Annotated in this window: 39 protein-coding genes (1 of these 39 running past the window's edge); 12 read left to right on the top strand and 27 right to left on the bottom strand. The window is 64.7% G+C overall.

Annotation, left to right across the window (positions count from 1 at the left end):
• The first annotated feature begins 276 nt into the window (after nt 1–276).
• The 5 genes from JS541_RS09630 (at nt 277) to phnX (ending at nt 7,607) form a co-directional block, all read left to right on the top strand.
• The gene (locus JS541_RS09630) at nt 277–1,146 is read left to right on the top strand and encodes a MurR/RpiR family transcriptional regulator (RefSeq protein ID WP_214374242.1); all 870 of its coding nucleotides are present in this window, start codon (nt 277–279) and stop codon (nt 1,144–1,146) included.
• A gap of 435 nt (nt 1,147–1,581) precedes the next feature.
• Complete coding sequence (locus tag JS541_RS09625) at nt 1,582–2,394, top strand: ABC transporter ATP-binding protein (RefSeq protein WP_214374241.1); 813 nt, start codon at nt 1,582–1,584, stop codon at nt 2,392–2,394.
• A gap of 1 nt (nt 2,395) precedes the next feature.
• Complete coding sequence (locus JS541_RS09620; protein ID WP_214374240.1) at nt 2,396–5,278, top strand: extracellular solute-binding protein; 2,883 nt, start codon at nt 2,396–2,398, stop codon at nt 5,276–5,278.
• Between the two features lie 126 nt (nt 5,279–5,404).
• Nucleotides 5,405–6,613: a 2-aminoethylphosphonate--pyruvate transaminase gene (locus tag JS541_RS09615; RefSeq protein WP_214374239.1), complete on the top strand. Its 1,209-nt coding sequence runs from the start codon at nt 5,405–5,407 to the stop codon at nt 6,611–6,613.
• Nucleotides 6,614–6,824: 211 nt separating this feature from the next.
• Nucleotides 6,825–7,607 (top strand): phosphonoacetaldehyde hydrolase, encoded by a 783-nt coding sequence (gene phnX / locus JS541_RS09610; RefSeq protein WP_214374238.1) that lies wholly within the window; start codon nt 6,825–6,827, stop codon nt 7,605–7,607.
• Between the two features lie 306 nt (nt 7,608–7,913).
• On the opposite strand, the gene JS541_RS09605 is transcribed toward phnX, so the two are convergent.
• From JS541_RS09605 to pdxS, 4 genes are all read right to left on the bottom strand, one after another.
• Nucleotides 7,914–8,906 carry an isoaspartyl peptidase/L-asparaginase gene (locus JS541_RS09605; RefSeq protein ID WP_214374237.1) on the bottom strand — a complete coding sequence of 331 codons (993 nt, stop codon included), beginning with the start codon at nt 8,904–8,906 and terminating at the stop codon, nt 7,914–7,916.
• A gap of 80 nt (nt 8,907–8,986) precedes the next feature.
• A complete protein-coding gene (locus JS541_RS09600) occupies nt 8,987–10,657 on the bottom strand; it encodes a PLP-dependent aminotransferase family protein (RefSeq protein ID WP_214374249.1) in 1,671 nt (556 codons plus the stop codon).
• A gap of 81 nt (nt 10,658–10,738) precedes the next feature.
• Nucleotides 10,739–11,377 carry a pyridoxal 5'-phosphate synthase glutaminase subunit PdxT gene (pdxT, locus tag JS541_RS09595; RefSeq protein ID WP_214374236.1) on the bottom strand — a complete coding sequence of 213 codons (639 nt, stop codon included), beginning with the start codon at nt 11,375–11,377 and terminating at the stop codon, nt 10,739–10,741.
• Nucleotides 11,378–11,416: 39 nt separating this feature from the next.
• A complete protein-coding gene (gene pdxS / locus JS541_RS09590; RefSeq protein WP_214374235.1) occupies nt 11,417–12,292 on the bottom strand; it encodes a pyridoxal 5'-phosphate synthase lyase subunit PdxS in 876 nt (291 codons plus the stop codon).
• 270 nt (nt 12,293–12,562) lie between these two features.
• Between pdxS and JS541_RS09585 the strand changes: the two genes are divergently transcribed.
• Entirely contained in the window at nt 12,563–13,882 is a 1,320-nt protein-coding gene (locus JS541_RS09585) for an MFS transporter (RefSeq protein WP_214374234.1), read from the top strand.
• Between the two features lie 16 nt (nt 13,883–13,898).
• On the opposite strand, the gene JS541_RS09580 is transcribed toward JS541_RS09585, so the two are convergent.
• The 6 genes from JS541_RS09580 to JS541_RS09555 all read right to left on the bottom strand — a co-directional run bounded on the left by JS541_RS09580 (nt 13,899) and on the right by JS541_RS09555 (nt 22,049).
• On the bottom strand, nt 13,899–14,123 hold the full coding sequence (locus JS541_RS09580) for a helix-turn-helix transcriptional regulator (RefSeq protein ID WP_214374233.1): 225 nt from the start codon (nt 14,121–14,123) through the stop codon (nt 13,899–13,901).
• A 34-nt stretch (nt 14,124–14,157) separates the two neighbouring features.
• A complete protein-coding gene (locus JS541_RS09575) occupies nt 14,158–14,841 on the bottom strand; it encodes a hypothetical protein (protein WP_214374232.1) in 684 nt (227 codons plus the stop codon).
• Between the two features lie 117 nt (nt 14,842–14,958).
• Nucleotides 14,959–17,292: an LTA synthase family protein gene (locus JS541_RS09570; protein ID WP_240539314.1), complete on the bottom strand. Its 2,334-nt coding sequence runs from the start codon at nt 17,290–17,292 to the stop codon at nt 14,959–14,961.
• Between the two features lie 106 nt (nt 17,293–17,398).
• Nucleotides 17,399–19,552, bottom strand: coding sequence for a DNA primase (dnaG, locus tag JS541_RS09565; RefSeq protein WP_214374231.1), 2,154 nt, complete (start codon nt 19,550–19,552; stop codon nt 17,399–17,401).
• 193 nt (nt 19,553–19,745) lie between these two features.
• Nucleotides 19,746–21,023 (bottom strand): deoxyguanosinetriphosphate triphosphohydrolase, encoded by a 1,278-nt coding sequence (locus JS541_RS09560; RefSeq protein WP_240539313.1) that lies wholly within the window; start codon nt 21,021–21,023, stop codon nt 19,746–19,748.
• Nucleotides 21,024–21,095: 72 nt separating this feature from the next.
• Nucleotides 21,096–22,049, bottom strand: a complete 954-nt coding sequence (locus JS541_RS09555) for a nucleoside hydrolase (RefSeq protein WP_214374229.1) — start codon at nt 22,047–22,049, stop codon at nt 21,096–21,098.
• Between the two features lie 417 nt (nt 22,050–22,466).
• Here JS541_RS09555 and JS541_RS09550 point away from each other — a divergent pair, with 417 nt between their 5' ends.
• Nucleotides 22,467–22,901 (top strand): hypothetical protein, encoded by a 435-nt coding sequence (locus JS541_RS09550; RefSeq protein ID WP_214374228.1) that lies wholly within the window; start codon nt 22,467–22,469, stop codon nt 22,899–22,901.
• 182 nt (nt 22,902–23,083) lie between these two features.
• Nucleotides 23,084–23,986 carry an acyl-CoA thioesterase domain-containing protein gene (locus tag JS541_RS09545; RefSeq protein ID WP_214374227.1) on the top strand — a complete coding sequence of 301 codons (903 nt, stop codon included), beginning with the start codon at nt 23,084–23,086 and terminating at the stop codon, nt 23,984–23,986.
• Between the two features lie 6 nt (nt 23,987–23,992).
• Here the strand turns inward: JS541_RS09545 and JS541_RS09540 are convergent, their stop codons facing one another.
• The 11 genes from JS541_RS09540 to JS541_RS09490 all read right to left on the bottom strand — a co-directional run bounded on the left by JS541_RS09540 (nt 23,993) and on the right by JS541_RS09490 (nt 36,969).
• Nucleotides 23,993–24,535, bottom strand: a complete 543-nt coding sequence (locus JS541_RS09540; protein WP_214374226.1) for a DUF3180 domain-containing protein — start codon at nt 24,533–24,535, stop codon at nt 23,993–23,995.
• Complete coding sequence (gene folK, locus JS541_RS09535) at nt 24,532–26,088, bottom strand: 2-amino-4-hydroxy-6-hydroxymethyldihydropteridine diphosphokinase (RefSeq protein WP_214374225.1); 1,557 nt, start codon at nt 26,086–26,088, stop codon at nt 24,532–24,534. Before folK ends, JS541_RS09540 begins: the two co-directional genes overlap by 4 nt.
• Nucleotides 26,089–26,135: 47 nt before the next feature.
• Nucleotides 26,136–27,017: a dihydropteroate synthase gene (gene folP, locus JS541_RS09530; protein WP_214374224.1), complete on the bottom strand. Its 882-nt coding sequence runs from the start codon at nt 27,015–27,017 to the stop codon at nt 26,136–26,138.
• 26 nt (nt 27,018–27,043) lie between these two features.
• A complete protein-coding gene (gene folE, locus JS541_RS09525) occupies nt 27,044–27,610 on the bottom strand; it encodes a GTP cyclohydrolase I FolE (protein WP_214374223.1) in 567 nt (188 codons plus the stop codon).
• 115 nt (nt 27,611–27,725) lie between these two features.
• On the bottom strand, nt 27,726–29,795 hold the full coding sequence (gene ftsH, locus JS541_RS09520) for an ATP-dependent zinc metalloprotease FtsH (RefSeq protein WP_214374222.1): 2,070 nt from the start codon (nt 29,793–29,795) through the stop codon (nt 27,726–27,728).
• Entirely contained in the window at nt 29,792–30,355 is a 564-nt protein-coding gene (hpt, locus tag JS541_RS09515; RefSeq protein ID WP_214374221.1) for a hypoxanthine phosphoribosyltransferase, read from the bottom strand. Before hpt ends, ftsH begins: the two co-directional genes overlap by 4 nt.
• Nucleotides 30,330–31,595 carry a tRNA lysidine(34) synthetase TilS gene (tilS, locus tag JS541_RS14840; RefSeq protein WP_236036745.1) on the bottom strand — a complete coding sequence of 422 codons (1,266 nt, stop codon included), beginning with the start codon at nt 31,593–31,595 and terminating at the stop codon, nt 30,330–30,332. Before tilS ends, hpt begins: the two co-directional genes overlap by 26 nt.
• 68 nt (nt 31,596–31,663) lie before the next feature.
• Entirely contained in the window at nt 31,664–33,163 is a 1,500-nt protein-coding gene (locus tag JS541_RS09505; RefSeq protein ID WP_214374220.1) for a D-alanyl-D-alanine carboxypeptidase, read from the bottom strand.
• 18 nt (nt 33,164–33,181) lie between these two features.
• Nucleotides 33,182–34,852: an ABC transporter permease gene (locus JS541_RS09500; protein ID WP_214374219.1), complete on the bottom strand. Its 1,671-nt coding sequence runs from the start codon at nt 34,850–34,852 to the stop codon at nt 33,182–33,184.
• Nucleotides 34,849–35,940 (bottom strand): ABC transporter ATP-binding protein, encoded by a 1,092-nt coding sequence (locus JS541_RS09495; protein ID WP_240539315.1) that lies wholly within the window; start codon nt 35,938–35,940, stop codon nt 34,849–34,851. The genes JS541_RS09500 and JS541_RS09495 overlap by 4 nt, the downstream gene beginning before the upstream one ends.
• 105 nt (nt 35,941–36,045) lie before the next feature.
• Complete coding sequence (locus JS541_RS09490) at nt 36,046–36,969, bottom strand: glycosyltransferase family 2 protein (protein WP_214374218.1); 924 nt, start codon at nt 36,967–36,969, stop codon at nt 36,046–36,048.
• Between the two features lie 104 nt (nt 36,970–37,073).
• Between JS541_RS09490 and JS541_RS09485 the strand changes: the two genes are divergently transcribed.
• Nucleotides 37,074–38,633 (top strand): AI-2E family transporter, encoded by a 1,560-nt coding sequence (locus tag JS541_RS09485; protein ID WP_214374217.1) that lies wholly within the window; start codon nt 37,074–37,076, stop codon nt 38,631–38,633.
• Complete coding sequence (locus JS541_RS09480; protein WP_214374216.1) at nt 38,633–39,859, top strand: glycosyltransferase family 2 protein; 1,227 nt, start codon at nt 38,633–38,635, stop codon at nt 39,857–39,859. Before JS541_RS09485 ends, JS541_RS09480 begins: the two co-directional genes overlap by 1 nt.
• An 86-nt stretch (nt 39,860–39,945) precedes the next feature.
• On the opposite strand, the gene JS541_RS09475 is transcribed toward JS541_RS09480, so the two are convergent.
• From JS541_RS09475 to JS541_RS09465, 3 genes are all read right to left on the bottom strand, one after another.
• Nucleotides 39,946–40,947 carry a hypothetical protein gene (locus tag JS541_RS09475; RefSeq protein ID WP_214374215.1) on the bottom strand — a complete coding sequence of 334 codons (1,002 nt, stop codon included), beginning with the start codon at nt 40,945–40,947 and terminating at the stop codon, nt 39,946–39,948.
• A 774-nt stretch (nt 40,948–41,721) separates the two neighbouring features.
• Nucleotides 41,722–42,873, bottom strand: a complete 1,152-nt coding sequence (gene fucO / locus JS541_RS09470; RefSeq protein ID WP_214374214.1) for a lactaldehyde reductase — start codon at nt 42,871–42,873, stop codon at nt 41,722–41,724.
• A gap of 446 nt (nt 42,874–43,319) precedes the next feature.
• Complete coding sequence (locus JS541_RS09465) at nt 43,320–44,150, bottom strand: sulfite exporter TauE/SafE family protein (RefSeq protein WP_214374213.1); 831 nt, start codon at nt 44,148–44,150, stop codon at nt 43,320–43,322.
• Nucleotides 44,151–44,218: 68 nt separating this feature from the next.
• Here JS541_RS09465 and JS541_RS09460 point away from each other — a divergent pair, with 68 nt between their 5' ends.
• The gene (locus JS541_RS09460) at nt 44,219–44,989 is read left to right on the top strand and encodes a type III pantothenate kinase (RefSeq protein WP_214374212.1); all 771 of its coding nucleotides are present in this window, start codon (nt 44,219–44,221) and stop codon (nt 44,987–44,989) included.
• 217 nt (nt 44,990–45,206) lie between these two features.
• On the opposite strand, the gene JS541_RS09455 is transcribed toward JS541_RS09460, so the two are convergent.
• Both JS541_RS09455 and JS541_RS09450 read right to left on the bottom strand, forming a co-directional pair.
• Nucleotides 45,207–46,586, bottom strand: coding sequence for a sugar ABC transporter substrate-binding protein (locus JS541_RS09455; protein ID WP_214374246.1), 1,380 nt, complete (start codon nt 46,584–46,586; stop codon nt 45,207–45,209).
• A 183-nt stretch (nt 46,587–46,769) separates the two neighbouring features.
• On the bottom strand, nt 46,770–48,851 hold the full coding sequence (locus JS541_RS09450; RefSeq protein WP_214374211.1) for a beta-galactosidase: 2,082 nt from the start codon (nt 48,849–48,851) through the stop codon (nt 46,770–46,772).
• Between the two features lie 226 nt (nt 48,852–49,077).
• On the opposite strand from JS541_RS09450, the gene JS541_RS09445 reads away from it, so the two are divergent.
• Nucleotides 49,078–50,067, top strand: a complete 990-nt coding sequence (locus tag JS541_RS09445) for a LacI family DNA-binding transcriptional regulator (protein WP_214374245.1) — start codon at nt 49,078–49,080, stop codon at nt 50,065–50,067.
• Here the strand turns inward: JS541_RS09445 and JS541_RS09440 are convergent.
• Nucleotides 50,064–50,383, bottom strand: partial view of a pseudouridine synthase gene (locus JS541_RS09440; protein ID WP_214374210.1) — the final stretch only. It continues 412 nt past the right edge of the window; only the last 320 of its 732 coding nucleotides appear in the window; the start codon falls outside the window, past its right edge — the gene reads right to left on this strand; it ends in the stop codon at nt 50,064–50,066. The genes JS541_RS09445 and JS541_RS09440 overlap by 4 nt on opposite strands.

The raw sequence follows: 50,383 nt of genomic DNA, 5'->3' as shown, positions 1-50,383 counted from the left end.
ACGAGCCATCCGACGAGGCACGCGCTAACACGCCACGTCCGCTCCCACGCGTAGGTTTTCAAACAACACCACGCATGGTGCGAGCGTCAGCGTCGCCACTCAACCCATCAAACAACCAAACACGGTGTCGCATCGCGGACCTGCCCGACGCGCCGCCGCTGCGGTAACGAGTGTTCAATGCGTGTTCACCTGGAGGCCAACTTTCCACGGGCGCGAGGACACTCGCGTCGCATAAGCTGAGACACGAATCGAATCAAGGCGTGAAGGAGATGGTTCATGCAGTCTTCGGTCGGCATCCGCGAGCGCATCGACCACGTGTACCCGTCGTTGCGTCCGGCGGAACGGGCGGTGGCGCAGTATGTCCGTGATCATATCGCCGAAGCGGCGGAGCTCACCGTCGGCCAGCTCGCGCAGGCGGCACGGGTCAGTCAGCCGACGGTGATCCGGTTCTCCCGCAAGCTCGGATTCGGCGGATACCGCGAGCTGCGCTACGTGCTGCGTCATCCAGAGGCCGAACGCCGCGTGACCTTCGACCCGCTGGAGGGGTTCGATCTCAACCCGTGGGACGATCTGGACTCCGTGCCGCTCAAGGCGGTCAGCAGCGCGAAGACGCTGCTGGACGACCTGTCCGCATCGTTGGACCAATCGGCGTTCCGCAAGGCGGTCGCGCTGATCGCTGGCGCGTCGCTGGTCGACATCTACGGCGTGGAGAACTCGCTGGTCCCGGCCACCGATCTGTTCACCAAGCTCGGCTATCTCGGCTTGAAAGCCAGGCTGAATACCGACGCCTACCTGCAGCAGATCGGCGCGGGCCATCTTGAGACGACCGACACCGCGATCGCGTTCTCGTATTCCGGTTCGTCGTCCGATACGGTGAAGGCATTGCGGCTGGCGAAATCGCAGGGCGCGCACACGATCGCCGTCACCAACGCGGCCGGCACCCCCCTGGCCAGTTGGGCGGACGTGTGCCTGTACGCGGGCCGCGGGGAGCATACGATCTACGGCAATGCGATCTTCTCGCGCGTGGCGCATACGGCGATCGTCGACATGCTGTACATGGGCGTGATCCTGAGCGACTACGGCCGGTTCTCCACCGAGTTGGATCGTTCCGGCAAGATCATCGCCGACCGCGCATACCGCGACTGAGCCGGTCCGCGGCGCCTCGTCCGCGTTCGCCGCGACCGTCTCGACCACGGATAACCGCGGCCACCTCGTCATACTGCCTCTCGTGGCGGTTTTCGCTCACTGAACACCGTTTCAGTGAGCGAAAACCGCCACGCACCATCTCGCGTGGCAGAAAACGCTTGCTGAGCGCATGCTCAGCAAGCGAAAACCGCCACTCGTCAACCGTGAAAACTACGGAACTACAACGACGCGGCGTAGTTTTACTCATTGTTCACCATCCTTTTATTGAGCTTTCCCCTCAACCGTCCCCGCAACGCCGATTCGTGCCCGACCATGGAAACTGCGGCATGAAGTTCGGTCGCACATAACTGAATACCGAACGGGGATGCCGGCATCCGGCCGGCATCGAAAGCGCAGGCCGCCACGAGCAGTCTGCCGGAAGGCAAGTTGAGAAATATGCTCGAACTGAACAACATCACCAAATCCTTCGGGGACACCCACGTCCTCAACGGCATCAGCCTGACGCTGGGCGACAGCCAGATCATGTCGATCCTTGGGCCCTCCGGCGGCGGCAAGACCACGCTGCTCAACATCATCCTCGGCATCACCGATCCGACCAGCGGCCAGATCCTCTACAACGGCGAGGATCTCACGCAGGTGCCGATGGAGAAGCGCGGGTTCAACATCGTGTTCCAGGACTACGCGCTGTTCCCGAACCTCACCGCCTACGAGAACATCACGTACGGCCTGAGGAACAACCCGGGCATCTCGTCGCAGGCCGAGATCAAAGAGCTGATCTCGCTGCTCGGGCTCGAGGAACACCTGGGCAAGCGCATCGACGAACTGTCGGGTGGCCAGAAGCAGCGCGTCGCGCTCGCCCGCACGCTGGTGATGAAGCCGAAACTGCTGCTGCTCGACGAACCGCTGAGCGCATTGGACGGCGTGATCAAGGAGTCGATCAAGGCGAAGATCAAGCAGATCGTGGAGCAATACAAGCTCACGACGATCATGGTCACGCACGACCCGGAGGAGGCGTGCACGATGAGCGACCGCGTGCTCATCATCAACCACGGCAAGATCGCGCAGTACGACACGCCGGAGAACATCATCGAGCATCCCGCGTCCGACTTCGTGCGCAAGTTCATCCTGCACCAGCTGGAGGTCAAGCGCAACAACATCTACACGCTGTTCAACGAGGGCGACGCGCACGAGCCGACGGTCGCGGCCGCCGCGCAGCCCGCCGCCGCGACGAGCGCGCAGGAGGCCTGACATGTCCGCCGAATCGATCCAGGCGGCCAACCAGCTGCCCAACATCCGTCCCGAAATCGTCAACTACGAACGCCGTCCGCGCGCCCCGAAGCAGACCGAGCTGTGGACGCTGCTGGTCATCGTGGCCGTCGCGTTCGCCGCGTTCCTCGTCGTGCCGATGGCGCTCGTCATCGTCAGGTCGTTCACCACGGCGGACGGTTCCGCGACGCTCGCCAACTATGCGGCCGTGCTCTCGCGTCCCGAGTTCACGCGGTCGATCACCAATTCGCTGGCCGTGTCGTCCGTGTCCGCGCTCGTGGCCGTGCTGCTCGCGTTCCTGCTCGCGTACACGATCAACTGCACGAACCTTCCCGGCGGATTCAAGCGTGCCATCGGCCTGCTCTCCCAGCTGCCGATGCTGCTGCCGACCATCACGTACGGCTTCGCGATCATCTACTCGTTCGGCAAGCAGGGCCTGATCACCCGCCTGCTCGGCGGCCACCAGCTGTTCGACATCTACGGGTTCAACGGCCTGCTGCTCGGCTACGTGATCTACACGCTGCCGACCTGCTTCCTGCTGATCAACAACAGCTTCCAGTTCGTCGACAAGAAGTTCATCATCGTCTCGCACATCATGGGCGACAAACCCCTGACCACGTTCCTCAACACGGTGCTGCGCCCGCTGATCGGCACGATGGCCGTCGCGTTCATCCAGTCGTTCTTCCTCGCGTTCACCGACTACGGTATCCCGACGTCGGTCGGCGGCGAATACGACGTGCTCGCGATGACGCTGTTCAACCAGATGCTCGGTTCCATCCCGAACTTCAACCGCGGCGCCGTGATCGCCGTGTTCATGCTGATCCCGTCGATCATCTCGATCATCCTGATGACCGTGCTCGAACGCTTCGCGATCCGCTACAAGCAGATCAGCCAGGTCGACCTGCCGAAGGGGCCGCGCCGCGACTGGGCGTGCGCCATCGCCTCCGTAGTGGTGCTCGTGTGCACGCTGTCGGTGTTCGCGGTGATCCTGCTCATCCCGTTCGTCTCGGAATGGCCGTTCAACACGGCGCCGACGTTCGCGCACATCGCGAACATGTTCACCGATCCCGAGCTCACGCAGGTGTTCACGAACTCGCTGTACGTGGCCGTGATGACCGCGATCATCGGCTGCCTGTTCGCGTATGCTGCCGGACTGGTGACCTCGCGCTCCAAGCTGCCGAACTGGGCGAAGCGTTCGGTCGACGCGATCTCGGCGATCATCAACACCGTGCCCGGCATGGTGCTCGGTATCGCGTTCCTGTTCGCGTTCTCCGGCTCCGGCCTGCAGAACACGTTCTGGATCCTGATCGCGGCGAACATCATCCACTACTTCGCCACCCCGTACCAGATGATCAAGGATTCGCTCTCGAAGATGAACGCCGGCTGGGAGACGACCGCCAAGCTCATGGGCGACAACTGGATCAAGACGATCGTGCGCGTGGTCACGCCGAACGCGCTGCCGACCATCCTGCAGGTGTTCGGCTACTACTTCGTCAACGCGATGGTCACGATCTCCGCGGTCGTGTTCCTGACCGGCGCCCGCACGCAGGTCATCACTACGAAGATCTCCGCGCTGCAGCACATCGCCAAGTTCGATGACGTGTTCGTGCTCTCGCTGCTCATCCTTGTGACGAACCTCGTCGTCAAGGGCGTGGTCGCGTTCGCCACGCGTGACCGTTCCGCCGAACGCGCCCGCGCTGCGGCCCGCGCCACCGTGCGCACGCCGCAGGTCGCCGCCGCACGGTCCACCGTCGCCGCCGACACGAAGCTGACCGCCGCGGTGCAGGCCGCCGAGAACGGCACGCCGGACTTCCCATTGCCGACCAGCGGCAACCGCCGCGCCCGCAACGCATTCACCGCGGGACTGTCGGCCGTGCTCGCCGTGCTGCTCGTCAGCTTCGGGTTCGGCGCGACCTCCACCGCCTCCGCCAACGGGCAGGTTGTGATCTACACGAACGCCGACGACGAGGCCGTGGTCGCCTTCCAGCACGCGCTCGACAACAACGGGTTCAAGGACCAGTACATCATCCAGAGCTTCGGCACCTCCGAGCTGGGCGGCAAGATGCTCGCCGAAGGCAAGGCGCTCGAGGCCGACATGCTCACCATGAGCTCCTACTACGTGGATTCGGCGCAGGAGCGCAACCACATGTTCGCGCGTCTGACCGACGTGAAATCGCAGCTGCTAGGCACGTCCGAGAACTCGAAGGCGCCGAACTACCGCCGCCCGACCACCGCCCAGGAGGGTGCGATCATCGTCAACACGAAGGCGCTTGAGGCGGCCGGCGTGGACGCGCCGAAGAGCTTCAAGGACCTCGCCGACCCGAAGTACGCGGGACTGATCTCCGTGCCCGACATGGAAGGCTCGTCGACCGGCTGGCTGATGATCCAGGCCATCGCGGACGCGTACGGCACCGGCGAGGAGGGCAAGGCCATCCTCACGGCGATCTACCGCAACGCCGGCCCGCACCTCGAACAGTCCGGCTCCGGCCCGCTCAAGGCCGTGCGTTCGGGCGAGGTGGCGATCGGCTTCGGCCTGCGCCATCAGGCCGTCGCAGACAAGAAGAAGGGCCTGCCGATCGACTACGTCGACCCCGAGGAGGGCAACTACTCGCTGACCGAATCGGTGGCAGTGCTCGACAAGGGCAAGGCGACGAACCCGAAGGCGCAGAAGATGGCCGCGGTGATCATCGACCAGGGCCGTAAGGAACTGCTCGAAACATATCCGACGCCGCTGTACCAGGGCGAGAAGGCCCCGACCAACGCATCCAAGCGTTCCAAGACGTTCCCCAAGCCCCTGACCGTCGACCTGCTCCAGCAGCACCAGGACTTCTCCGCCGAGTGCAAGCGCATCGCGCAAGGCAAATAAACGGTTACGCAACCAACAGAACTACAGACAACACGCCGACGGAAATCGTAAAACTACGTAGAAGATTACAGGAACTACGCAAGTGACTACAGTCGGCAATCGGAAACAGGAAAGGAACCAATCATCATGGCAAACGAATACAAGCTCCTCACTCCCGGCCCGCTGACGACCACGCGCACCGTCAAGGAGGAGATGCTCTTCGACCACTGCACGTGGGACGAGGACTATCAGCAGATCACGCAGAAGATCCGCCGCCAGCTGCTCGAGCTCGCGCACTGCGACCCGTCCGAGTACACCGCCGTGCTCATGCAGGGCTCCGGCACGTTCGGCGTGGAAAGCGTGCTGACCTCCGTGATCGGCAAGGACGAGAAGGTGCTGCTGTGCACGAACGGCGCGTACGGCGACCGTCAGGTGAAGATCTGCGAGCACGCCGGCATCAACTACGTCCAGTACGCGGAACCGTACGATCGCATCCCGGACGAGGCGAAGGTCGACGAATACCTGCGCAACGATCCGACGATCACGTACGTGTCCATGATCCACTCTGAGACCACGTCCGGCCTGCTCAACGACATCGCTGCGGTGGCGACCGTCGCCAAGGCGCACGGCTGCACGTTCATGGTCGACGCGATGAGCTCGTTCGGCGGCGTGGACATCCCGGTCGCCGGCTGGGGCATCGACTTCCTCGTCTCCTCGGCGAACAAGTGCATCCAGGGCGTGCCGGGCTTCAGCTTCATCATCTGCAACAAGGCGAAGCTCGAGGCGTCCAAGGGCAAGGCGCGTTCGCTCTCGCTCGACCTGTGGGACCAGTGGAACACGCTCGAGAAGGCGAACGGCAAGTGGCGTTACACCTCGCCGACCCACGTGGTGCTCGCGTTCTCCAAGGCCCTCGACGAGATGTTCGCCGAAGGAGGCATCCCCGTGCGCTCCGCCCGCTACGCGCTCAACAACCACCTGCTCATCGCGCGCATGAAGGCGCTCGGCTTCCGCGTGTTCCTTACCGAGCACCAGGGTCCGATCATCACCACGTTCCTGTACCCGGACGGCACGAAGTTCGACTTCCATGACATGTACGAGTTCATCAAGGAGCGCGGCTACGCGATCTACCCGGGCAAGCTCACCACCGAGGAGACGTTCCGTCTGGGCAACATCGGCGAGATCTACGCCGACGACATCGAGAAGGTGACCGAGCTGCTGGCGCTGTACATGGGCGAGCGCGGGCTGCTCGAGGCGGCCACCGGCTCGGATTCCGTGCCGGCCGCGATCGCCGCGATGGACGCCGCGGGCGAGCCGATCAAGGCCGCTGCCCCGGCCGGCGTGAAGCTCACCGCCTGAGACGAAGATACCGTTCAACCGCATCGGGTGTGACGGTGTGGCGGGGCGGTATGCGTTGCCCGATACGCTCCGAAGCCGCTCGGCTTCGCTCCGGCATGTGCTCGCGCAGCTTAGCACATGCCTGCGCTGCTTATGATCTGGCAACGCATACCGCTCCGCCACACCTCGGGATTTCGAGTTATTTGCCATCTACTTCGTAAGGAACAGTATTATGACCAATCGTTTTGAGGCCGTGATTTTTGATTGGGCCGGCACCACCGTGGACTATGGGTGCTTCGCGCCGGTGCGCGCGTTTCAGGAGGCGTTCAAGGAGTTCGGAGTGACGCCGACCATGGAGGAGACACGCAAGCCGATGGGCATGCTCAAGCACGACCACATCAACACGATGCTGCACATGGACCGCATCGCCCGCGCGTGGGAGGACGAGCACGGTTCGGCGCCGACCGACGCGGACGTGGATGCCGTGTACGCGCATTTCGAGCCGAAGCTGCTGAGCATTCTCAACGAGTTCGCCGATCCGAAGCCGGGTGTGACGGATGCGGTGGCCGAGTTGCGTGCGGCCGGCATCAAGATCGGTTCGACCACCGGATACACCGACAAGATGATGGACATCGTCGTGCCGCAGGCGGCCGCGAACGGCTATGCGCCGGACTGCTGGTTCAGCCCGGATTCCACGAACGGTTTCGGCCGCCCCTACCCATACATGGTGTTCCGCAACCTTGAACGGCTCGGCGTGACCGACGTGCGCCGCGCCGCCAAAGTGGGCGACACGCTCTCCGACATCCGCGAGGGCAAGAACGCCGGCGTGTTCACGATCGGCGTGACGGAAGGCAGCTCGCAGATGGCGTTGAGCCAAAGCGAGTTCGAGGCGCTCTCCCCCGCCGATCAGGCCGCTGCCCGCGCCGACGCGCGTGACGCGTTCGTCAAGGCCGGCGCCGACGCCGTCATCGACACGATGGCCGAACTGCCGACGCTGCTCGCTCAGCTCGCCTGAGCGTTCCAATCTTTCCCACGAAAGCCGTTGTTCATCTGATGAACAACGGCTTTCGCAAACTTTGAGGCAGTTTCCCATTTGTGCATGGGTCTTTCTCCAAACCTTGAAGCAGTATCGTCTCGAACAATTCGGTCATAAGGCCGTTTTCGACGCATTGACAACGGTAGAGCGCCGAGTAGCCGCCTCAGGGTTTGGAGAAAGACCTTCAGCAACAGCAAAAACTGCCTCAGAGTTTACGAATTGGATGCCACAGAGCGATTCCGCAGACTCGCCGCCAATACCGCAACGCCCGCCGACGGACGCATTTCACCCGTTGACGCGCTCTCCGGCGGCGCTACGGTAGCCGAAATTCATCATTTCGCTGTTGTAGGCCACCACGCCGCGGCCGGTCGCGGGCAGCACGATCATGCCGCCGTCGCCGTGATGCGCGGCGACCTCCTCGAGCGTGGCCACGGCCGCGTCATGCACGGATTCTCCGGCAAAGCGCACGCGGTCGGCCACCTGATGCGCCGCGACCGCCTTGATGAACGCCTCGCCGATGCCGGTGCACGAGACGGCCACGGTGCGCTGGTCGGCGAACGTGCCGCATCCGGGCAGCGGCGAGTCGCCGACGCGGCCGTGCATCTGGTTCGTGATGCCGCCGGTGGAGGTGCCGGCGGCGATCCGCCCGGCCGCATCGCGCGCTACCGCGCCGATCGTGCCGTGCTTCTCGTCGCCGATCACGCCGCCCTGCGCCTCGGTGCCGCCGGCCTCGCCGGCCCGTTTCGCCCATGCGTCGCCGCCGGCCTGCGCCTCGGCCAGCGAGCGCCGCCGCGCTTCGGTGACGAAATACTCGTTCGGCCGGGTTTCCACGCCCCATGCGGCGATCTCCTCGTCGGTCGGGTCGGCGAACAATACGTGCTTGGTCTGGTTCTTGACGGCCCGCGCCGCGTCGATCGGGTTCTTCACCGTGCCCACGCCGGCGACCGCCCCGACTTCGCCGTCGCCGTCCATCAGGCATGCGTCCATGCGCGCCAGTCCGTCGCTGGTGAGCGCCGCGCCGCGTCCCGCATTGAATTCGGGCGCGTCCTCCATCACGTGAATGGCCGCGACCACCGCGTCCTCGGCCGCGCCGCCCGCTTCCAGCACCGTGTATCCGGCGTCCAACGCGCGCCGCAGATCGGCCTGCACCTGCGCCGATCGTTCCGGCGTATGGTGTTTGCCCCGATCGCCCGCCCCGGCGTGGATGATCAACGTGATGCCGCTTTCACTGCCCGCCGATTCGACGGTCGCCAGCGGCACGGTTCCTTGTTGCGCCATGATAGGCCCCCTTTCCCGATGCGGTGGCCGTCAAGACTGTCAAGATCGTCTCGCCTGTCATCGCAACCTGTCGTCGCAGTCTATCGACCGCGATTCCGGACACGATTATCGGCCTCCTCGCAGATCACGTGCACGCCTCGTTCGATATCCGTCCCATCGGGCCGTACGAAATTGAGCCGGATGTGCGTGTCGTCGGTTTCGTCCACGTCGAATACGCCGCCCGGCATGAACGTGACGCCGCGCGACCGGCAGTCCGCCAGCAGGTCCAACGCGCGCACGCCGTCCGGCAGCGTAACCCACACGTAGTAGCCGCCTTCGGGCACGATCCAGCGCATGCCGCGCGGCGCATGCCGTTCCAGCGTGTGCACGGCCGTGTCCCTCCGCACGCGGTACGCCGCGGTCAGGTCGCGCACATGCGCGGCGATCCGACCTTCCCGCAGCAGTTCCAGGCAGATGCGCTGCGACGACGTGCTCGTATGCTGGTCGACCATGCGCCGCAGTGCGGCCAGCCGCGCGATCACGTGCGGGTCGGCCACCACCCATCCGGTGCGCAGTCCCGAGGTCACGGTTTTCGAGAACGTCGACAGGTACATCACGTAGCCCGCGTTCTCCATGCCCGCAAGCGGCACGGGCCGATCGTCCGGGCTCCCGTACCACAGTTCCCCGTACGCGTCGTCCTCGATGATCAGGCACTGGTATCGCCGCGCCACGTCGACGAGTTCGCGCCGCCGCGTGGTCGGCAGCGTGGTGCCGGTCGGATTCTGGAACGTGGGCACGGTGTAGATGAGTTTGGGATGGAAGCGCGCGCAGTAGCCGTCGAGCAGGTCGGTGCGCATGCCGTGTTCGTCCATCGGCATGCCGACGATGCGCGCGTCGGCGGAGCGGAACGCCTGCAGCGCGGGGAAGAACGTGGATTGTTCGACGAGCACGCGGTCGCCGGGGTTGACGAACGCGCGCACGATCAGGTCGATGCCTTGTTCGGATCCGGAGAGCACCATCACGTTGCGCGCGTTGCAGTGCACGCCGCGGGTGCGCATGTGGTCGGCGAGCAGGTCGCGCAGTTCGTCGAAGCCTTCGATCGGCGATTCGGGCTGGCCGTCGAAGTCGTGCGAGGCGAACGCTTCAAGGCTGACCGCGCGCAGCAGGTCGTCGGGAATGTCGGCCGGGTTGGGCGAACCGGTGGCGAAGTCGACAATCGTGCCGGCGCCGCCGGAGCCGCCGCGTTGCGCACGTTCCGCTTCGGCGATGTCGTGGTAGGTGAACCGGTTGGAGTAGTCGCTGAACAGCACCGACCATGGCGGCCGGATGACGGTTGGCTCGGGGTCGACGGGCAGCTGCGCGCGCACGTCGCGGATGGTGACGATCTGCGGGCGGGAATCGCCGGGGGCCGCGGACGGCACGGGTGACGATGACGCAGCGGATGCGGTGACGGATGATGTCGACGACAATGTCGCGTACGGTCGTGACGACCGTGCGGCGGCGAATGCCGATGACGCAGGAACAGGGACGGGAACAGCCGGCAGCACGAATGTGCCTTTGCCGACCTTGGATGCGATCAGCCTTTCGTCCTTGAGCTGCTGGTAGGCCTGCAGAACGGTGGCCCGGTTGACGCCGAGCCGCGTTGCGAGTTCGCGTTCGGGAGGCAGCCGGTAGCCTTCGGCGAGCGCGCCGGAGACGATCTGCTCGCGCAGTTCGCCGGCAAGCTGCCGGTACATCGGCATCGGACTGTGCCGGTCGAGCCGTATCTGCATGCGATCGCCTCCGCTCAGGTTTGCCATTTGTCGCCGTTTCGACTGTCGGCGCGTTCCTTCGCTACCCTACATCGGCGCAAATCACAGCGAGAGGAACAGCTCGTGCAGCCGCGTGTCGTCGGTGAGTTCGGGGTGGAACGCGGTGGCGAGGATGTTGCCCTGCCGCAGCGCGACCGGATGCTCGTCGACACTGGTCTTGACGACGGCCTGCGATCCGACCGAAACGACGTACGGCCCGCGGATGAACACGAGCGGCAGATCCGCGAGATAGTCCGTGTCGCCCGGCCGGCCGAAGTCGGCGGTGGCGGCGAACGAGCCGAGCTGCCGGCCGTACGCGTTGCGGCGGACGGTCGCGTCGAGCGCGCCGAAATACACGTTCGGATCGTTGTCAAGACGGCTTGCGAGCAGGATCATGCCGGCGCAGGTGCCGAACACCGGCTTGCCGGCGGCGATGTGCCGTGCGATCGGCTCGAACAGGCCGGTCGAATGCAGCAGCTTGCCCTGGGTGGTGGATTCGCCGCCGGGCAGGATGACGCGGTCGATCGACGTGTCGAAGTCGCTGGCAGTGCGCAGCAGTTGCCACGGTGCGCCGAGTTTGTCGAGCACGGCCGCGTGTTCGGCGAACGCGCCCTGCACGGCGAGGATGCCGGTCACGCCGTGTTGCGCGGTTTCGGCATCGTCGGATTCCTCTTTGGAGATGTATTGGACGGCTACGACCATGAACGAACCTCCGATCGGGTCAATGCAACGGACGCGGGGTCACTCGCCGCGGGCGGCCATGATGGTCTGGATCTCGTCCTCGTTGATGCCGACCATCGCCTCGCCGAGGTTTTCGGACAGTTTGGCGAGCAGGTCGGCGTCCTGCCAGTTCGCGGTGGCCTGCACGATGGCGGCGGCTCGCTTGGCCGGGTCGCCGGACTTGAAGATGCCGGAGCCGACGAACACGCCTTCGGCGCCGAGTTCCATCATGAGCGCCGCGTCGGCCGGGGTGGCGACGCCGCCGGCCGCGAAGTTGACGACGGGCAGGCGGCCGTTGTCGTGCACGTACTTGGCGAGGTCGTACGGCACGGCGAGCTGCTTGGCGGCCTCGTACACCTCGTCGTCGCGCAGCGAGACGAGTTCGTGGATCTGCTTGTTCATGGTGCGCATGTGGCGCACGGCCTGGATGACGTCGCCGGTGCCGGGTTCGCCCTTGGTGCGGATCATGGCCGCGCCTTCGGCGATGCGGCGCAGCGCCTCGCCGAGGTTCTTCGCGCCGCACACGAACGGCACGTCGAACTGGTTCTTGTCGATGTGGTACACGTCGTCGGCCGGCGAGAGGACTTCGGACTCGTCGATGTAGTCGATGTCGATGGCCTGCAGGATGCGCGCTTCGGCGATGTGGCCGATGCGCACCTTGGCCATGACCGGGATGGACACGGCGGCCTGGATGCCCCTGATCATGGCCGGGTCGGACATGCGCGAGACGCCGCCGGCGGCGCGGATGTCGGCCGGGATGCGTTCGAGCGCCATGACGGCGCATGCGCCGGCGTCCTGCGCGATCTTGGCCTGTTCGGGCGTGGTCACGTCCATGATGACGCCGCCCTTGAGCATTTGGGCGAGGTTGCGGTTGAGTTCGGCGCGGTTCTGCGTCATGGTGTCCCCCTGTGGTCGGCCGGTCGCAAACGGCCGGAACGTGTTCGTGTATGTGCGATTGGCAACGCGACCATTATCAGATGCGCACATTGCCCGCATATGGACCAGTCCAATTCGGATCAGACCAATCCGATGGCTGTGCACCCGACCAATCCGGTCCGGCCGCGCAGCCCTGCCCGGCATCACGGCGCACAAGAATTCACCTTCGCTTCACCGCAACACACCGCCCGGTCAACGGCGGCGACGATTCACGCGTCTACTACTGGAATCATGAAGATCAGGATGACATCTCCCCGCCTGAACCTCTCCCAAACGTTCTCCATCGGGTTCGGCATGCTCGCCATCGCCGCCGCATGGGCCATGTACAACGCGTTCGTCCCGATCAAACTCAAGGAGCTCGCCATCCCGACCGCCATCGTCGGCGTCATCATGGGCATCGACAACCTGTGCGGGTTCACCATCCAGCCGTTGTGCGGCATCCTGTCCGACAAGGTGCGCACCCGTTGGGGCCGGCGCATCCCGTTCGCCCTGTTCGCCATCCCGTCCGCGGCCGTGTGCCTGATGCTCATCGCCGCCGCGCCGAACGCCCCGCTGACGATCGTCGCGGTCGTCGCCTACGCGGTGCTCATGTCGACCTGCCGTGCGCCGATCGTCGCGCTTATGCCCGACGTGACCGCGCCCGGCCAGCGCAGCACGGCGAACGGCATCATCAACTTCATGGGGTCGATCGGTAACGTGCTCGCGCTCGGCGGCGGCAGTCTCCTGTACCGGCGTTACGGCATGTCCCTCACGTTCGCGGCGGGCGCGTTCATCATGGTCGGCGCGCTCGCGGCGTTGGCGCGCCTGGTGCACGAGCCTGCCGAATTCCGCACGAAGCCGCATGAGCCGGCGCGCCTGCCGTTCGTCGGCTGGCGCGAGTTCCGCGACGCCGCGGTGCCGCGACTCGCTCTTGCCGGCGACGACCGTCGGCGGTTCGGACTGATCCTGCTGATCCTGTTCCTGTACACGATGGGGTCGAGCGCGATCGAAACGTATTTCACGCTGTATGCGACGCATGATCTGGGCATGGATGCGGGTGCGGCGAGCGGCGGACTGGTCTGGTTCGCGGTCAGCGGCATCCTGTTCGCGATTCCGGCCGGATGGCTGGGCACGCGGTTCGGCCGGCGCGCGACGATGGGCGCTGGTCTGGTATTGGCGACGGTGATGCTGGCGCCGATACCGTGGGTCGGCCGGGCCGGACTGCTGCCGTGGCTGGCGTTCGCGTTCGGCATCCTGTGGATGATGGTGCTGGTCAACGCGTTGCCGTGGGCAACCGAACTGGGCGGCACCGAGCATACCGGCACGATGACCGCGTACTACTATCTCGCCACGTCGTCCGGCGCGGCGATCAGTCCGACGCTGTTCGGCCTGGTGCAGCAGGCGACCGGCTCATACCGGTGGATGTTCCTGTACGCGATCGCCGGATTCGCGGCGGCGCTGGCCCTGATGCCGTTCGCCGGGCGTGCGGAAACCAACCTATTGCCGTCCGCTGTCTCCGGCACGCCCTCTTGGTCACGCGATGGCGAATCTCCCGCTTATGCCGTCGCGTGATTGATGCCCATCGCCGTCACGCCTCGTCGTCATCCGGCTCGTATGCAAGGATGTCGCCGGGCTGGCAGTCGAGCGCCTCGCAGATCGCGGCGAGCGTGCTGAACCGGATGGCGGAGACGCGGTTGTTCTTGATCTTCGACAGGTTCACGTTCGTGATGCCCACCTGATCGGCCAGCCAGTTCAGCGATCGCCCACGCTCGACCATCATCCGGTCGAGCCGAAGCACGATCCGCCCGCTCATCGCCACACTCCCCTCATCACATGCATCGACACGCTCACAGCAGCCCGTCGACGTCGTTCTGCAGTGCGACGCCGTAGCCGAACACCCGCGCGAACATGAACGAGAGGACGCCGAGCATGATGAGGACGGCCGTGGATGCGCCGCCGGTCACGGACACCGCGCAGCCGAACAGTGCGCAGAGCCCCGAGACGACGAGAACGGAGACGGGCGCGGCGATGAGGTACCAGCCGACGCGGTCGAGCCGTTCGATCGGCACGGTGCGGAACGGTGACGGGGTGTCGGAGTCGGTATCGGCGTAACGCGCGCGCTCGCGCAGCCAGTCGCGCAGGTTCGCCAGCAACGCGGCGAGTTCGCCGAACACGAGCGCAAGCAGCACGAGGATGGCCGTGCGTTCGAGGCTGACGAGCACGACGGCCGGCGCGTTGATCGTGTCGTTTGTCCAGTCGACGAGTCGGATGTCGCTGTCGAGGAAATGCCCGGTGATGGTCGCGGTGCCTATGCCGGCGTCCATCGACACGGCGTAGTCCGATGTGGCGTCGGGCGTGAACGAGCGTCCATCGATCAGGAACAGGACGGTGATGACGAGCTGGATGAGCGCGAAGAACGCGAGGGCGACCGCCGCGATGCGCGCGATGATGACCGCCGCGCCGCCGGCGCGGTCGAGCAATGCGTCCTGCTTGGTGTGTTGACGGGTTGCGGATGCGGATCTCGTGGCCATGATGACCTCCTTGTCATCGATTGTGGTCCATGTACGCTTCCAGTATCCTCCTGAATTTATCGTTTGTCAATAAACTTTTAACGTAAGACGACTATACTAACGCAACATGACAGCCGATCACTTCGTCGGCACGTCCATGAACCCGAGGCCGCGCAGGTAGCCATTGCCGGCGGTGATGTCGTACTGGATGAGCCGGTAGTCGTCGAGCAGCCGTTTGGTCGCGGCCGACGCGCGGCTCACGTCGATCTGCTTGCCGCTGCCGTCGAGGTAGAGCGGCGTTCCTTCGGGGATGCGAGTCCAGCCCTGCGTCACGTTGACCACGGGCGGTTCCATCGCGGGCACGGCACGGTGCATGGCCGTCAGGAACGCGAGGTACGGCGAGACGCGCGCGTTCAGGTGCGTGGCGGTCTGCGCCATGAGGTAGTTCGGCGACGTGTACGCGTTCTCCGCGGTGTTCGAACCGTCACCGCCCGCATGATTGCCGTTCTTCCTGCCCGCGGCCTCCGGCTCGCCCGTCGCCTTGCGTGCCGCCTTATTCGACCAGATGAAGTAATCGGTCTCGTGCAACGGGATCGAGTTGCGGTCGTCGGCGCTGGCGTGCTTGTAGATGCTCGGCAGGTGGTCGCCGTAGAAGATCACCGTGACCGGCTTGTTCATCGCGTCGAGCTTGGCGAGGAACTCCTTGGTGTATTGGTCGGTGTAGCTCATGCCCTTGGCGTACGTGTCGATGTGCGTGCGTTCGTCGGCTGACAGCGGCGTGCCGGTGGTGGAGCTGGCCTTGAACTGGTTGTGGTCGTACCAGTTCTCGTAGCCCATGTGGTTCTGCATGGTGACCAGTTGGATGAACTGGTTGCCGGATGTGCCGGTCGCGGAACCGTCGGACGTGCCGTTCGCCGCGTCCTTGATGAGTTTCAGCACGCTGTCGTACGATGTTTCGTCGCTGATGTAGTGCGACCGGTCGAGTCGTTTCGCGTGGCCTGCGATGAGCGGATCGTTCTGCGAGTAGAAGTTCGCGAATCCGAACTTGCGATAGTTCGTGGTGCGCGAGTACAGCGCGGGGTTGTACGGGTGGACGGCCTGGCTGGTGTCGCCGGCCGCGTTCCAGATCTGGTTGAACGACGGCGACCAGCTCATCTGCGGCACGAGCTGCTGGTAGGGGCTGGACAGCGACGCGTCGAAGTTGGTCATGCTCAGTCCGGTGAGCGCCTGGAACTCGAGGTTCGCGGTGCCGCCGCCGTAGCCGGACGAGAGCATCAGGCCGGATGTGGTGGTCTTTTTGAGTTCTCGGATGTACGGCATCGGATCCTGGTTGAGCGAGATGCCGGGCACTCGGGTCGGGTCGGAGAACGATTCGGACAGGATCATGACAACGGTGCCGTCGGTGAGGTTCGTGGTGCGCGTGCGGTTGATCGCGGCGGCCTGCGACGAGTAGCGTTGCGCGAGCTTGCGCATGGTCGCCTCGCTGTAGCCGGCCGGCTGGTCCATGACCTTGGGACGGGTCAGACGCAGGAAGCCGACCGCGACGCCGTTCGACTGCGCGTCCTCGATGGAGTCCCACAGTTTCGCCTTGTCGCCGAAGCCTGCGGCGAACGAGTTCGCCCATGAGCCGGTAGTGCCGAGGTCGGCGGCGAACGCGACAAGCATCGCGGCGCAGATCACGGCGGCGAGTCCGCGGCGGATGCGGCCGATGAACCGGCGCGGAGTGGCGATCAGCGAACCGCGCCCGTCGAAAACGTACGCGACGACGCAGACGGCGAGCAGGATCACGACCGTGACCGTCATCTGGATGATCGCCTCGGCGGAACCGGTCGGCGTGTTGGTGACGGTGTCGCCCATGCCGCCCGCGCCGCCGCTGGCCATCAGCGTGATGTCGGTTGGCCGGATCGTTTCCGAGCGAACCAGCACCTTCATGCGTTCAAGCACGGCGATGACGCCGATAATCGTGACGAACAGCCCGCTGGCGATCCAGAAACGGTTGACAGCGAGCATGAGCACCGCATATATCACGCCGATCACGAGCAGGTTGAGCAGGAACTGGAACTGGCCGGACTGCACCGCGCGCCCGTCCGCGCCGATGCCGAACATCTTGATGAAGAACATCCACGGCGTGGTGCGGCCGCGCGCGACCATCACGCTCCATTGCAGCATGGACACCGCGGCGACCGAAAACAGCACGAACGCGATCGCATACGTCCACCACGGGAACGGACGACGCATGCGTTTCTCTGCCGTGGCGCCGCGTTCGCCGCGCAGATGCAGACGACGCGCGGACACCAGCCGTCTGCGCAGCCGTTCCCGGGCCCCGTCGAGCGGGCGGCGGACCGGATGCGGCACCGGTATGGCGCCCGGCACCTCCCACGGCTCGGGGATGGCCGCCGCGGATTCCATCGCCGCCATCATCTGCGAGCCCGAGGCCATTTCGATTCTGCCGTCATCACGCCACTGCTTCATGCTTTCAGCCTATGGCCGTAAGCGCTCGCACACCATGCCGGTCGCCAAGATGTCACCGCAGCGTAGGCAAAGTTCACCTGCAGGTCACGCATCACGCACGACACCGTCAGGCGACGTTGTTGCCGAAGATCTGGGCGGCAAGGTCCTTGCGAGCGGCTTCCATCTGGGTGATCTGGCCGAGGATGGCGATCTTCTGCTCGCCGTCCGGCAAGGCGGCCATCTGGCGTTTGGCCGCGCCGATGCGTCGCATGAACCCCATGTCGAGCAGTTTCGCGGTCAGTTCGGCCGCATACTGCTGTTCGGCGGGTGTGGCCGGGCGCAGTTGCGCGGCGGCGCCGTTCGCCGGTGCCGCCGTGGGGGCGCCCGCGTCGCCGGCCTTGAGATCGTTCTCGTTGGGTGGCAACGGCAGCGGCATCACCGCCAGTTCGTTGACCACCGGTTCGAGCAGCGGGCCGCCAGCCTTGGCGAGGTTGTGCAGCCATAGGCCCTGCGGCATGTCGGCCGCCGGCAGGCCGCCGGCCGCGGCGATCGCCTGGAACAGGGAGCGGAACACCGGCGTCATGAAGTTCGACAGCGTGAGCGAGGCGAACATGGTCGGATCGATCGCCCGCGGCACCTGGATGAGCGTGGCCATGAACTGCTGTTCGCAGATGAACACCGCATCGTCGACATGGTAGTAGGTCTGCTCGTTCGCGTCGCGTCGTTCCAGAGAGCGTCGCGCGGCCGGATTCGCATACGGGTTCTGCCCGGGCGTCGCACGCCCGGCGAAACCGGCGCCCGTCATGCCCGGCTCGCCGCCGAATTCGCCGTTCTCCCCCGGCATGCCGCCACCGTACGAACCATTGCGGCGTTTGGCCGCGTACGCGTCCTCGTCGCGCGTGTGCAGCCGGCGCACCGCGTCTCGCACCTCACGCTGCATGATGTCCAGGTCGATGCCGATGCGCCGGGTCGCCTTGCGCGCGTACACGTCGCGCTGGGAACGGTCGCGGATCTGCGCGATCAGCGGGGCCGCGGCCTTCACCGCACCCAGCTGGCCCATCGCGTACGACGTGTCGAACCGGTCGACCACCGCATCGATCACGAAGTCGTACAGCGGCTTCGCGCCGGCGATCAGAGAGCGCACCGCCTCGTTGCCGCGTTCGATCCGCAGATCGCACGGGTCGAGGTTGTCGTCGGCCACGGCCACGAACGTCTGCGACAGGAACGCCGCATCGAGTCCGAACGCGTGCAGCGCGGCCTTCTGGCCGGCCGCATCGCCGTCGAACGTGAACACGATGCGCGAGCTCAACGATTGGCCGTTAACCTTGAGCGGGCCGACCAATTGCACCGCGCCGAGCGAATCGTCGGCGATGAGACGACGCACGATCTTCGCATGCTCCGCGCCGAACGCGGTGCCGCAGGTCGCCACGGCCGTGTCGATGCCGGCCAGGTGCATGGCCATCACGTCCGTGTAGCCTTCGACGATCACGACCTGGCGTTTCTTGACGATCGCGGCCTTGGCGATGTCGATGCCGTACAGCACCTGCGTCTTGCGGTACAGGGCCGTGTCGGGCGTGTTGATGTATTTTGCGTTGACCGTGTCGTCCTCGTACAGTTTGCGCGCGCCGAAGCCGAGCGTGCGGCCGGTCGAATCGCGGATCGGCCAGGTGACGCGCCCGCGGAAGTAGTCGTAGATACCGCGCTGGCCCTGCCGGGCAAGACCGGCGTCGAGCATCTCCTGCTGGGTGAAGCCCTTGCCGGCCAGGTGGCGCACGAGATTGTCCCAGCCTTGCGGCGCGTATCCGCAGCCGAAGCGTTCGCAATCAGCCTGGCTGAAGTTGCGGCCGCCGAGCAGCTTGCGGGCGGGCAGCGCCTCCTTGGTGAGGATTTGTGAGACGAAGAAGCGCTGCGCCTCCTCATTCGCCTCAAGCAGACGGGCGCGTTTCGAGCCGACCGGCTTGTCGGTCGACTGACCATTCTCGTAGTGCAGTTCGATGTGGTATTTGTCGGCGAGCAGTTCCACGGCCTCGCGGAAGTCGATGTTCTCCTGCTGCTCGACGAATTTGAACACGTCGCCGCCGAGCCCGCAGCCGAAGCAGTGCCATACGCCGAGCGCCGGGCGCACGTTGAAGCTCGGGGTCTTCTCGTCGTGGAACGGGCACAGTCCGACGAACGTGCCCGTGCCGGACGCCTTGAGCGTCACACTTGCGGATACGATGTCGTACAGGTCCGCGGCGGCGCGCACCTTTTCCACGTCTTCTTTCTTGATCATCCCGGCCATAACGCTCTAGGATACCGTCACGCTGGGAGCTGGCTTGTCGGCTCTGTTTTACGTTGCGGCCGGTGGGTATCGGCATACATGATGTTCGACACGCTCCGGGCCGCTCGGCCAAGTCATACGGTCGCACATCATGTATGCCGATACCCACCTCGTTCCAGCAAAACGTTACGTATGTCGTTTCGTAACAGCCGGCTCAACACAGAATCGAGTGGAGGGCCAGGGCGGAGTTGTCGGTGAGGGATGCGACCTGATCGATGGCGACACGCAGGCGTTCGTTGTCGTTGGTGGCTTCGTTCCAGTCGTCGAGGAACACGGTTTCGAGCGCGTCGGACGGCGCGGCGCCGTTCGCCATGAGCACGTCGATGATGTCTTCGATGATCCTGCGCTCTTCCTGATGCATGGGTTCGCGTTCGTTCGGCGCCATGACGAAGTACACGGCGATGCCCTTGAGCGCGACGATCTCATAGCTCGTCTCGTCGGGAATGACCACGTTCGCACCGTAACGCACCAGCGGGCCATCGCCGTACGTGTCGCGGGTGGCCTGTTCAACCGACCACGAGAACCGGCCGATCAGGTCGCTGGTGATGTTCTTGAGCCCGGCAAGAGAGGATCTGGAACCGGTGAAATGATCGGGGAACAGATGCAGGGTTTTGAGCCGTCGCAGGGCGGCGAGCAGTTCGTCCGCATTCCACCGGCTGCCGTACCATTCGCGTGTCGCCGTCACGATGCCGTCCAGCACACGCGGGTCGACGAGCGCGACCGGATCGAACGCGCCCGTGGCGATCGCGTCCTCCACGTCGTGCACGCTGTAGGCGATGTCGTCGGCCAGGTCCATCACCTGACATTCGATGGGCTTGGTCGCGGCCGGCGCGTTGGTCTTGAGCCACCGGAACACCGGCTCGTCGTCCGGGTAGACGCAGAACTTCTTGCTGCGCTCACCTTTGGGATGTCGATCCGCTTCGGCGAGCGTCCACGGGTATTTGACGGCCGCATCGAGCGAGGCGCGGGTGAGGTTCACGCCCGCGGAACGCCCGTCGGGGTGGAAGACCTTCGGTTCGAGGCGGGTGAGCAGCCGTAGGGTCTGCGCGTTGCCTTCGAATCCCCCGATGCTCGCGGCGATGTCGGCCAGGGCGCGTTCGCCGTTGTGTCCGAACGGCGGGTGCCCGAGGTCATGGGCGAGGCATGCGCAGTCGACCACGTCGGGGTCGCAGCCGAGCAGTTTGCCGATCTGCCGGCCGATCTGGGCGACTTCGAGCGTGTGGGTGAGCCGGGTGCGGGCGAAGTCGTCGGTTCCGGCGATCAGGATCTGGCTTTTCGCGCCGAGCCTGCGCAACGCGGAGGAGTGGATGAGCCGCGCGCGGTCGCGTTCGAACGCGGTGCGCGAACGGGATTTAGGCGGTTCGGGAGCCCATCGTTCCTCGTCGAACGCGCCGTACGCCTCGCCGGCCGGTATCGTTTCGTGCTGCTGCATAGGCATCCCCTCCCTGCCGCCCAGCTTAGCAGCGGGCGACAGGATGTTCCCGGCGGGCGACGCCGGAGGCGGTCAGTGCTGTGCGGCGATGGCCGTAACACGGCCCATGAAGTCGTCGAGGAAGCGCGACACGTTGACCGCGATGGCGACCGACGTGGTCTTGAACGGGTCGTTGAGTCGGTCGTAGTCGCCGATCGTGCGGCCGCGCGTCGGCCCGTCCAGTTCGACTTTGAGGTTGATCGGCAGCGTGGCCACGAGCGTAGGGTCGAGCGCGGTGGCGACGGCGAGTGGATCGTGCAGTCCGCAGCCTCCGAGCCCAGGCGCGGTCTGTTCGTAGGCGCGGATGTAGTAGTCGGTCATGTCGGCGAGGAACCGGCCGGCCGGCGTGCCGAGCTCGCGCCATTGCGAGGTCTGCTTGCGGGTGAGCAGCGTCTGCATGGTCACGTCGAGGCCGATCATTTCGCTGCGTACGCCGGAACGGAACAGGTAGTCGGCCGCCTCCGGGTCCTGCGCGATGTTCGCCTCGGTCCATGCGTTCACGTTGCCGGGCACGGTGAGCGCACCGCCCATGAGCACGATGCCGCCGAGCAGATTGCGGATTTCGGGGGCGCGTTGCAGCGCGGTCGCGATGTTGGTCAGCGATCCGGTGGGCACGTAGGTCAGTTCCTTGCCGTACGTTTTGGCCGCGTCGATGATGAAGTCGACAGCCGGCTCGGATTCGGGCTCGCGGTTCGAGTCGGGGATGTCGACCTCGCCGATGCCGTTCTTGCCGTGGATGAACGCCGAGCCCGCGCTCACCGAGAATGTGTCGCGCGCGAGCGGATGGTCGACGCCGCGGTAGACGGGGACTTCCGGGTGCCCGAACAGGTCGGTGACGGCGAGCGCGTTGCGCACGCCCTGGTCGACGGTCACGTTGCCGAACGTGCCGGTGATGCCGACGAGTTCGGCTTCCCCGCTGCCGAGCGCGTAGGCGATGGCGAGCGTGTCGTCGATACCGGTGTCGAGATCGAGAATGAGTTTCTTCATGTCCGGGCCTCCCTTGCCTGATCTGGTGTGATGCTTCTTCCCAGCGTATCGCCGATCCGAGGCCCTCGCCATATGTACGCACGCCCCTGCACCGGATTTCAGCCAGACGTCTCCCGCAGGTCAGCCGGAATTCACCGCGGATTGCACATTCGGCCATACCGGCCGGACGCCAATGGCCGACCGATACGGCAGCACGGGAAACAACGAATAGAATCATCACGGTAATTGCATGGAATATATGCCATGCAATACCCCCGTCATATAGCTCAGATATTATCGTGGATTTATCGCGAAATTTATCCGCATATTATCTGTTGTATTATGCGATTTCAACGTCAGGATACGATACAATATTGCGTGTCGATATAACGTGCAGTAATTGCACAACATTATCCGTTCTATTCAAGGAGCATAATTATGGCATCCGCGCTGCAGGGATTCGAGGAAGTGCGTCTGGTGAAGCCCGCCGGCCAGACCGTGATGACGGTCACCGCCAACTCGGTGAAGTTCAACAAGTCCACCGCCATCGAACTGGGTTACCCGGCGTACGTGAAGGTGCTGATCAACGACAAGACCCGTCAGATCGCCGTGACCCCGACCACCGCCAAGGCCGATAACTCGGTGAAGTTCAGCAAGCCGGAAGGCAAGCAGACCGCGTCCGTCAGTATCAAGGACGCCACGCTCGTGGCCGCCATCGGCAAGTACTTCGATCTCGCCGAGGCTCCGGAGGGCGAAATCTCCTTCCAGTCGGTCGACGGCACCGTGTTCGCGAACGACAAGGCCGTGATCTTCGACGCCGACAAGGCGACCGCCGGTACCATGAAGCGCCGCGGCCGCAAGAAGGGCGAGTGAGCGTCGGAGCCCACACGAACATACGGCATTCGAACGGCCGGTGACGTTGATTCGTCACCGGCCGTTCATATTTTCCTTACGCGAGGCTTACGCTCGTTACAAAACTCCCTGCCGTTTTTTACCTGCGACCGATAGACTGCTTGCGTTGCATACGAATCGTCACATGGGGAGTTGGTACAGTCATGACGCAGACGACGTTGACGCCATTGGAACATCTGGTGAAGGTGCTGCGGCTCGGGGAACCGTCGCAATACCGGGGCCACACGTACATCAACGGGGAAAGCCTGTACTTCCCGACCGGCCGCGTGTACGGCGGCCAGGTCATCGCCCAGTCGCTGATCGCCGCCTCGAAGACCGTCGACCCCGACCGTCTGCCGCATTCGATCCACGGCTACTTCATCTCCGCCGGCGACATCCACCAGGACCTGCTGTTCGACGTGGAGACGCTGCGCGACGGCCGCTCGTTCTCGGCGCGCCGCATCAACGTCACGCAGTCACAGGGCCCGATCCTCACCGCGATCGCCAGCTTCCAGCAGACCGGCCAGACCGGCGTGGAGTTCTCCGACCCGATGCCCGACGACGTGCCCGACCCGGAAGGTCTGACCAGCGCGAAGGAACTGATGACCCCGTTCGCGCAGCGCTCGCCGTTCGCGAAGTTCTATGCGGAGAAGTCGCCGTTCGACATTCGCCACGTGACGCGCACGATCATGCTGGGGCCGGACAAGGAGAGCGCGCGTCAGGATTCCGGCACGCAGATGGTGTGGATGAAGGCGGACGGTGCGGTGGACGTGCCGCAGGTGATGCACCGCGCGATGCTGGCGCTGGGCTGCGACCAGCTCATGATGGAGCCGGTGCTGCGCCGCGCGGGGCTGAGCATCGCGACGCCGGGGATTTCGTACGCCTCGATCGACCATTCGATGTGGTGGTATCGCGACGTGGACATCAACCAGTGGCATCTGTACGTGCAGGACACGCCGACCGCCGCGCACGGCCGCGGATTGGGTTCTGCGAAGGTGTATTCGCGCGACGGCGAACTGGTCGCCGTGATCGCGCAGGAGGCCATGATCCGCGTCCCGCAGGCGTAGCCGGGGCTACGGCCTTGACTTGACGGCCGCCGGCGCAATGCCGCGCTGGCGGCGCGCAGCCTCCTTCATCTTGGCGCTTTCCGGGCCGTCCATCGGCGGCAGCTGGCACAGCCACTCCCCCACGATGCCGATCACCATGTCAGCCACGCACACGACGCACGCGATCGCGCATTCGAGGATTACCTGCGCATAATACTGCGCTTCGGCATGGTCGATGATCATGAGGATCTGGCCGCCGTACCATCCGGCGAGCGCCGCGCCGACCAGACCGAGCGATTTGGCCAACACCAGCGTGGATACGGCCTTCTGCGGGTCGAGCGGCTTCAACGCGGCACGTTTGCGCGGGTCGGTCGTCGCGTACTTGTGCACCTGCAACGCCATGATCAGCACGCTCACGCCGATCAGCAGCAACAGTGCGGAGATGAACCATGGCACGCCGATCAGCGCGAATCCGGTTGCCTCATCGTATTTGGCGAGCAGCGCGCCGCCGATCAGACCGCATACGATGGCGATGAGGTAGTACCACCACGGTGTCCGGTGTGCCTTCATAGCGTTCCTCCGATGATCCAATGGTCCGTCAGCAGCCCGACGCGGTCGGCGTCCGGCGCCATGGCAAGCAGGAACGAGACCGGTTCTCCGCCGAGGCGGGCGTCCGGATCCATGTCGAGCCACGGCGCGAGCACTGCCGCATGCCGGCTTGCGCTCGGCCACGGCACGCGGCAGTCCGGTTCGTTCAAGGTCACGCCATCTATATCGATCAGGTCGAGGTCGAGCAGACGGTGACGCGACGGTTCGTCGGGCGAAGTGTCTGTGTCCGCGCCCGCAACAGCGGACACGACGGACTGTTCGATGCCTTCGAGCACGCCGATCAGATCGCGTGCGCCGAGGTTCGTGGTCAATTGCACGACGGCGGCCATCGCGTCCGGCCCTTCGAAGTTGCTCACGTGGTAGAGCGGCGAGATGCCGTCGATCTGTGTGCCCGGCACGCCGTCGATCGCGACGATCACGGAGCGGAACAGGTGTTCAGCGTCGTGCGACGTGCTGTCCATCGATACGATCGCGGTGCGGAACACCGGCGCGTCCGGTTCGGTGGCGGCATCACATCGTCCGGCGATGCCGTCGTCGTGCCGCCCGAACACGCAAGCGGGCGCGGTCGCGTCCGACGGGCCCGGCTCGCAGTCACGGTCATCTCCGCCGGTCATCCAGTCGGCGGCGTCCTCGTACACGTCGTCGCGGTCGGGCGCCGCGGCGAGTAGCTCCGTGACCGTTCCCCCGTGCCGTCCGCCGAGCGTGGCCTTGGGGTCGAGCGCGTGCCATGGTGCGAGCACGAACGCCCGCTGCCATGCGCGCGGGTGCGGCAGGGTGAGGTTCGGGTCGTCACTGACGATATGTTCGTAGTCGATGATGTCGAGGTCGAGCGTACGCGACGACCAGTGTGCCTCGCGCGTGCGGCCGTGCGCCGCTTCGATCGACTGCAGTCCGGCCAGCAGATCGGCCGCCGGCAGCGTGGTGGCGACTTCGAGCACGGCATTGAGGAAATCCGGTGTACCGTCGGCCATGCCCCATGCGGCGGTGCGGTACAGCGGGGAAACGCCGGTGACCTGCGTGCCTTCGAGGCCGTCGATGTCGGCGACGGCGGAGCGCAGCGTGGCCGCCACGTCGCCGATGTTGCCACCTATCGCGATGACCGCATGATGGACGGTCGCGGACTGCACGGGCTGCGAGGCGGATACGTCCGCGTCGTCGCGCGTGCGGCTGATGGAGACGGCCACGTCGGCGAACGGTACAGTGATCGGCGCGTTCGGCTTGTGCACAGTGATGTCGACGGACCGCACGAGCGGATGTTCAGTGAGGATCGCGTCGGCGATGCGGGCGGCGAGCCGTTCGATCAGATCGACGTGCTCGCCCTGGATGATGTCGACAATCCGTTCGGCGACCAAGCCGTAGTTGACGGTGTCGCCGAGATCGTCAGTGTGGCCGGCGCGTGTCAGGTCGACGTGCAGCACGGCGTCCACGACGAACGGCTGGGGCTGCTCGTGTTCGAAATCGAGCACGCCGTGCGTGCCCTCGGCCTGCACGCCGGTCAGACGAATCGTGTCCATCACCACGCTCCTTTATTCGTCAGTTATTCGTCAGTCGGTGCATTCGTTTACTTGGCCGCGCGCCACTGAAGGCCCACGGCGACGGCGGCGCGGCTGCGGCGCACGTCGTGCACGCGCACGGCCCACGCGCCGTGTTCGGCGCTCAGGGCCGAGATCGCGGCGGTCGCGTTGTCGCGGTCATCCATGTCCGGCTCGGCGAATCCGGCTTCGGCCAGCACTGCGGAGACGAACCGCTTGCGGGACGCGCCGATCAATACCGGATAGCCGGTGTCCTCGAACGCCTGCAGACCGGCGAGCAGCGGCAGATTGTGCTCGATGCCGGGCTTGGAGAAGCCCAGACCCGGGTCGATGACGATGCGTTCGGGCTTGACGCCGGCCTCGAGCACCGCGTCGACCTGACGCATCAGTTCGTCCTTGACGTCCTTCAGCACGCCGTGCTCGTAGTGCGAGGTGTCGGCGTCCGGCGTCGCGCCCTTCGCGCCGGCAAGCCAGCCGCGCCAATGCTGCACGATGTACAGACAGTCGTGGTCGGCGACGACGTGCGGCAGCTCCTTGTCGAGCGTGCCGCCGGAGACGTCGTTGATGATCTGCGCGCCGTCCTCGAGCGCGGCCGCGGCGACGAGCGCGCGGGTCGTGTCGATCGACAGGATCGCGTCGTGATGGCCGAGCTCGCCTCCGAGCAGCGCCTTAACCGCGCCGGTGACGCGGTTCAGCTCGTCGGCCTCGGACACGCGCTTGGCGCCGGGGCGTGTGGATTCCGCACCGATGTCGATGATGTCGGCGCCGTCGTCGAGCATCGCGAGCCCGTGCTCGCGAGCCTTGGCCGGGTCGAGCCACAGTCCGCCGTCCGAGAACGAGTCCTCGGTGATGTTGAGCACGCCCATCACGAGCGTGCGGTCGGTGTCATGCAGTGCCTGCAAATCAGTCATATATTCCCCTTCCACAACGATATGCATTAATGCTGCGCCATGATCAGGCTCATGGCTTCAGCGCGGGTGGCGGGATTGCGCATCACGCCGCGCACAGCCGAGGTCACGGTGCGCGAGGCGGGCTTGTTCACGCCGCGCATCGCCATGCACATGTGCTCGCATTCGGTCACGACGATCACGCCCTTGGCGTCCGCGTATTCCATCAGCGCGTCGGCCACCTGCTGGGTGATGCGCTCCTGTACCTGCGGACGGCGGGCGTACAGTTCCACGAGGCGGGCCAGCTTGCTCAGCCCCACGACCTGGCCGTTGGACGGGATGTAGCCCACGTGGGCCACGCCGTGGAACGGCAGCAGGTGGTGTTCGCACACCGAGAACAGTTCGATGTCGCGCACGAGCACCATCTCGTCGGTCTCGACCGGGAATCGCTTGGCGAGCACCTCCTGCGGCCCCTTGCCCAGTCCCGAGAAGATCTCCCGTCCCGCTCGCGCGATGCGGTCGGGGGTCTCGAGCAGCCCCTCGCGGTCCGGATCCTCGCCGATCGATTTCAGGAACAGGCGCACCGCCTGCTTCACGCCTTCCTCGTCATATGCCATACGTCTTCTCCTACTTCGTTCTCGGGTTCCCGGTCAGGATGCAGGGAACCTCACATACAAGTTGCGGCGTGCCGTCGATGCAGCACGCCGCAACTTCACTCATCTTGCCGTCGCCTCACTCGCCGGGCTTCATGCCGACCGAGCGCTTGAGCGACTCGGGGATCTCCACCGGCGGCAGATCCGAATCCGGCCGGCGGTCGTTCGACAGCCATACCGGGCGTTCCGGGGCCTTGCGGATCTTCGAGAAGATCTCGGCCAGTTCCTTCTCGTTGAGCGTCTCCTTGACGAGCAGCTGGCGCACGAGTTCGTCGAGCACGTCACGGTTCTCGTTGATGATCGTCCACGCCTCGTTATGCGCGGTCTCGACCAGCTTGAGCACCTCCTCGTCGATGATCTCGGCGGTCTGGTCGGAGTACTTGTGCGGGGCGAGTGCGTCGTAGTCGGCACCGTTGGTGTCCTCGCTACCCCACTTGATCGCGCCGAGCCGCTTCGAGAAGCCGTATTCGAGCACCATCGTGCGGGCGATGGCCGTGGCCTTCTCAATGTCGTTGGACGCGCCGGTGGTCGGGTCGTGGAACACGATCTCCTCGGCGGTGCGGCCGCCCATCGCGTACGCCATCTGGTCGAGCAGCTGGTTGCGGGTCTGCGAGTAGCGGTCGGAGGTCGGCATGACGGCCGTGTAGCCGAGCGCGCGGCCTCGCGGCAGGATCGTGACCTTGGTGACCGGGTCGGTGTTGTGCAGCGCGGCGGCGACGAGCGCGTGGCCGCCCTCGTGGTACGCGGTGTTGCGCAGCTCGTCGAGTGCCATGCCCTTGGACTTGCGCTTCGGACCGGCCTGGACGCGGTCGATGGCCTCGTCGATGGCGCGGTTGTCGATCAGCTGCGCGCCGGCGCGGGCGCACAGCAGCGCGGCCTCGTTGAGCACGTTCGCCAGATCGGCGCCGGTGAAGCCCGGCGTGCGCACGGCGACCATGTGCAGATCGACGTCCGGCACGAACGGCTTGCCCTTGGCGTGCACCTTGAGGATCTGCTCGCGGCCTTCGAGATCCGGGGCCTCGACGGCGACCTGACGGTCGAAACGGCCCGGGCGCAGCAGCGCGGGGTCGAGCACGTCGGGACGGTTGGTCGCGGCGATGATGATGAGGTTGGTGTCGTTGTCGAAACCGTCCATCTCGACGAGCAGCTGGTTCAGGGTCTGCTCGCGCTCGTCGTGGCCGCCGGACATGCCGGAGCCGCGCTTGCGGCCGACGGCGTCGATCTCGTCGATGAAGATGATGGCAGGCGCGTTCTTCTTCGCCTCGTCGAACAGGTCACGCACACGGGAAGCGCCGAGGCCAACGAACATCTCCACGAAGTCGGAGCCGGCCATCGAATAGAACGGCACGCCCGCCTCGCCGGCGATGGCTCGCGCGAGCAGCGTCTTGCCGGTGCCCGGAGGGCCGTACAGCAGCACGCCGCGCGGGATGCGCGCGCCGAGCGCCTTGTACTTGGACGGGTCCTTGAGGAAGTCCTTGATCTCCTCGACTTCCTGCACGGCGGCGTCCTCGCCGGCCACGTCGGCGAACTTGGTGGTCGGGGTCTGGCCGTCGAGCAGCTTGCCGTTGTTCTTCTTGCCGCCCATGCCGAGCATGCCGCCGGCACCGCCCATGTTGCGCATGAGCAGCCACCAGCAGGCCACGATCAGGATGATCGGGAACAGCATGTTCGCCAGATAGCTGATGATGCCGCTCTGCTGCATGCTGGTGGTCCAGCCCTTCGACGGGTTGGCCTTGTTGATGAGCTGCACGACCTGGGCGCTCTGCGCGTACGCGTAGTAGAACTGGACGTTCTTGCCGTAGTTGCGCGTTTTGCCGGTGTCGGCGTCCTTCTTGACGAAGTCGTTGTTCAGCTCGAGCTTGATCTGCTGCGTGTTGTCGACGATCTCGGCGTACTTGATCTCGCCGGACTGCAGCAGCGAGATGCCGTCCTTCGTGTCGATGGTCTGCGAGCCGGAACCCGCGAAGATCTGGAACGAGACGACCGCGAGCACGACGAGCAGCACGCCCCACAGCCACGGCGACTGCCAGAACGGCTTCTTGCCGCCGTTGTTGCCCGCGTTGTTGTTACCGTTATTGCGGTTGAACGGGTTGCCGAACGGATTGTTGTTGCCCGGCCCCTGCTGCTGGGGGCCCTGGGGATAGCTCATGCGTTCACTCCTTGATACACTTCGGGCTTGAGCACCGCGATCGAGTCGAGATTGCGGTAGCGCTCGTCGTAGTCGAGGCCGAATCCGACGACGAATTCGTCGGGGATCTCATAGCCGCGGTATTTCACGTCGACGTCGACCTCGCGCCGCGCGGGCTTTTCCAGCAACGCGAAGATCTCGACGGAGGCCGCGCCGCGACGCTTGAGTTCGTCGACCAGCCATGCGAGCGTACGCCCGGAGTCAATGATATCTTCGACGATCAGGATGTGCCGGCCGCGAACATCGGTGGACAGATCCTGACGGATCGTCACGGTGCCACTCGACTTGGTGCCCGAGCCATAGCTGGACAGGCTCATGAAGTCGAGTTGGACGGGGATGCTCAGCGCTTGCGAGAACGCGGCAAGCGTATTGACCGCGCCTTTGAGCACGGCGACGAGCAGCAGGTCCTTGCCGCGGTATTCCTCGCTTACGCGGGCCGCGATCTCGTTGATCTTGCTGTCGATCTGTTCTTTGCTGACCAGTTCGTGGTCAATGTCATTCTGGACGTCGGCGATTCGCATGCGCACCATCTTGGCACACACGAATGACGTGTTTCTGACGGAAGGCTGAGTATCCTCTGGGAAGATTCACAGCCGACTGACCGTGCCAGTCGGCGATGAGACGGTCGATGGATTCGATCTGCGTGGCCGTGGCGGCGACGTTCGCGGCGCCCAGCGCGTGCGCGATGACACGCAGCCGGATGGCGGGGTGTTCGGACTGCAATGCGGCGACCGATAGTCTGACGGCATCTTCCGGTTCGGGATCGAGTACGGCCTGTGCAGCGGCGCGATCGGCTTGCATGTCGAGATAGTCCTTGTCCCGTCTCATGAGACGGGCGCCGTCCGCAAGATGCGAGACGACGTCGGAGCCGGTGAACTGCACCAGCAACGGCATCAGCCCGTGGCGAATCCGTGATCTGAGGGGAAGATTCGCGTCCGAAGAGGCCTTCACACCGTCATTTCGAGCGAACGCAGCCTTCACACCGTCATTTCGAGCGAACGCAGCCTTCACACTGTCATTTCGAGCGAACGCAGTGAGTCGAGAAATCTGTTCACTCGTTTCCTCCGAAAGATCTCTCCGCTCCGCTACGCTCCGGTCGAGATGACATCTCGCGAGGCCGTCCCCGTTGGTCGGGTCGTCCCACCATTGCAGTCCGAGATCCTCACATACGCCGGTGGTGTCTTCACGGGTCATGCACAACAGCGGCCGGGCGAACACGACATCTTCACGCACGAACCGTTCCGGCATGCCGGCGAGCGCGTCCACGCCGCCGGAACGCAGCAGTCCGATCAGCACCGTTTCCGCCTGGTCGTTCTTCGTGTGCGCGAGCAGCACCGCGGCCGCATCGGCATCTCGTGCCGTCTCGCAGATCGCCGCGTACCGTGCGTCTCGAGCCGCGGCCTCCGCTCCCCTGCCGTCGGCGCGCACCTGCACGCGGCGCACGGTCACCGGACCGAGGCCCAGGCCACGGCACCGGTCGGCGGCCCGCGCCGCGACCTCGGCCGAACCGTCCTGCATGCCGTGGTCGACGATCACCGCGCCGCAGCGCACGCCCAGACTCGCGCACACCGTGCCGGCCAATGCCGCCAACGCCATCGAATCGCGTCCGCCGGAGCACGCGACGAGGACGAGAGGCGCATCCGCGGCCGCCTCATGCTCGCCGTGCCGGGCGAACCGCTCGTCCTGCCGGTCGATGCCGATCCCGAGCAATGCCGCGCGCACCGCACCGATGCCGGCTTTCAGTCGTTTCGTGTACACCATGTTTTCCGCCTTTGCCCCGGGTGCCCGTCACGGACGGCGGCCGACTGCCGTTGCGCCCGACCGGGCCGTTAGAGTCGTGCCAGCCCGTCCACGAACACGTCGATCGCGTCCTTCGCCGCCGCCCAGTCGTCCGGCTGGTTGACGATCACCGAGAACGCGAGCGTGCCACCGCCGATGCGCGAGACGTTGCCGGTCATCGAGGTGACCTCGCTCAGGCTGCCGGTCTTGACGCGCAGCAGGCCAAGCGTGTCGTCGCTGACCGCACGGTTCGCGGCCGTACCGACGAGTCCGGGGATCGACAGTCCTTCGGCCGCCGCTGCCGCGCCGGACGCCGTGAGGTTGTGCGCCTGTACTTCGACGAGTGTCTTGACGCTCACCTTCGAGCCCGGCGATAGTCCCGAACAGTCGGCCATCGTCAGCCCGTCCGTGTCGATGCCGAGCGCGGCCAGCGCGGCGCGCACGGCCTTGGTCGCGCCTTGCGGCGTGTTGTTCTCTCCGGCGGCGAGTGCGGTGAGTCGGCCGAACTCCTCGGCGAGCGTGTTGTCGGAGTGGCGTAGCGTGAAGGCGAGGATTTCGGCGAGCGTGGCCGATTCGACGGATGCGATCGGCGCAAGTCCGTCGCTTGCCGTCGCCGGTTCCGTTTCGGCCACGTCGATGGTCGTATTGGAGACGGTGATGCCGTGCTCGGCGAGCCGCGCGGCGAATACGTTCGCCGCATCCGAGGCCGTGGTCTGGCTGAGGCGCGGGTATGCGCTGAAGATGTCGGGGTCGGCGGGCGCGCCGCCGTCCCATTGCCGGCCTCCGTCGATGGCGAGGGAGCTGACGCCCGTGTAGTACAGGTTGTCGGGATTGTTGTCGGCGATGTCGGACGGGTACCTCTCGGAGCCGAACAGGGAATCGTCGACCATCAGTGTCACCGAGCTGACGCCTTGCTTGCGCAGCGCCTGTGCCGTGCGCGCGGCGAGCGTGCCGAGCCCGGCCCGGCCGTTGACGTGATCGGGGTCGTTGTTCCCTGCGGACAGCAGCATGTCGCCGTTGCCGCGCAGGATCAGCGTGCCGGTGCCGCCGGAGTCATCGACGTCGGTCAGGTACACGTCGGTGGAGAGCGTCGATCCCATGTCGAGCGTGCTGGATGCGGCGAGCGCGGTGAGCGTTTTCATGGTGGAGGCCGGCTCTCTCGACGTGTCGGCCTCGTGTTGGGCGACGATCGTGCCGTCCGCGGCGGCGATCGCGACCGAATAATGGTCGCCGACGCCGCTGGTTTTGCCGAACGCGTCGATCAGCTGCTTCGCGGCGGCGGTGTCGATGGCGGCCGACGAATCCACGATACCTGCGATCATGCCGGCTGTACGCGAGGACAGTGCGGCCGGGATCGTCTTGCGTTCGACCGGCTGCAAGGTCAGTGGTCCGGCGATCAGATCGGTGACGTCGGCGATCACGTACGCGCAACATAGTGCGACGACGATCAGCGATGTGACGGTCACGCGAAGGATACGCCGTCGGCGGATCCTCACGATCGTGCGCGACCATTGCCGTTCACTGATGGTCGTTGCGGTTGCGACCGACACGTCACTCTCCTTGCCGATTTACTTCTGCAATGATGCGAACGAGTCGAGCGTATGCACGACCGACAACATCCGCGCGTCCAACAGCTTACCGCCGAGCCACGAACCGAGCGCGAGCGCGCCCACGCCGTTGAGCAGCGCGATCGGGATGAGTAGCCAGTAGATCGTGCCGAACGAGGTCGGGAAGACCGCGATCATGATAATCGCGGTGATGCCGGTCGGCAGCATGGCGAGGAAACTGCCGATCAGGTACACGAACGGGAAGAATCCCTGCGCGACCATGCGGCCCTGCGGCGAGGAGAACGGCTTGTCCATCGAGGCGACCGGATACATGAGCACGCACGACGTGATCTCGGCCAGTCCGAGTCCGCTGAACGCGACGCCGAGTCCGGCGGCGGCGAACGTCAGTCCGGTCACGAGGCCGCCCGGCCGCGCCCAGTCGCCGGTGATGACCGCGACTGCGACGAACAGTATGGCCATATAGACGACGATGATGGACGCGTAGACGCGCACGCGGCCGATGCGGTCGGTGAACCCGGGCACGCCGGCGATCACCTGCATGGTGAAACCACGGCCGTCGTAGGCCAAACCGTTGCTTTCGACGATCGCCATGCCCCAGCCGGACCAGATGAGCACCTGCCAGACGATGCCGCTGATGCCGTGCGCCTGCAGCGAGAAGATGACGAGGAAGAACACGGGCATGACGAACATCATGGCCTGCCGCGGGTCGCGTCTGAGATAGGTCAGCAGTCGGGCGGACACCGCGCCGGACGGCGAGTCGGGCATCCAGCCGAACGCGCCGATGCCCTTCGTTTTCACGGCCTTGTCCCCTGCGCCCACGGTGAGTCGTTCACGGCGAAGACACCACGTGCACACCATGAAACACAGTATCCAGGCAATCGCGAGGATCGCGATGCGTGCGAGCAACACCGGCCAGTCGCCGAGCATCGCGTCGTACGGCAGCTGGAACGGCGCACCGAACGGCGTCCATGCGACGAGGGACGCGACCAGCGCGACGCCGTCGAGGCTGAACCCGTCCGCCGCGCCGGAATTGAGCACGATGCTCGGAATCTGCATGAGACTGACGAACAGCATGACGATGACGATATAGAACACGCCGGTGCCGCGTTTCGACGTGACGAGTACGGTCGACAGCGACAGCAGCATCTTCGACACGCTCATCATCGTGAGGACGGCAATCGGAGCTGCGGCAAGCGCGACGATGACGATGGCGGGGCCGAACATGCGGAAGGCCATGGCCCATAGCATGAGCGAGAGCAGGCCGGTGATCGCGGGCGTGCCGGTCAGGCCGGACAAGAGCAGTCCGAATTGCAGTTCGCGGTCGGGAATGCCGTAGAGCGCGAACTTGCGCGGGCTCATCGTGGAGCCTTCGCCGATCAGCATGATCTGGAACAGGCCGACCGCGAGCGTGAGGAACGCGCCGACCAGCACGACGACCGAGTTGACGACGCCGGACGGGCCGAGGATGTTGACCGGCGGGAAGCCGGGGGCTTGGGACGGGACGAACGGCGGCAGGTCGCCGATGAACCATGCCATCACGGCGACGCCGACAACCGTGCCGGCCGCCATCACGAGCGCGATCGCATAGCCGATGGTTTGCCATACGGATTTGCGCAGCGTCGCCCAAGTGAGCGCCCAGCGCATGCGCACGAGCGTGAGCGCGGCGGTCATCGCGTCTCTCCCGCGTTACAACCGTTGCCATTCGTCTCCTCATGGCCACGTTCGACGGAATGCTCGTTTTCATTGTCATTTCGAGCGGAGCGAAGCGAAGTCGAGAAATCTTGCGCGCCCACAACCTGATCAGATCTCTCCGCTTCGCTACGCTCCGGTCGAGATGACACAGCATCGACGCTCGACGGTACCACCGTATTCGCGCCGCCGTCGAGCCAGCTCAGGTGCGCGGCCTCGTGCCGGCCGCCGACCAGTTGCAGGAACCGGTCCTCCAGATCCTCGCCGGCCGCGACCTCGTCCACGGTGCCGGCCGCGCACACCTGACCGTTGTTGATCACGGCCACATGCGTGCACATCTTCTCCACCAATGCCATGACATGCGAGGAGATGACGACCGTGCCGCCGGTCTTGGCGTATTCGATGAGGATGTCCTTGAGATTCGCGCTGGAGACCGGGTCGACCGATTCGAACGGCTCGTCGAGTACCAGGATGCGCGGGCTGTGGATCATCGCGGAGGCGAGGCAAATCTTCTTGGTCATGCCGGCCGAATAGTCGGTGACCATCGTGTTCGCGGCCTGCGTGAGATCGAACGCGGCGAGCAGGTCGTTCGCGCGGCGCACCGATTCGGCGCGTCCCATGCCGCGCAGCATGCCCGAGTAGACGAGCAGCTGCAGGCCGGTGAGCCGGTCGAAGATCTGGTCGGGCTGCGGCATCACGCCGATCATGCGTTTGGCCGTGTTCACGTCGCGCCACACATCGTGGCCAAGGATCATCGCCAGACCCGCGTCGGGCACGAGCAGACCGGTCACCATGTTGAGCGTCGTGGTCTTGCCAGCGCCGTTCGGGCCGACCAGCCCGTAGAACGAGCCGACCGGAATGTCGAGCGACAGGCCGTTGACAGCGATCTTCTGATCGAATCGCTTGCACAGGCCACGGATCGACATGGCCGCCGCCGGATTCGGCGGGACCGGGGCCGGCGGATATGGATATGACGGATACGGTTGCGCGAACTGCGACGGTACCGTCTGCGTCTGCTGCGTTGCCGCCGTCATGGGCGTCCCGGCCGGAACCCCCATCGTCTGCGGCATCGTCGGCTGAGTCGGAAATCCAACATTCCCCTGCGTGTTGTCTACACTCATGCATCCAACTCTAGCCGAGCAAGCCGCAACACGCCGTCATCCCGCAGACCGATGCTACTCGTGCTTTTCGTCGTACTCCTCGTCGGTGGGCGTCTCGTCGTACAGTTCGTGCCCCTGCTTCTCGGCAATCTTCATCTGCTCGTTGATCCACGCCGCCTCGGCCGGGTTGATGTCCGCCGTGTTGAGCACCTTCTGCCACACCGGGTAGAACAGGTGCATCGCCGGGTACATGGCCGTGAACAGGATCTCCGGCTTGTGCTTGCGCCAATGCTGCGGATGCGCGTCGAACGTGTTCTTGAAACGGCGCATGTAGTTGAGGAACGAGCCGAACGACGTGTCCATGCGCCGCGCGCTCATGCCCGCGATCATGCGCGGCGAATACACGGTCTTGAGCCCCTTGCCGATCAGATGCAGCGACAGGTCGATGTCCTCATGCATCACGTCCGACTTGTCGCGGCACACCTCGCCCGCGATCTGACGCCACGCGCTCGAGCGCACCGCCATGTTCGAGCCGAACAGCAGCGGCTGACCGCCGTCCGCACGGTAGATGCGCTTGCGGATCGAATTGTCGCCCTTCAGGCCGAAATGCCGCGACGGCATGTCATAGTACATCACCGGACCGGTCGCGCCCATCGCCTCCGGATCCTCGGTGAAGATGCCCGACACGACCTCCACCCAGTCGGGCTTGATCATGCAGTCCGCGTCGAAACGGCCCAACACGTCGCCCGTGGCCGCGTTCAGACCGAAATTGCGCGTCGGGATCAGCCCCTGCTCCTCGTTCTGATGCAGCAGCTTGATCGGCGCCTCCGGGTGTTCGGCCATGAACCGTTCCACGATCGCGCACGTGTCGTCGGTCGACCGATTGTCGACGACGATCACCTCATACGGCATCACCGTCTGCCGGACCGTGTTCAGCAGACAGTCGGCGATGCGCTCGGATTCGTTCCACGCGGGAATGACGATCGAAACATTCAGCATATCTTCAGCATACAAACGCCGCACGAACACCCGCATCATCCGCACGGACGAGATCACCGCAACCTCCCCGCCGAAATGACCGCCCGCCGTTAGAATAGGGAGCCATGACTGGACAGGATGACCAAAGAATCGATTTCGCGTCGGTGTTCCCGGCGAAGGGGGACTCGCGCAGACCGCCGGACTGGTGGGGCCGCGGACTCCTCTACGCCGTGATCGCCGTGTTCCTCGCCTACTTCGTCTGGAACTCGTGGGCGAAGATCGACTACATCGTACTCGATCTGGTCATCTCGATCTTCATCGCGCTCGCCATCGAACCGATGGTGCTCATCATGATCCGCCACGGCTGGAAGCGCGGCGTCGCGTCCGCGGTCAGCCTGGTCGGTCTTGCGGTGATCATCTGCGCGCTGTTTGCATTGTTCGGCTCGATGTTCGTCCAGCAGGTGATCTCGATGGTCAAGGGCATCCCCGCCCTCTACGACCAGATCGTCGCGCTCGTCAACCAGTACTCGTCGTTCAAGATGCCCGAGATCGACGCGCTCGGCGGCGAGATCGTCAAGAACCTGCAGACCTCATGGGTGGCGAACTTCGCCGGCCAGGCCGTGAGCACCACGATGGGCCTGTTCAGCGCGCTGCTCGACCTGATGACCATCGTGATGGTCACGTACTACATTTCCGCGGCGGGCCCGAAGATGCGCCGCAGCATGTGCCAGTGGCTCGGCGACAGCCAGCAGCGCCGCTTCCTGCTTGCGTGGACGATCGTGCAGGACCAGATCTCCGGCTTCCTGTTCTCCCGTTCGATCCTCGCGCTCATCAACGCGACGTGCACCGCGATCTTCCTCGAGATCATCCACGTGCCGTACTGGCTGCCGCTCGCCCTGTTCTGCGGCATCGTATCGCAGTTCATTCCGACGGTCGGCACGTATATCGGCGGCGCGCTGCCGGTCGTGTTCGCATGGGGGTCGAACGGCGTGCTGTACGCGGTGGGCGTGCTCGTGTTCATCACCGTCTACCAGCAGTTCGAGAACCTCATCCTGTCTCCGAAGATCTCGCAGCGCACGATGGATCTGAACCCGGCGATCGCGTTCCTCGCGGTGCTCGTGTTCGGTTCGGTGTTCGGCGCGCTCGGCGCGTTCCTCGCGCTGCCGATCACCGCGAGCCTGCAGGCGATCTTCAAGGTGTACACGAAACGCTACGAGCTGGTCGACTCGCCGCTGCTGTACGACCCGGACACGGTGAAGAAGTCGAAGGTGGTCGAAGGCGCGGAGGCGATCGGCGAGCACGTGTTCAAGCCGGTCACCGACCATATGCCGCGTGCGGCGAAGGGGTCGAGCGCGCGCGTGCCGATCGACGAGGAGCTGCGTCATCTGACCGAGCAGGTATATCGGATGCCGACGTCGGAGCAGTTGGACGATTCGGAGACGATGGCGATCCCGAAGGGCGTGCTCGGCAAGTGGGACGAGACGCGGCACGGCGGATTGGCAGGACTGAACGGCACCGACGACGCGGATGACGTCGCGACGGACGGCAAGACAGCAGACACATCCGACGACGATACGACGGCATCCGGAACGGCCGACGGCAACGCCGGCCACGACGAGACCGGCCGCACGACGGCTCCCGCACGCACCCCATCCGACGACAATCCAAGAAGCAGGTGGCGCTGATGGTCCTGTTATCCGTCCTCGACATCCTCATGTACATCGTCGGCACGGTCGGCATCGGATACCAGGCGATCTGCGTGGTCATCTCGCTGGTCTCCAAGCCGATCACGTTCCCCGACGCGCCGATGGACCGGCACTACGCCGTCCTCATCTCCGCACGCAACGAGGAGAGCGTCATCGGCAATCTCATCGGCGACATCCAGTCGCAGACATACCCGAACAAACTCATCGACATCTGGCTCGTCGCCGACAACTGCGACGACCACACCGCCGATCTAGCCCGTTCCAAGGGCTGCCATGTGATCGAACGATTCAACAAGGAGCTGGTCGGCAAGGGATACGCGCTCACCTACCTGCTCGACCAGATGAACGAGTCCGGCGCAAGCGACAAGTACGACGCGTTCTTCGTGTTCGACGCCGACAACCGGCTCGCCCCGAACTACTTCGAGGAGATGAACAAGGCGTTCCAGTCCGGGTTCAGGATCCTGACCAGCTACCGCAACTCGGTCAACCTGTCCGACAACTGGGTGTCGTCCGGCTCAGCACTGTGGTTCATCCGCGAATCGCGCTTCCTGTCCGCCTCGCGCATGCGCCTGGGCACCAGCTGCCACGTGGGCGGCACCGGATTCATGTTCTCCAAGGAGGTCATGCAGCGCAACAAGGGCTGGAAGTTCCACCTGCTGACCGAGGACCTCGAATTCACGATGGACTCGGTGCTGCACGGCGACCGCATCGGCTACTGCGGCACCGCGATGCTGTACGACGAACAGCCGGTCACCTTCCAGCAAAGCTGGCGCCAGCGGCTTCGCTGGAGCAAGGGGTTCCTGCAGGTGTTCCGCTACTACGGCCCGGCGCTCATCAAACGCGCGGTGCGCGAACGCGACTTCTCGGCCGTGGACTTCACACTGCTGCTGTGCCCGTTCACCGTGCTGGCGATCGCCCGCATGATCCTGGGATGGCTGTTCGCCGCGTGCGGATTCGTGACATGGCAGAGCCAGGTCGCCTCGCTCGGCGGATGGGCGTCCAGCATCGTGACCGCCGTGGTGACGATGATGGCGCTCGCCGCGCTCACGATCATCGTGGAACGCGACCATATCGGCGCGACGAACAAGGAGCTGCTCGCCTACGTGCTGAGCTTCCCGATCTACATGCTGAGCTATGTGCCGATCTCGTTCCAGGCGATCTTCGCCAAGGCCCAGTGGAAGCCGATCGCGCATAAAGGCGCATGAGACGCGACGGCTAGGAGCAGGGAGCCGATCAGGGTAAGTCGGATGCGCCGGCACGGCGGGGTCGCGCGCGTCAATGCGCATGGTCGTCATTCGCCGTCCCTGACGATTTCCGGATCGGAGGTGTCCGCGCTTGCGGTGAACCCTCCCGTATACCACGAATCCCACGCCGGCGTCTGCGTCGAATGACGCATCGCGTCCCGCGCGGCCTTGACGGTGAACTTGTCGCCGTCGATGCGCGTGATCTGCGCGATCTCGTAGTGGATATTCAGCCCCTCATTCCGCATGCCGGTGATGAATGCCGATACGAGCGAGGCGAACCGGTCACGATCGGTGACGGTTGTCGGGGAGATGTAGATTTCCGCGCTGCCGACGAAATACGAGGCGAGATCGTCGGCTGCAACGGACGGCGACAACTCCCATTGGGTCTCATTCTTCGGACCGGTGGGATCGCTGATCTGATAAACGCAGTCGAGATCGGGATGCACCGCAAGGAACCGTTCGATTCGCGCCGTGAGATGGCTGTTGTAATCGTCCTTGCGCAACGCGGTGAAATACGTGTCCGCGACGTACGGCTCGGAACCGTCCCTGTCCACATAGTCCACTTCGAATACCTCGCCCTGCAGCGGCCCGGACGTGGGCGTCACGTTGATCCACCATGTCGGGTCGAGCAGTTCCGGTCTATGAAATCCTTCGGATGCCTGGAATTTCACGCCGTACCGTTCCGACATCCCGTCAAGCAGCGTCTCCGCCAACGTGACCAGACGGAACAGCTGCACGTCACTCCAGCCCGCTTCCATGCCAACGACGCCCGCATCCCGTTCCTGACGATCATTCAACAGCGCCTTCGCTATCGCGATCTGTCGCGCGGTGGGTTTGACGTCCATGTCGTATCTTTGCTTCGCATATGGCGGCCAATCCGAGAACATTCCGTCGCCGGTGCCGCCGACGCCCGACCCGCCCGCGCCCGTATCAGCATGATGCGCGAACCATGATGGAGCGGCGCATCCGCAGACTCCGGTGACGATGGCGGCGATCGTCGCCAATGCCGCCACGTATGCCGCCCATCGACGGTTTCCTGCCCGGCTCATTGATATTCCCCGTCTCCGTTGACGCTCCGATATCCGTCAATTACCAATGTTCGACTTCCAGATATATAGTAGCCGGAAACGTGCAATTGGGCGAGAAGCGTAACCGAAAAACATACATATGAAAGTCATCATCGACCAACAAATCAGCAATGCAATGCTGGTTATATACAAATATAAAAGCAGCAAAACAATATCAAGCAAAATAAAGAATACGGAAAACTTAAGAACGATAAAAGCGTTTCGCATGGTTGAGGAGTATATGACATCGGAGCTAACGTGTTCGACATCATACTCCACAAGCGATCTTCGTTTCCAATACCGATGCGTTACTCCGATCGAAGCCACCGCCGAGCATGCAAGAACGATGCAGACAATAACTGGAAGATGACGATACGGCGAATCTCCCAATATGCCATCAAGCCAACGAAAGACGATGCAAGCCAGCACAACGCAGAAGGAAACGGAGGCAGGGCTCGGTCCGACCGTTTTACCCCATGAACCCTTATCGGAATAAAATACATGAGTTTTTGTCTGGTAATACAGGACAGGGGACATGGATGACCCATAGTCAATCGCGCCTATGGGCACGAAATCAGCATACTTGGATTCACCCATTTCAATCATCGTTTTCAGGAGAATTTTGGTATTCCGTCTTTGGATTCGCCGTTTGGTACGTTTCCGGAGGAACCATCAGACCGTTTTTTCACGGAAACAATGATGGGGCGGAACCGATCACGGTTTTGCCCCATCATGCGTCTCATCCGATCACGGACGTCACATCAGCGACTTGTAGATCGCGAGGATATCCTCTTCGGTGGCCTTGCGCGGGTTGCCCGGCGTGCACACGTCGTTGAACGCGTCGTGGGCGAGCGGCGCCAGATCGGCCTCGGTGGCACCGACCTCGGAGATCGTGGTCGGGTTCTTGAGGTCGACGGTCAGCTTGTGCACGGCCTGCACGGCCTCCTCGCGCACCGTCTCAAGGTCGCCGGTGTACGCGTCGGCCACGCCGAACGCGTCGGCGATGTCGCGGTACTTCTCACCGGTGAAGTCCTTGTTGTACTCCATGACCGGGGCCAGCAGGATGCCGTTGGCCACGCCGTGCGCGACGCCCAGACGGCCGCCCAGCGGATGCGCCATGCCGTGCACGAGGCCGAGGCCGACGTTCGAGTAGGCCATGCCGGTGATGTAGGAGGCGTACGCCATCTGCTCGCCAGCCGGAATGTCGCCGTCGGCGGACTTGGCGAGGTTCTTGGCGATCATGCGGATGGTCTGCATCGACAGGCAGTCCGACAGGCTCCACGCGCCCGGCGTGATGTAGCCCTCGATCGCGTGGGTCAGGGCGTCCAGGCCGGTGGCGACCTTGAGGCCGCGCGGCATGGAGTCCGTGAGATCAGGGTCGACGAACGCGACGATCGGGATGTCGTGCGGGTCGACGGCGACGAACTTGCGCTTGTTCGCGGTGTCGGTGATGACGTAGTTGATGGTCGTCTCGGACGCGGTGCCGGCGGTGGTCGGCACGCCGAAGATCGGCACGGACGGGTTCTTCGTGTCCGCGACGCCTTCGAGCGAGAGCACATCGGCGAACTCCGGGTTGGCGGTGATGATGCCGATGCCCTTGCAGGTGTCCTGCGGCGAGCCGCCTCCCAGGCCGATCAGGAAGTCGGCGCCGGACTCGGCGAACTTCTTCACGCCGTCCTGGATGCACTCGACCGGCGGGTTCGGCTTGACGTTGGAGAACACCTCGTACGGCATGCCGGCCTCGTCGAGCACCTTGGTGACCTTCTCGGCGGTGCCGGTCTCGAGCAGCACCGGATCGGTGACGATGAACGCCTTGGTAAAGCCGTGCGACTTCGCGACGGCCGGGATCTCCTTGATCGCGCCGCGGCCGAAATACGCGGTCTGGTTGAAAATCATCCGGTAGACCATACTGGTTCTCCTTCGAAACAGCGATGCGGCTACGCAACCATGCGCCGTGCCGCACCCTTGTCGGTTACAACGACTCCCATCCTACCCTCATCGATGTGATTTCGCTGGAAACCACGTCACAACACGCCGACGGCATCCCATCATCCACGGCAACGTGTCTCTTCCGGACTCTTCCCGGGCATACTGCCGTTCTAGGCCTCCACACCGACCGTAAGCCCGGGAAGGAGCAATCCAGCCCCAAGCATACGCCCACTTCTTCCCGGGCATACGGCCGCTTTGAACCTCCAAACCGACCGTAAGCCCGGGAACTTAACCCAACTACCCGGGCATACGGCCGGTTTACACACCGAAAACGGCCGTAAGCCCGGGAAACCAACCCAACCACCCGGGCTTACGGCCGGTTTGAACCCTCGAACCGGCCGTATGCCCGGGAAGGGACCTTGCGATCAGGAGCCGGCGCGCACGGATCGTGTGACCCTGAGCGCGGAGATCGTGCTGCGCACGGCGAGGAACGCGAGCCACGCGGCGAACAGCAGCGATCCGGCGCGCGGGGTGAGCCAGCCGGCCATCATCGTGCCGAGCGGCGCGGTCACCACAGCGCAACAGCCGATGATCAGCCCACTCTTCAGATGTACGATCCGCCGTTTCCAGTTCGCCGCCGTGCCGGAGATCGCACCGGGGAACATCACCAGCAGCGACGTGCCACGCGCCATCAGGTCGCTCGCGCCGAACAGGAACGAAAGCGCCGGCATCATGATCGCCCCTCCCCCGATGCCGAGCACGCCGGCGAGCGCACCCGTCACCACGCCGAGCAGCACGAGGAACACGCCCGACCACACGTGCAGCACGAGATGCCCTTCGCGCGGCGGCGTGAACGTGACCTGCTGGATGATCACGAACACGAGGAACGCCACCCAGACCCATCGCAGCACGACTTCGGGCAAGCGGCTGAGCAACAATGATCCAAGCTGGCTGCCTGCGATCACGCCAAGGGCGAGCAGGGCCGCGGCCAGCCAGTTCACGTTGCCTTCCGTGGCATAGGAGATCACGCCGGAGATTGACGTGGGCACGATGGCCGCGAGCGAGGTCGCCGCCGCGTGTCGTTGGCTCAGACCGAGCCAGACGAGCGCGGGCACGATGATCGTGCCGCCGCCGATGCCGAACAGGCCGGACAGCAGTCCGCACGCGAGTCCGGTGGCCACGAGCACGAGCACGCCGCGCCGATCCAATCGCGCGGCCGCAGGTTCCTCCACAACAGGTTTTTCGTCGTCGTTCACATGCGTCACCCTACCGCACCGACTACACTGAATATCCAGCGCATTCCACTCGGCAGAAGGGAAATCTCATGCTTGTCGCGGTCGACATCGGCAACACCAACATCGTGCTCGGTTTTCTGGATCGCGGCGACATCGTGGGCACGTACCGCATCACCACGAAGGCGAACCACACGTCGGACGAGTACGGCCTGATGATCATGCAGTTCCTCGAGCTGAGCGGGTTCTCGCCCGACGACGTGGACGACGTGATCATCTGTTCGGTGGTGCCGAAAGTGATGCATTCGTTCCGCGCGAGCATGATCAAGTTCCTCGACGTCGATCCGATGGTGGTCGGCCCCGGTGTCAAGACCGGCATCAACATTCGCATCGACGATCCGAAGTCGCTCGGCGCGGACATGCTGGCGGATTCGGTCGGCGCGTACGTGACGTACGGCGGGCCGGTGCTGGTGGTCGATTTCGGCACGGCGACGACGTTCGACTACGTGGATGCGAAGGGCACGATCACGGCCGGCATCATCACGACCGGCATCCGTACGGCCGCCGCGGCCTTGTGGGGTGAGACGGCACAGCTGCCGGAGGTGGAGATCACGCGGCCGAATTCGATTCTGGCGACGAACACGCGCACCGCGATGCAGGCCGGTCTGTATTACAACTTCCTAGGCGGCACGGAGCGCACGATCCGACAGTTCCACGAGGAGATCGGTGAGGATTTCCAAGTGGTGGCGACCGGCGGGCTCGGCCGCGTGCTCGAGAACGACACGCAGCTGATCGACGTGTACGACCCGGACCTGATCTTCAAGGGCATGGCCGCGATCTACGAGCGCAATACCGCACGGTAGCAGAAATAGGTAAACACCGTCATACAGACCGGGAGTAAGAGAATCCGTCATTTCGACCGAACGTAACAAGATCCCTGTCATTTCGACCGAGCGTGAGCGAGCGGAGAAATCTCCCGCCGATCAACGGGTGTGAAGATTTCTCGACTCGGCTTCGCCTCGCTCGAAATGACATTGCTCCGACGAAATGCACGCGAACTCGCACGACACCTGGACAATCTCACTTGATCGTGAAGCCCTGGTTGAAACCGTATTCCTTGAGATCCTTCTGCCATGAGGTGATGCCGTCGAGCAGCGTGATGCGCTTGCCCGGGTGCTTGGGCAGCGTGAGCGGCTTGCCATTGGGTTTGGTCTCGCCGGCCTCGATGCGGTCCTTGATGCTTTCGTATTGGTATTTGGCCGCAGACCAGTCGTACGCCTTGCCGACGGTCGCGCTGAAATCGTTGCGCGCGTAGACTTCGAACGGCAGGTACTGGTAGCCGGTCGTCACGTTTTCGGCCGCTTCGGAAAGCACCTTGTTGTACTGTTGGCCGCCGAAATACGCGATGTCGATGTTGCGCGAGTCACGCACGGTGGTCTTGTTGGCGAAGTCCGCGTCGGCGAGCGTGGCCTTGTCTGCGGGGAACGAGCCGCCATCGATGCGCGTGGCGATGCCGGCCGCATTGTGGCACACGTAGTCCACGAACCGGAACGCGGCGTCCGGTTTGCGGGTCGACTGCAGTACGCTCAGCGCCGATCCGCCGTTTTCCGAAGTGGCTTCGCGCCCGTCTTCGGTCGGCATCTGCGCGACGCGCCACAGTCCGGCGCCGCCCGGCACGTCCGACAGCAGCAGCGACGGCATCCACGCGCCGGAGAACACAGAGGCGACCGTGCCCGCGCCGAGTTTCTTCTTCCAGCCGTCCGACCATGTCTTGCTGGTCGTGTCGATCAGTCCCTCGTTGATCATCTTCTGCCAGAATTCGGTGAACGTGCGCGTACCGTCGTCGCCGGTCAGGTCGACGGTCACGGTCTTGCCGTCCGATGACGTGTGGAACGGACGGCCGCCGGCCAGCCAGACCATCGCGTTGTAGAAGCTCGCATCACCCGAGTCGGCGGCGATGTACACGTCGATCGCCTTGAGTTTCTTCGCGGCCTCGTAATAGTCGTCCCAAGTGCGGATCTTCGCGGCGTCCACGCCGGCCTGTTCGAACACGTCCTTGTTATAGAAGAACGCCATCGGGCCGGAATCCATCGGCAGACCGTACGTGCGGCCGCCAAGCTGGACGGAACCCCACGAACCGGGCGTGTAGAAATCGCCGTATCCGCTCACCCGATCGGTGATGTCGAGCAGCTGGCTGCTGACCGCGTACTGCGGCATCGCGAAGTATTCGAGCTGGGCGACGTCGGGCAGACCATAGCCGTCCTGGATGGCGCTGTTGAGGTTCTCGTAGCCGCTCGTGTCCTTGATGGTGACACGAATGTCGGGATTGGCCGCCTCGAACGCCTCGGCCAGAGCCTTCATGCTCGGCTCCCACGACCATACGACGATTTCGGTGCGCGTGTCGCGCTGGCCGCATGCGGCGACGGCGAGCAGGCAGACGACGGACAGGAACGCGGTCATGATGCGTGTCATTGGTCCTTGCGTCCGTCCGGTCAACCGTCGTGCAGTCATGCCGCCGCTCCCCTGATTCGAGATGTCGATGTCCGTATCGAGTGTACACACCGAGTCATAAGACGGCATAAGAAAGCGGCTCTTCTCACGGTATACCCGCAAGAAGAGCCGCTGATCAGTAGCGTTACTGGGCTACCGCTTGACGATGGCGACGCCGTTCGGGTCGATCGTCACCGTGCCGTCGTCGCCGGTGTGCGCGAGCGACGCGACGACGACCTCGCCGTCGGCCGGCACGCTCACCGGGTGGTGCGTGCGGTTGAACAGGAAGTGGAACGTGACGTCGCCGGCCTCGTTCGTGCGTTCGACGCGCAGCACGTCGCCCGCGCCCGCCTCGCCAGACGCCACCTCGACGCCCATAGTCTCGAGCAGCTCGGGCAGGCTCTTCGCCAGGCCCTCGCGGCCGAGTCGGCAGCCGACATACGCGGCCTTGCCGTCGCCGTACTCGTTGACAGTGATCGCCGGCACGCCGTTCATGCCGACCCACGGTTCGGACTTGTATGTCTCGAGCACGCGGGCGGAGTCGGCGGTGGAGGCGATCACGTCGGCGAAGTCGTGCGCGACCGCGCCGTTGGTCAGCTCGAGGTGGTCGAGCGCGCCTTCGAAGTCGGTGCCCATCGGCGCGAACTCCTCGATACGCACGCCCACCACGTCGCGGATCGAACCGGGGTAGCCGCCGAGCCAGATGTGGTCCTTCTCGTCGGAGATGCCGGTGTAGTAGGTCACGAACAGCTTGCCACCCTTGGCGACGTAGTCGCGCACGCGGCGGGTGTTGGACTCGTCGAGCAGGTACACGCTCGGCAGCACGGCGGCCTCGTAGGTGTCCCAGTCGGAGCGGATCGGCACCACGTCGGCGGTGACGCCCAGATCGGCGAGCGCGCGGAACCATGCGAGCGGCTCGGTCCAGTGGCGCACCTGCTGGGTCGGGGTGGCGGTGTGTTCGGTGGCCCATTCGGACTCGTAGTCGAACACGACGGCCACGCGCGACTTGGCGAGCGTGGTGTCGAGCACGCCCGCGTCGGCCAGGCGCTGCAGGTCCTCGCCGAGTTCGCACACGTCGCGGAAGTCCTGGCTGTCCTCGCCCGCGTGCGGCACCATCGCGGTGTGGAACTTCTCGGCGCCGGCCTTGGACTGCCGCCACTGGAAGTAGCAGATCGCGTTCGCGCCCATCGACAGGTGCACGAGGGCGTCGCGCACGAGCTGGCCCGGCTCCTTGCGGTAGTTGATCGGACGCCAGTTGACGGCGCCGGTGGAGTTCTCCATGAGGAACCACGGGTTCTTGCGGGCGATGCCGTCGGTCAGGGAGGCCGAGTAGGCCATCTCGTCGAGGTGGGATTCGCCGGGCGTGAAGTAATGGTCGTTGGAGACGAAGTCGACTTCCGCGCCCCAGTCGTCGTAGTCGAGGCCGGTGCCGCCGGCGGAGACCATGAAGTTGGTGGTGAGCGGCCGGCCGGGGGTGAGTTCCTCGAGCAGGTCGCGCTCGGCGATGTAGAACGCCTTGAGCGCGTCGGAGCTGAAGCGCTTCCAGTCGAGCAGCTTGCCCGGGTTCATGAAGTTGCCGTCGCCGATGAAGCGCGGCGGGACGATCTCGGAGAAGTCGTTCATGTGCTGCGCCCAGAAGGCGGTGCCCCACGCGTCGTTGACGGCGTCGATGGTGCCGTAGCGATCCTTGCACCAGTCCTGGAAGGCGCGCTCGGCGTCCTCGGAGTAGTCGAAGCGGTTGTGGCAGCCGTACTCGTTGCTCACGTGCCATGCGACGACGTACGGGTTGTCCTTGTAGTGTTCGGCCATTGCGCGGCACAGCTTGAGCGCGTACTCGCGGAAGACCGGGCTGGTCGGACGCCAGTGCTGGCGCGCGCCCGGCTGGCACACGTCGCCGCGGTAGTCCTGCCACAGCACCTCGGGATGGGCCTGGGTGAGCCACATCGGCGGCGAGGCGGTGGCGGAGGCGAGGTCGACGGCGATGCCGGCCTTGCCGAGCTTGTCGATGATGCGGTCAAGCCAGTCGAAGTCGAACACGCCTTCGCGCGGCTCGATCTTCGCCCAGCTGAAGATGCCGACGGAGACGAGGTTCACGCCGGCCTTGGTCATCAGGCGGATGTCGTCGTCCCAGACCTCTTCCGGCCACTGGTCGGGGTTGTAGTCGCCGCCGTACCAGATGCGGGCCGTCTGGCCCTCAAGCGGTTGCGGCCAGCGAAACGCTCTGCGCTGCGTCATTGCTGTCCTTTCATCATTGTTCGGAACACGAATGTTTGCGTTATCATTCCTTTCGCACTGCCATCATATCGCACCCCTAGCCACGCGCCACGCCGTACGGAACAAATCATCGCAAATTCTTTTACAGATCCGCCAAAATGCCTCACCGCCCGTCATCATCCCGTATAATGGCAACGAAAACATCGCCGTTCGGAAGTGAATCATGAACCGTCCATCCACGATATCCATGCAAGACGTCGCCATCGAAGCCGGCGTCTCCCCGCAGACCGTCTCCCGCGTCGCCAACGGCAGCACCGCCGTCAAGGCTGCGACCCGAGAGAAGGTCGAGGCGGCCATGCGCAAGCTCGGCTACCGGCCGAACTACGCGGCGCGCGCGTTGAAGCACGGCCGGTTCAAGGACATCGGCGTGGTCATGTTCAACATGAGCGCATACGGCAACGTGCGCATCCTCAACGCGATCTCCACCGCCGCCAACGAGCACGGCTACGCGATCACGATGCTCACGATCGGGCAGGGCCGCGAACGCACGCTGCGCGCGGCGGTCGACCGCGTCAAGCAGCTGCCGGTCGACGGCGTGATCGTCGTCATGGAGGAGCAGACGGCCGATTTCCTGACCTTCGAGCCGCCGGCCGAACTGCCCGTGGTCATCATCTCGGAGAAGCCGACCGACCACTGCCCCACCGTCGACGCCGACCAGTACGGCTGTTCCGAGGCCGTGGTCGACTATCTGACCGGCAAGGGGCATCGCACGGTGTATCACATCGCGGGACCGTCAACGTCGGTCGCGGCCGAGAACCGCGAGGACGGCTGGCGGCGGGCGCTGCAGCAACGCGGACTGCCGGTGCCGCCGGTGTATATAGGCGATTGGGAGGCCGACAGCGGCTATCAGGCCGGGCTGGCGCTCGCGCACGAGCGGGACTGCACGGCGGTGTACGCGGCGAACGACCAGATGGCGTACGGCGCGATGCTCGGGTTGCGCGCGGCCGGCAAGCTCGTGCCCGAGGACGTGAGCGTGATCGGCGTGGACGATTCGCTGATCGGCACGGTGCCGCGGCTGGAATTGACGACAATGCGGCTGGATTTCGACGGGATCGGCCGCGAGGCGTTCTCGATGGTGACCCGCCAGTGCGAGGGAGAGACGCTGCCCACCGGCGTCAAGCACGTCATCCCCGCCACCCTCGTCGAACGCGCCTCCGTACGCGACTTGACCGCTTAACCCAGCGGGATGCGGGAGGTGAAGGTGCGCGGCTCGTGGGCGACAGGGTCGATGAACGACAGCTGCCGCGCGACGAGTTCGAGCGGCCGGCTGAAGTCGTCGTAGGCGCGTTCGATGATGCGCGGATAGAAGTCGTCGCCGACGATCGGCAGACCCAGCGAGTTCATATGGACGCGCAGCTGATGCGTCTTACCGGTACGCGGATACAACGTATAAGCGCGCACGTTCCGCTCGACGTAGCCACCGGCACCAAGCTCGATCACCGTCTCCGCATTGACCGCGCCCGGCTCCTCGTACGCCTGCAATATCCCGCGCT

The organism is Bifidobacterium sp. SO1, from assembly GCF_018555335.1.
Lineage (GTDB): Bacteria > Actinomycetota > Actinomycetes > Actinomycetales > Bifidobacteriaceae > Bifidobacterium > Bifidobacterium simiiventris.
This window is presented reverse-complemented; position numbering and strand designations above follow the sequence as displayed.

What these genes read in the sequence shown, in the direction of transcription:
- JS541_RS09580 (WP_214374233.1), bottom strand. Translation starts at nt 14,123, where the DNA reads ATGAGCGGGCGGATCGTGCTTCGGCTCGACCGGATGATGGTCGAGCGT.
- ftsH (WP_214374222.1), bottom strand. Translation starts at nt 29,795, where the DNA reads ATGAGCTATCCCCAGGGCCCCCAGCAGCAGGGGCCGGGCAACAACAAT.
- JS541_RS09570 (WP_240539314.1), bottom strand. Translation starts at nt 17,292, where the DNA reads ATGAAGCAGTGGCGTGATGACGGCAGAATCGAAATGGCCTCGGGCTCG.
- JS541_RS09495 (WP_240539315.1), bottom strand. Translation starts at nt 35,940, where the DNA reads ATGCCGCAGACGATGGGGGTTCCGGCCGGGACGCCCATGACGGCGGCA.
- JS541_RS09615 (WP_214374239.1), top strand. Translation starts at nt 5,405, where the DNA reads ATGGCAAACGAATACAAGCTCCTCACTCCCGGCCCGCTGACGACCACG.
- JS541_RS09485 (WP_214374217.1), top strand. Translation starts at nt 37,074, where the DNA reads ATGACTGGACAGGATGACCAAAGAATCGATTTCGCGTCGGTGTTCCCG.
- JS541_RS09480 (WP_214374216.1), top strand. Translation starts at nt 38,633, where the DNA reads ATGGTCCTGTTATCCGTCCTCGACATCCTCATGTACATCGTCGGCACG.
- JS541_RS09575 (WP_214374232.1), bottom strand. Translation starts at nt 14,841, where the DNA reads ATGGCCACGAGATCCGCATCCGCAACCCGTCAACACACCAAGCAGGAC.
- JS541_RS09550 (WP_214374228.1), top strand. Translation starts at nt 22,467, where the DNA reads ATGGCATCCGCGCTGCAGGGATTCGAGGAAGTGCGTCTGGTGAAGCCC.
- JS541_RS09455 (WP_214374246.1), bottom strand. Translation starts at nt 46,586, where the DNA reads ATGACCGCGTTCCTGTCCGTCGTCTGCCTGCTCGCCGTCGCCGCATGC.
- JS541_RS09560 (WP_240539313.1), bottom strand. Translation starts at nt 21,023, where the DNA reads ATGCAGCAGCACGAAACGATACCGGCCGGCGAGGCGTACGGCGCGTTC.
- JS541_RS09475 (WP_214374215.1), bottom strand. Translation starts at nt 40,947, where the DNA reads ATGAGCCGGGCAGGAAACCGTCGATGGGCGGCATACGTGGCGGCATTG.
- folP (WP_214374224.1), bottom strand. Translation starts at nt 27,017, where the DNA reads ATGACTGATTTGCAGGCACTGCATGACACCGACCGCACGCTCGTGATG.
- JS541_RS09545 (WP_214374227.1), top strand. Translation starts at nt 23,084, where the DNA reads ATGACGCAGACGACGTTGACGCCATTGGAACATCTGGTGAAGGTGCTG.
- JS541_RS09625 (WP_214374241.1), top strand. Translation starts at nt 1,582, where the DNA reads ATGCTCGAACTGAACAACATCACCAAATCCTTCGGGGACACCCACGTC.
- JS541_RS09450 (WP_214374211.1), bottom strand. Translation starts at nt 48,851, where the DNA reads ATGACGCAGCGCAGAGCGTTTCGCTGGCCGCAACCGCTTGAGGGCCAG.
- hpt (WP_214374221.1), bottom strand. Translation starts at nt 30,355, where the DNA reads ATGCGAATCGCCGACGTCCAGAATGACATTGACCACGAACTGGTCAGC.
- JS541_RS09555 (WP_214374229.1), bottom strand. Translation starts at nt 22,049, where the DNA reads ATGAAGAAACTCATTCTCGATCTCGACACCGGTATCGACGACACGCTC.
- JS541_RS09630 (WP_214374242.1), top strand. Translation starts at nt 277, where the DNA reads ATGCAGTCTTCGGTCGGCATCCGCGAGCGCATCGACCACGTGTACCCG.
- folE (WP_214374223.1), bottom strand. Translation starts at nt 27,610, where the DNA reads ATGGCATATGACGAGGAAGGCGTGAAGCAGGCGGTGCGCCTGTTCCTG.
- tilS (WP_236036745.1), bottom strand. Translation starts at nt 31,595, where the DNA reads ATGGTGTACACGAAACGACTGAAAGCCGGCATCGGTGCGGTGCGCGCG.
- folK (WP_214374225.1), bottom strand. Translation starts at nt 26,088, where the DNA reads ATGGACACGATTCGTCTGACCGGCGTGCAGGCCGAGGGCACGCACGGC.
- dnaG (WP_214374231.1), bottom strand. Translation starts at nt 19,552, where the DNA reads ATGGCCGGGATGATCAAGAAAGAAGACGTGGAAAAGGTGCGCGCCGCC.
- pdxS (WP_214374235.1), bottom strand. Translation starts at nt 12,292, where the DNA reads ATGACGCAGAACCGCGCCGAACTCAACCGCAACCTCGCCCAAATGCTC.
- JS541_RS09540 (WP_214374226.1), bottom strand. Translation starts at nt 24,535, where the DNA reads ATGAAGGCACACCGGACACCGTGGTGGTACTACCTCATCGCCATCGTA.
- JS541_RS09460 (WP_214374212.1), top strand. Translation starts at nt 44,219, where the DNA reads ATGCTTGTCGCGGTCGACATCGGCAACACCAACATCGTGCTCGGTTTT.
- pdxT (WP_214374236.1), bottom strand. Translation starts at nt 11,377, where the DNA reads ATGGTCGTAGCCGTCCAATACATCTCCAAAGAGGAATCCGACGATGCC.
- fucO (WP_214374214.1), bottom strand. Translation starts at nt 42,873, where the DNA reads ATGGTCTACCGGATGATTTTCAACCAGACCGCGTATTTCGGCCGCGGC.
- JS541_RS09445 (WP_214374245.1), top strand. Translation starts at nt 49,078, where the DNA reads ATGCAAGACGTCGCCATCGAAGCCGGCGTCTCCCCGCAGACCGTCTCC.
- JS541_RS09500 (WP_214374219.1), bottom strand. Translation starts at nt 34,852, where the DNA reads ATGACCGCCGCGCTCACGCTCGTGCGCATGCGCTGGGCGCTCACTTGG.
- JS541_RS09605 (WP_214374237.1), bottom strand. Translation starts at nt 8,906, where the DNA reads ATGGCGCAACAAGGAACCGTGCCGCTGGCGACCGTCGAATCGGCGGGC.
- JS541_RS09600 (WP_214374249.1), bottom strand. Translation starts at nt 10,657, where the DNA reads ATGCAGATACGGCTCGACCGGCACAGTCCGATGCCGATGTACCGGCAG.
- JS541_RS09490 (WP_214374218.1), bottom strand. Translation starts at nt 36,969, where the DNA reads ATGCTGAATGTTTCGATCGTCATTCCCGCGTGGAACGAATCCGAGCGC.
- JS541_RS09585 (WP_214374234.1), top strand. Translation starts at nt 12,563, where the DNA reads ATGAAGATCAGGATGACATCTCCCCGCCTGAACCTCTCCCAAACGTTC.
- phnX (WP_214374238.1), top strand. Translation starts at nt 6,825, where the DNA reads ATGACCAATCGTTTTGAGGCCGTGATTTTTGATTGGGCCGGCACCACC.
- JS541_RS09620 (WP_214374240.1), top strand. Translation starts at nt 2,396, where the DNA reads ATGTCCGCCGAATCGATCCAGGCGGCCAACCAGCTGCCCAACATCCGT.